The following is a 57,671-nucleotide window of genomic DNA, read 5'->3' as shown; positions in this document are numbered from 1 at the left end:
TTAGATGCCTTACACACACTTTGTTCCAGTCATCTTTCGATAGACGCATCAAGTCATTATAATGATCTAATTCACTCACATAGCTTTTGTACTGTTTATTCTTTGTGATTTTCCAAGTTTTATTTTTCAATAGATCAGTTTCTTTAATGGCTTCTACCATAGGGTAATTTAAATAAAGACGACCATTTTCGGTTTCGTTATCAAACGTGGATAGTAGTTCTGAAATTTTTTGAATGTCGGCTCGTGTGTCATGGCCATCATGGTCAAAAAATAAATATATTTCACCAACATCATCACGATCTAAATTTTTCAGGTCATCAGTTAGTATGTTTTGCTCTCTTAATACCTCAAAAACATCTGCATGTTCATCTCGTTTTATCACATCGTAAAGAGAATAGATGTTACTTCCGAAAACATTGTGAATAATACTGGAGCTATCATCAGTGAAGAAATGCTCTTGTAAACAATTACTTATCTTTGGTTCAGTTTTAAACCTTCAAAAACAAATAATATTTTATAACTCATTAAACATGCCAGCTTTAAACATCTTTTGATTGTTATGAGCTTTTCGTAAATCTTTTTTAGTTAATTTATGGAAAGGATTAATTTCACTCTCAGTCATGTTAAATAAACAATCGGGACGCATTAAATCATTATTCATTAAGTCGGTATTATGAGTTGTGAATACAGCTTGAACACCATCTTCATTTTTTAATAAATCAATAAGTTTTTTAGCTAAGAGGTAATGATAGAAAGCATCAAATTCATCAATATAAATGAATGTAGCGCCATATTCTTTAATATGTCTTTTTAGAATTAACAATGAGACATATAAATAGCCAAGTGATAATGTTCCTGTAGAAGCGACATCAAAAAAACTAATAGCTTTTGAATCAAAATTAAAAGCTATATGTGGATCTTCTTCACCTACATCAATGGTTGTTAATGAACATTTTATATTACATGAGTTAAGAAAACTTTCGAATTTTTGCAGCCCATCTGCTTCTTCGAGAATATAGTTTGAAGCTAAAGATGTTTTGTAGCTCATTGTTTTGTGCGTATCGACAGTTTTTATCATTCTCATATAGTTGACAAAATTTATGAAACGATTAAAAGTTTTATTTTCTTGATTTTCATCGTCTAATACAGAGTTGTTGTGAATAAATTTCACGAATGATAGCGATTTTCCTGCCATATCTGTTTTTAGGCTCTCTGCACCTTTTAGTAGAACTGTACCATTTTGATCAGTTCTCTTATCTATGTGTATAAGCTCTTTATTATTAATAATGATTTTTTCCGCAATCACTTCATCCGCATTCTCTTTCCAATATTCGTATATGAGAGTGTCACCAGCAAAATAAAATTCGTATGAAAATTTAGCGTATTTTTCATTAGATAGTGCATTAATATAATTTTTATATAGGTCTCGTTTTTCATGAAGGTTCCAATCAGTTAAATGGAATTGGATATCCATGATAGCACAACCTAAATTCGATTTTCCGCATCCATTTACGCCATATATAAGAGCTTTATAAATGGTATCATCTTTTATACATTCTTGATTAAATTCAAAGCTTTTAGAGTCTGTAAAGTCAAGTGTAAATTTATCTTTAAAACCTTTAAAGTTAGTTACTGAAAACTTTCGTAGCATTTGATAGTCCTAGCCTTATTACATAATTGCTAAGAACTTAGAGGTGAAATAGAGCTTATCAAGGTTTGCCGTAAAAAAACTACGGCAAGGGTTTTTTGAGACAAGGCCAAGCTGGTGCTTGGTGTACCCAGGACGCCGTTTATTGAATAGGCTTAAGCCATAATATCGTGGATGACGTGGCCGTGGCCGTGGACGTCGGTGAGTTTGCGGTGATTGATGGGTAAAGTTAACCAGGTTCTAAAAGGAATAAAGAATGGCATAAATAAACAACTTTGACATTATTTTGTCAAAGTTGGTTGATTAATGGGATTTTTGGAACATTTATTATGTATTATTAAATATTCTTTGGTTTAACGATGATACGAAAATTTACTGTTGAAAACTTTTACAGCATTCGCGACAAGGTGGCACTTAATTTCTCTATTCCAAAAAATGCACCCCCCTTGGAGGCCTTTTATGAAAATTGTGACGGTGGTCGTTACCCAAAGGTTGTCGCGGTTTTTGGTCATAATGCATCAGGGAAAACAAATTTAGTTAAAGCTTTAGCATTTTTGAAGTACTTTACAACGGACTCTTATCTACTAGACAAAGATCAGGATATACCAGTGTTAGGTTTTAAGTTTTGTGAAGAAACTAAAGATGCGACGTCTAAGTTTGAACTGGAGTTTGATGCTTATGGAGAAATCTATTTATACACTTTAGAAGTAAAGTCGGAAGGGATTGTAAGAGAGTCGCTTAAAACGCGACTTAAAAAGGCGACCATCTTTACCCGAATTGGTAAAACCATTAAATCTCCTATTAAAGAGATTGCTAAATTATCGGATATTTTTTCAGTAAAGGTGTCTTTATTATCATTTTGCTATCACAATGATATTGAGATTGCAGCTCTTAATTCTCCTATTAATGCTTTCTTAAATTCAGTAAGTAATGTCACGAGCATGGGGCGCGATAATTTGACCTCGCCTTTATTAGATAAAATTTTTAGTTCTACCGAAAAATATAAACTTAATGAAGATATCAAAGATCAGGCTGTGCAATTACTGTCCTCGTTCGATCTAGGTTTAGTAGATATTCAGTTTAAAACCAAAGAAGTGATAAAGGGTGACAAAGCTGTAGTTGAAACAATTCCATTCGTTTTTCATGAAATCAACGGAGATCGCCAATCTCTTTTCATTGGTCAGGAGTCTAATGGCACTCAGTCTCTTTATGTATTGATTTTTGATGTACTCAATACATTGAAACACGGAGGCGTTGCAGTTATTGATGAAATTGATGCCTATCTCCATTCGCACATGCTTAAAAATTTCTTAGAGTTATTTTACGATGAGGAAAGTAACCCTCATGGAGCGCAATTGATTTTTACGGGTCATGCGGATTATATCATGTCTTATTTGGAAAAGGAGCAAATTATCCTTACGGAAAAAGACGAGAATTGCGTTACGGATGCTTACTTTATCAAAGACATTAAAGGAGTGCGTCGTGTCGATAACTTACGCGAAAAGTATCATGCTGGAGCGTATGGCGGTATACCTGTAGAGGCGTAGTTATGAATGGTAGGAGGAGACGTCAGCAGAAAACTACATGTCTTATTGTTTGCGAAGGTAAAGCGGATAAGAGTTTTTTGGATTTTTTAAAGCAAACATATCAGAATAGTACTTGGTCATTTAGGGTTGAGAAAGCTGGTGGTGATCCTCAATCAGTTATTAGAAGGGCTAAGAAAATATGTTCAGGCTATGATGAAGTTTATTGTATAAGTGATAATGATAAAGATATAACTATGTCAATTCCACGGAGTATTACTTCACTACGAATAAGTCCTTGTTTAGAGGCTTTTTTGTTAAAGATAGTTTACGATCAAAGTGTAAGTCAAAATATTAAATCGACTTTTGAAACTTATTTCAGCCGAGAAGCCCAGAAGATTGATAAGGATGAATGGGCAAGACGAATCTCTAAAGAACAACTCGAATCCTGGCGAGTTAATTTTAGTGAACTCAATGCGTTGATAGAGATTTTTGAAAATCCCTAACTGATTTACTTAGAAAAAGTAGTGATAATTCCACCATTATTATTTTGAGACAAGGCCAAGCTGGTGCTTGGTGTACCCAGGGCGCCGTTTATTGAATAGGCTTAAGCCATAATATCGTGGATGACGTGGCCGTGGACGTCGGTGAGGCGGAAGTCGCGACCTTGATAGCGATAAGTGAGTTTGCGATGATCAATGCCCATGAGGTGTAAGATAGTGGCGTTGCGATCGTGGATGTGCATGGTGCCGGGAACCCATTTGTCATCTTTACTCGGTTGCGGTTTGAGTATGTTGCCATCTTTATCCGTAATATTGTAGCCATAATCATCGGTGCGACCATAAGTGATACCAGGTTTAATACCGCCACCAGCCATCCAAGTTGTGAAGCAACGCGGGTGATGATCGCGACCATAGTTTTCTCTTGTGAGCGGCCCTTGGCAATAAGCTGTACGACCAAATTCACCACCCCAAACAACAAGGGTATCTTCTAACATGCCGCGTTGCTTGAGGTCCATAATAAGCCCATAGCAGGCTTGATCGATATCACGGCACTGATTTTCGTGCTCATGTGGGAGGTTGCGGTGGGCATCCCAACCGCGGTGAAAGATCTGAATATTGCGAACTCCGCGTTCCGCTAGACGTCGAGCATTGAGGCAAGAAGCGGCAAAAGTACCCGGGGTGCGAGCGTCTTCACCATAGAGTTTGTAGGTATGCTCAGGTTCCTGAGAAATATCCATGAGTTCAGGAACGGCGGTTTGCATGCGGTAGGCCATTTCGTGTTGACGAATGCGAGCAAGAATCTCAGGATCACCAAAGGAGTCGTGATGTTGTTGATTAAGTGCTGCGAGGGCATCGAGTTGTTGACGACGATTAGCGCGACTCACACCTTTGGGATTATTGAGATAGAGCACGGCATCTTTTTGACTCCTAAGCAGAACGCCCTGATGATCAGAAGGCATGAAGCCACTTCCCCAGAGGCGACCAAAGAGGCTTTGCTCCGCGTGTTGACTTCTGGCGTGCATGACTACGTAACCCGGGAGGTCTTTGTTGTCACTGCCAAGGCCATAGCTCAGCCAGGCGCCAAGGCTAGGGCGACCAGGGATTTGACTACCAGTTTGGATATAGGTGATGGCGGGGTCGTGATTGATTGCCTCGGTAAAAGTACTATTGACGATGCACATTTCTTTGACCGCTTTTGCGGTGTGGGGCAAGAGCGAACTGACGTGGACGCCATTTTCATTGTTGTCGTATTTTTTGAACTTGTATTTACTGGGGCAAACAGGGAAACTCTTTTGGCCCGCAGTCATGCCCGTGACGCGCTGACCATCGCGGATTTCATCGGGGAGTTCTTTGCCAAACATGTCGGTCATTTTGGGTTTGTAGTCCCAGGTATCGTGATGGCTGGGGCCGCCACTCATAAAGAGGTAAATAACTCGCTTGGCGGTGGCTTTGTGATGGATTCCCCCATTGAGTTCAGCTTTTTGTCTGAGTTGAGGATTGCTTGAATCTGCGCCGTAAAGGTTTGCCATGGCCATGGCCATGGCCATGGTGCCAAGACCAAGACTGGCCTGGCCAAATAAGTTGCGGCGAGTCATCATCAGATCATTTTCACGTATGGGATTTTGTTCAAACATATTCATTTCCTTTGATACGCAGATTAATAGAGTAGAAGAGCCAAATCAGAGGCTAAGATGGTGGCGGAAACTTGCGTCCAAGCGGCATGTTCAATGAGGTCAATTTGCGGATTGCGCAATTTATCCCCAGTGGAGAGCAACTCTTTGGCGTCTTGGGGTGAGGCACGGAATTTTTCTTTCATTTGCTTGAGCAGCTTGAGACAAACCTGACGCTCTTGTGCCGAGGGTGAGCGCGAGGAAATGACTTGGAAAATCATTTGCAGTCGGGATTGATCATCTTTTGCTTCAGTCAAAAGCCTTTCGGCTAGTGAACGGGCCATTTCGATACGCTGGGTCTCGTTTAACAGTGCGAGAGATTGCAGTGGCGTATTGGAACGAGAGCGTTGGACGCAACTGACCTCGCGACTGGGCGCATCAAATAAATTCATCATGGGGTGGGGGCTAGTTCGCTTCCAATAGACGTAGAGGCTGCGACGATAGAGTTTGTCGCCGGTATCTCTGGTGTATTCCTTGGTGTCACTAGAGGGATGCGCGAGAGCTTTCCATAAGCCACTTGGTTGGTAAGGTTTGACGCCTTCGCCGCCCATGTGGGGGTCGAGTAAGCCACTGGCCCAGAGTCCCATATCGCGGAGGACTTCGGCATCGAGACGATAAGAAGGGCCACGAGCGAAGAGTTTATTTTCGGGGTCACTAAGATCTTGGCGCCATTTAGAGGATTGTTGGAAAGTCTGGCTCAAGAGCATCATCTTCAGAGTCTTTTTTAGGTCCCAGCCATCTTCCTGGAGTTTGAGGGCGAGCCAATCGAGTAACTCTGGGTGAGTGGGGTGGTCACCTTGAAGGCCAAGGTCCTCGGGAGTGCGCACGAGGCCTGCGCCAAAAACGCGTTGCCAAATGCGGTTAACTAAAACGCGAGAGACAGTGGGGTGATTGGGCGAGGTCAGCCACTGCGCAAGGCCAAGGCGATTTTTGGGAGCGCCTTCCGGCATTTCGCCCATGACTGAAATGACTCCGGGTTCGAGAGCTTTGCCAATGGGATTGGTATATTCACCACGCTCAAGAACAAAAGTATCGCGTTTTTTACCTTCTTTTGCAATAAGAGTGGTGGCAAAGCGGTGTTCGATTTTATCTAGAGGCGTTTGCGGTACAAGGTGCATGCCACTGGAGATTTTGAAGCGCTTGAGATCAATGGCATGAGTGTCGATATGAAGTTCAATTTGCAGCCTATCGCCTTTGGAGAACTTGAGTCTATCCGCAAAGCTGAGCGTTGCGCTATGATTGAAGTTTTTACTTAGGTCAATGCGCCAGCCAGAATTCGTTTTTTCTTTGAGGATATTATCGACTTTGAAGCGATTGTGAGACGAAGTTCCGGAGATGGAATCAAACTCAATTTCTTTTGTCGTGCCATCCTCATGAATATATTTGGCTTGGAGCTTTTTTATAAAAAACTGCTGAGTTTTAGGCTTGGGGTTTTTTAAGTTTTTATAATTGAGGATTTCAAGTTTAAAACCATCCACTTGAGGGCTGAGTTCAGTGATATCAAAAGTGTATGTTTGGTGTTTTGCTTTTGGCGTGGCGGTTTTGCTACTCTGACTTTTTAGCGCAGTAAAAATAGGCTGAGGACTTCTTTTTCCGCTAGCCTTGATCTTATTCCATTGCTGCCAATCGTGAATATTGCCGGGAGCTTTAATGACGGGTGCGTAATCGTAGCGATTGCCATCGACGGATTTCTCTGCGGTATTATTAAAAAAGGCCATGAGCTTGTAGTATTCGTCATGGATGATGGGGTCGTATTTATGCGTGTGACAACGGACGCAGAGCAGGCTAGAACCAAGCAGTGCGGTACCTAGTGTCTCGACGCGGTCAAAATTATTTTTCATTTGGAACTCTTCTTCCAAGGCGCCCCCTTCACCAGTGGTCGGATTCATGCGTACAAAGCCAGTGGCAACCTGCTGTTCCAAACTTGGATTGGGGAGTAGGTCCCCGGCAACTTGCCAGGTGATAAAATCATTGAGTGGCAGGTTGTCGTTCATGGCCATGATGACCCAATCGCGGTAGGGGTAGATGGCGCGACGATTATCTAGGTGCAGTCCATGGGTATCGCCATAGCGAATCGCATCTAACCAATAACGAGCTTGGTGTTCGCCGTAAGTGGGTTTGGCGAGTAGCTGATCAAGGTAAGTCTCATAGGCCTTGGAACTGGTGTCATTGAGGAAGCGATTGAGTTCTTGTTGATTTGGTGGCAAGCCAGTGAGAGTAAGCGCGGCACGACGAGCGAGAGTGCGTTTATCAGCTGCGGGGGCAAAGGTCTTGCCCTTGGGGAAATCGGCTTTGATAAAATCATCTATGCTATTGAGTGTGTCATGTTTTTTTGCTAAGACATAGGCCCAGTGTTTTGCGTACTTCGCACCCGATTTGATCCATTGAGTGAGCAGTTTACGTTCTTTGTCGGTGAGTTGCTTTTCGTCCTCTGGAGGCATGGGGTCATCATCATCATTAATGCGGTAGATGACTTCGCTTTCTTCTGGATTTTGAATATCAATAGCTTTGTAGCCATCGAGATCTTTGGTGGCGTGCTCAAAGCTATCTAAGCGAAGATCTTTTTCTTTGGAATCTGGGCCGTGACAAGCAAAGCATTTATCAGATAAGATAGGCAGAATTTCTTTGGCAAAATCGGGGCTTTTGGCCTTGCTTAAGAAAGGTATAAAAAGAAGAGTGATTAAGGTCAAATGGTATTTCATATGTAGGGATCGTTTTTTAATACTTATAATGATTTACAATGGAAATCAATTGAGTGTTACAAACACCACAATAATTTACGGATTTCAATCGAATAATTTAGTTATTACTCCGATGCACTACAGAGGCATTATCTATGCGCATCCCACATTGTTCCAGTGGTGTTTGTATCGCTACCCATCCCACCGCCATCTATGGAAAGAGTAGAGTAGGCATTGAGGGATTCCACGTGACCATCAACAAATAAAAAGTTGGATTTATTGAAGCCCTCATGAGGAACATTTGCCGTACTTAAGAAAAAACTTTCTGGGCTGACGGAGCTCTGGTCGTCACGCCCTAAACAGCGCCCTTCAGTCATGTGTTCAAAAGTAGAGATGGTACTGCTAGCTTGGTTAATTTCAGAGATTTTACTCGAAGCGTAGCCATCTAGGGCTCCTTTCCAATTAAAACCAGTTATACCTCTTTTACTACTATTTATAGACCCCGCATTCACATAGTACATATAAGTTGTTGGTGAATAAGATAAAGTTAAAACATCTGTATCGACTCCCCATATACGCGAGATCTCGTCATCGGGGCAAGCATAGATTTCAGAATTGTAGAGACTTTTTTCTAAGGGCCACGCGGAGTTTAAATCGCTCAAAGGAACATTTCTTCCATCGTAGCCGTTTAGTCTGTCATCCCAGCTCATTTGGGGACTATCAGTTGGATAATATCCATCATTATCATCAAAATACATTTGATAGGCAACCTGAATTTGCCTCATGTTGGATTTACAAACGGCCAATTTTGATTTATCACGTGCGGAGCTAAGTGCGGGTAAAAGCAAAGAAGCTAAGATTCCGATTATGGAGACGACAACTAAGAGTTCGATGAGTGTAAACTTATTTTTGTTCATGGTACAAACCTTATAATTTTAAATTCTAAAGGGTTTATACAATAAGAAGTTTTCTCACGTTACAAAAACTCAGATATTGTTTTATTGTTACTCACTATGGGGGGCATATCATAAGCGATTTTAAGTATTTTCCCTTGATGAGAATGGGCTAATTTTTAAGGTTTAATTGTAGCATTTCAATCAAGTTGTTGCTGAAGAAGTGGAGGACTCCAAACTCGAGCAGTGCCTCGATAAATGGCAAGCTAAATGGATCCAAGAGAAATATTTTAAGGGCAAATTACTTAATAGATCTTACTTATGCGCGTCCCACATGGTACCTGTAGTATCCCCTGCTGATCCTACTCCGCCACCACTAATTACGAGGGTTGCTAGAGGAGTGTGAGATGCTACGTGGCCATCAACAAATAAGAAATTAGATTTTCCAGATTCTTCATGAGGAATGTTATCGAGACTCCCAAAAAAGGTGCCTGGCAGAACTACGCTAAAGCCACCTCCCCCATATTTGGATGGGTGTCGTCCCCCAGCCCCTACAGAGTTATTTGCAGCCATATACTCAAAAGTTGAAATAGTACCGCTAGTTTGATTTATTTCACTTATTTTTGCTGAGACAGGCGCGCTACTACCCCAATGAATACCCGTAATTCCTCGCTGCCCCGTGTTAATAAAAGAGCCTCCATGAATAGTTAATTGAACAGGAGAATAACTTAGAGTTAAAACATCGGCAGCTCTTTCAACATTATCAGAGGGGCAGGCGTAGACACCTTCGGAGTATTGACTTGCACTTAATGGAGTGTTTGTGTTGAGGTCTGAGTAATCAACATTTCTCCCATCATAGCCAGCTAAATGATCATTCCATGACATATCGACTATATCGAAAGGGAAGTAATCATTGTTATCATCCGTATACATCATAGAGGCGACATGTAATTGTTTCATATTGCTTTTGCATACCGACATTTGAGATTTTTTTCTGGCTTTGCCCAAAGCTGGGAGAATAAGGGAAGCGAGGATACCGATAATGGCAATCACAACGAGAACTTCAATGAGAGTGAATTTTTGCTTTTTCATAAGTGATCCTTGTCTAAGTAATTGATTTCAAATATTTAAGCAAGGGTTGATTTTTGCTGATACAATAAAGAACCTGAATCCGTGACAAGGATTTGTGAACTACCTCAAAAGCTGTAGTTGGTCAATTTGAGGAGCATTTAAGTCCGTCTTATGAAATTTTTTCTATCTGCTATGATGACAGAGATGTGTATGGACTACGAAAACCTCAAAAACTAGAGTCCTCCACGGCAAATTGCCGTAATTTGAGCACAGGGAAGCAGAAGTTCTTTAATCAGAACTTTTGAGAATGATATCTTGGCGGTATTAAAGACTAAAAGATATTTTTTGATACAGCTTAAACCAAGGGCAATGTCGTCCAAATTTAAGGAATTCATCTCCTGCGTGTTTTACGTGTTTACAAGCGATAAAAATTAAGTCACGTATTACACAACGTAAGCGTCGCCGTTGAACTTTGATTTTTATTGGAGCCAAAGATTTATTATGGATAAGGTGATTGCCAATGACTCTGAGAACATTAAAGGCCAGCATGGCGCAGTGTAAAAAGAATTGATTCGCTTTGAATTTTCCGGATGGCAAACGCTCTACATTCATATCGCTCTTTAATTCGCTATGGAACTGTTCACTGGTTCCATGATCGTGATAAAGTTCGATCACATCCTCGGCTTCCAGAGGTAAATTGGTCCAATAGGTTTCCACTTCGATCTCTGGCATCAAAAGTCGATTGCCGTCTTGATCCTCGAGTTGCTCCGTAACTTTAAAAATAAAAGGAACCACTTTACGCTCTTCATTGTTTCCAGGTTGTCTGTGATGGAGCTCACCGACAAATACATTCTTACCATCTCGAGATTTAAGCTGTCGCCCTAAACGCCGTGCGTTGGATAACCACTGTTCTTTGGATTCCTTTCTCAGGTTCCGTTTAATCAGAAAGTATTGGTCATCAGGGAGGTGATCGAAATTAACTTCAGCATCGTGAGCGGAGTCTAAACGAAGTAGAACGGGGTGTTTAAGCTTTAATTTTTTGATCATAGTAAAGCTTTCGTCTAAGAACTCAGGCATTCCTTTTTGTGCATGTTGTGAACCTGGACGTAGTTCATTGTTCAGCATAAAACCCTCAATTCCGAGGTAGGCAAACATAGGAGAAAAACCATCATGATTTTTATACGTCCAACTCACATTTTCTTTGTGACTTCCGGAGTTATCCATGGGTGATACGTCCATATCGAGTGGAATAAAATCCATTCCGCCTCTTGATAAGCTACCTATCGATTGCTTTTTAATAAGCTTCGTATTAGCTGACTTTAAACGCACTTCATGCTCAGAGGACATGATTTCTAATCGTTGACGCAAACGTTCCTCTGATGGAACTTTATTTAATCCAAGTGATTTCGTAAAAACTTCGTTTTCTCGAAACTGACTAATATCTGTGAAGCGTTCACGCCCCTGAATCAGCAACCCAACCTGAGACTTGAAGATATCTACATCTTGAAAGATATGATTAGCTTTGTGATCTGTTCTGAACTCATCGTCAATTTCACTTTGTTGAAGAACTTGACCTCCTAAAAATATTCCGCCAATACTGTGAAGAGAATCATTGCCTGTGTCGAGTTTGAATGCTTTATTCATGAGGAAACCTGTTGGGTGATTTTGGTGTGGTAACTTAAATTACTATAAACCAACAGGTTTTCTTGTTTTAGCTGTATTTTTCAGCCTCAGCTCACGGATTCAGGAAGAACTCAGTTTTTTAACAAAGACTTCATTTTGAACGATTCATTACAAAAAACGCAGAATTCATACAAAAATATTCATGAACTCATACAAAAATTTAGAGCTAAAGAATGTTTTTATCTATGGGATCAAATGCTTAGGTGCCGTGTTTCCTATTATTTGAAAGCTTATGGCAATCAGTTTTTTGGGTGAAGGGATAACTTTTATTGTGTGTATGTAAAAGATTACACGATTGCCCACAGGCATGATGCGACCCATACGAGGGGAGACGCTATCCCCCTCGAGCTCCCCCAGCAAGATACTGCCGTATGGGCAAATGCTTTTTATTCGCCTATCTGGCAAGATTCTCTACCAGGCGATTAAGGGCTTTGCCCCGCTTTATGGGTAATCATGAAAGATTATGATAATTTTTCTTTGTTTGTGGGCGAAAGATTTCACTATGAGCAACGAATGTTTAGAGTGTTAAGTAAAAACTTTTAAAACAGAAGGAAGCCCATTATGCTGAAAAAATTATTAACTTCTCTGCTATTCGCGAGCCTGACGATGCAAGCCCAAAAACCGGGTGACGTTCCAGTGAAATCTCCTTACCCAGATAATTTGGATAAAGCCGCAACGAATAAATGGTGGGAGGTCGCAGACGCAGCTCGAGAGGGCAAACTCGGAGGTAAGAGGCATCCGAAGAAGAGTGTGACGGTAACGGGGCAGCATTTTCTCGATTTGAAAGTAGCACGAGAAGAAGTCGTGGCCTTTGCTTTATATACAGTACATAATAAAACACTTAAAATGAGTGCCCAGCTCTTTCCTTTGTATCCAGATGAAAGTCGAGAAGTGAGTTTGGAAGTGGATAGGGGCAATGGTTGGCAGGAAATTGCCAAAGCTAAGGTCAATGACCTTGGTTGGTCCGCACTTTTTAGGATAGAAAATTGGGACGATTCAAAGACCATTGCCTACAGAGTTCGGCACGGAGCCAAGGCGGAATTTAAAGGCTCAATTCGCAAGAACCCGATAAATCAGGACGAGATTTCAGTTGCAAGTCTTTCGTGCAATTCATCTCGCGACCGTATGGGGCGCCCAAACTACGTAAGAAATATTCTGGCAGCAGATCCAGATATGCTGTTTTTTGCTGGAGATCAGCACTACGATCATACAGAGCATACGGCAGGCTGGTTGATGTTTGGCATGCAGTTTCGTGAAACATTCAGAGACCGCTCAGTGGTGACCATTCCCGATGATCACGATGTGGGTCAGGCGAACTTATGGGGTGAGAGTGGCAAAAAAGCGGATCATCCCAATGGCAATACGGGGGGGTATTTTTATCATCCCGAATACGTTAAGCAGGTAGAGCGCTGTCAGACGGCTCATTTACCGGATCCTGTTGACCCAGGTCCCATTGGTCAAGGCATTGGCGTTTATTTTACCTCTTATAATCTTGGAGGCGTCGACTTTGCTATTTTAGAAGATAGGAAGTTTAAGTCAGGGCCCAATGGTAAGATTCCAAAGCAGGGACCGCGTCCGGATCACATACGCAATCCTGAATACGATCCAGCCTCGGTGGATGTTCCGGGCTTAGTTTTGCTTGGTGAGCGTCAGTTGAATTTTCTCGAAGAATGGGGTACGCAATGGCAGGGAGTAGAGATGAAAGCTATTTTGTCGCAAACACCATTTGCGGGGGCAGCACATTTACATGGTGGCTCCGATCCTATCAAGAGACGTTTACATGCAGATATGGATTCCAATGGCTGGCCACAAACGGGTCGTAATAAAGCTTTAAAAGCCATCCGCAAAAGTTTTTCAGTTCACTTAGCAGGGGACCAGCATTTGAGTACTCTTCTACAGCATGGTATAGATGAATTCAATGATGGCCCTTGGTCAATTGTTTCACCGGCGATTGTCAATAGTATTTATGGTCGTTACTGGCACCCTGAAGATGAGAAGGCGGGAGCCAATAAAGCTCCAGGTAACCCCTTGCCTTATACGGGTGAGTACCTAGATGGTTTTAATAATAAAGTGACCATGCATGCTTATGTGAATGCAAATGAGCCCGAGAACCTCGATAATAAAGCAGCGGGATTTGTGATTGCTCGTTTTAATAAGCAGACGCGTCAGATAACTGCGGAATGTTGGCCACGCGACGCGGATTTGTCCAAGCCGGGTGCTCAGCAATTTAAAGCTTGGCCGAAAGTTATTTCCCAATTGGATAATTATTCTCCCGCTGATTGGGGGAAACTGGGAACCCTGACTTTCAATAAAGAAAACCCGCTTGTGCAATTAGTGGAAAAAGAATCGGGTGAGATTCTGTACACCTTGAGGATCAAAGGCAAAACTTTCACCCCTCATGTGCCTCATGGTAAATCATTCATGATAAAAGCGGGTGTTGATAAGGCCGACATAGTTATTGTTAAGGAAAGCTCAGTAGCTACTGCAAGTCCTAGTTCTATTAAGCTCTGATTGTAAAATCTCCTTTAAGTTTTCGTCTTTCTTAAGCTTATTGGAGATTTTCTATTAAGTTGTAGCAGAACAGGGGGCTGGCTAATTTTTTGCCTGAAGCACTTTTGATTTTAGCGAGCTCAAATTGATAAACTTGAGCTTTTTGAAGTGCGTCAAAAATGATGCTGACACTCATGCCATCCGCAGCAATTTGAATTGATTTTGGGATGATATTCGCTTCGTTTTTACGTGGTGAACCGTATTTGGCGTGATAATCAAAGCTATATTTTTTGATGGCATAATGCTTTGCGGAAAGCGCAATTTTCGCATCGACTTTTTGAGTAAATTTGATGCTGAAACCATTGGGGATTTGTTTTACTGAGTGCACGTCAAAATCGACTTCGCCATCCCAAGTAATTTTCTTTAAGCCTTCGTCTCCCGCCCAAGAGAGATGCGTTTTCCCTAGCCATAAAGCACCATCTTTATCAAAGGCGAGACGGTTATTACCATTGCCCAAGTCATTGCCATCGAGAAAGTGAATGAGTGTACCTTGTACGGTGCCGTTGACTTCGTCGGGAATAAAGCGTAGGAGGCGCTTGAGATTCATTTCTCCAATGAACATTTGATTGCTAAAGGGGCCGAATTTCCCCTGTGTAGAATCAAGGAGTGGCTGAGTGGGACTATTAGCTAAAATACCTTGGGGGAAGAGAGCAGCCGCGGGCTGGCGCATTTTATTGAGTTCCTGAGCTGACATTTTCTTGGGATCTTTGGTCCAGCCTTCTTTCCAAATTAAAGAAGCGGGATGACCGTGGAAGGCGTCTTCGCGAATGTGGTGAAGCTTACTTGTTCCGAGCCAATCACCTTGGTTATCACTGACAAAGAGGCGACCTTTGTGATCAAAGCCCAGGCCATTGGGTGAACGTACACCAGAGGCGTAGGGAGTCGCCTTTCCTTTGGGGTCAATTTTCATGATCCAGCCACGATAAGGAACACAGCTATACATACGTGTGACAGTTTTTTTGACGAGTTTAACGTCGTATTTCCCCTCTAGATCCTTTTTCTCAATATCGTAACTGAGGAATTTTCCGCGTGGTTCCTCGAGGATGCCGCCATTATTGGAGGCGACATTGAGACCGATATAAAAATTTCCGTCTTTATCTCTTACAGGGCCGAAATTAAATTCATGATAATTTCCAGATAGACCAAAATCATCGTAAAATTTTAGATAGGTATCGGCGCGACCATCTTTGTTTGAATCGATGATGCGAGTGAGTTCGGGGCGTTGCATGACCATGAGTTCGTGGTTGTTAATTGCGACCATTCCAAGGGGGAGGTGCAAGCCTTCGGCAAAGAGTTTCCATTCATTGGTTTTTGGATTGTAAGTAAAGATTTTTCCGTAGTTGAAGGAAACTGCAAGGCGACCATCGGGCATGAAAGCAAGCCCACCAATTTGAGCATCCACTCCTTTTGGCGTATCAATGCGTTCAATCTTATAGCCAGCATTGAGGAAGAGTGAGAAGAGGCATGTGATGAGTAAGATCAATTTATGCATGCTTATTTCTCCTTGCTTAAGATTAGGGTGAAATTACTGAGATCGCTTTTGCTGAGCACTACTAAGCCCTGCTGCATCGTTCCCTTAGTCACGGATGTTTTGTATCCTTTTATTTCTGGAAGTTTTAAGCTCAATTCATCGAGGCCAGAAATTTGATAATTCCAGTAAATATTTCCCCCACTGAATTTATGACTTTCTCTGAATTGATAATCACCCCTTTGGTAGATAAAGCTTGGGAGGCCCTGATCATTCACTTTATAACCGAGGAAGTTGATTTTTTCAGGGATATTTTTGAATAAAGGTTCAGGTGACTTATAGATCACATTGCCGACAATTTCGGGGATCGTTTTACCATTACTCGTAAAGTGGCTTTTTGGGTCCAGCGTTCCTTGCCAGATATAGCGAGTTGCACCCTTTTCGGCATCCCAGCAGAGAGAGAGGTCATCGGAGTATTTAATGGCAAAAGAGACCACACTTGAGTTTGGCATGAAAGTTCGCTGAATTTTGCCTAAGTCTTCTTTAAAGGTTTTTTTTCTATTATTTTTCTTCGGAGAAATTCGCGCTCCAGCAAAAATCATGTAATCGGCAATGAGTTTGAGGTCTTTCTCGGGGAGGTGAGCCATTGCGGGCATCGCAATGCCTTGGAGTCTTTTTCGCCCAGGTTTTTTCGCCCAAGTCACTATACCTTGAGGGTTCTTTTCGTAGAGTTTGTGAATCTCGTGTAATGTCGGACCAGCAATCATTTTTACTGGATCGTGACAGGCGAGGCAATTGGCTTCAAAAAGTTTTTTGGCTATAGGATCGGCCTTAGCCATCTTCTTTTTAGGCTTGGCATCTGCATCCATCGCAAAGGCCAAGAAAACGGCAAGTGCGATGAGGATTCTCATTTGATTTCTTTGATCCATACATTTCTGAATTGTACGGGATTACTATGGTATTGCAGGCGGAGGGGAAGTGGCTCTGGGGACTCCTTTTTACCGTGACCTGTCTTATTGGGTAGTTCTACATTGTCGTGAACTTTGACGCCATTATGAATCAATGTTAATCGAGCATTGGCAATTTTTTTCTTCCCTTGCCATTTGGCTGCGTAAAATTCAATATCATATGTTTGCCATTCACCTTCTGGTTTGCAGACGATGTGATCGGGCTTTTTGAATTTGTAGATGGATGCACAGTCATACTTTTGATAGTCGTCATCGTGACCAAAGGAGTTGAGTATTTGGATTTCGTAGCGTTGTTGGATATAAACTCCGCTATTGCCATTGTTACCTCGAGTTTTATTCTTTTTCTTATTTGGATTATTAACAACTTTGAACTCGACATGAGCTTTAAAGTTATTTACCGGCATGCTGGTGACAATATGTTCTTTCGCTGCAGTGGCGACACCATCTTTAAATGTCCAGCTTAGCTTTTGATCGGGATTCTGTTCATTAACTAAATTTTTAATACCCTCAGGACCGATGAGCTGGATTGCACCCTCGGGTTTTTCAGATGCAAATGAAAAAGAGGCGATGAATAGTGATAGACTAAGAAATAACTTCATTGATAAAGCTCCAGGATTGATATGATTCTACTTAACTAGACAACCGTATGAAAGATCTGTTATAATATTTGTTTTTAATTTGTATAAAAAAATTGATCAATTTGATCATTTACTGTAGTAACATAAGGAGAGGGACGAGTTGGTATATCTAGGCTTGCTATATGTGATTATTTCTGTTTACTTTGGGGCTTTTTTATATAGGCTTGGGCAGCTTGTTTGAGTTCGTCGGCTAACTCAGGATAATTGGAAATGATGTTCTTGGATTCCATGGGGTCATTTTTCATGTCGTAGAGTGCTAGAGGCTGTTGAGGCCTAGAGTATTTGGCATCGAAGCCATCTGCACCTGCGACTTGTACATGGCGGTAACTATGAGGCAGGTGAAGTTTCCAACGGCCATTTGCACTCATGATAGCTTCTAGGTGTCGGCCAGTACTAAAATAGTAGTAGTGATGTGGGTTTTTGGCTCCTTTTTTATCAGTCATTAAGTCCAAGACATTTTTGCCATCAATTTTATTGTCAGGATGAGGGCCTCCAGCGAGATCTAAAATAGTGGGCATGAGGTCAATTGAGCAAAAAACTTTCTTCGAGGCGCTATTGGGCGGAATCATTTTTGGATATTTAACGATGAGTGGACTGCGAGTTCCGCCATCAAAACTGGTAGCTTTCGCTTCGCGGTAGGGGGGCTTGCCAGCATGGTCACCGTAACCCGCCCATGGGCCATTATCAGAACTGAAAATAATCATAGTCTTATCTTCAATACCATTATCTTTTAATGCTTGATTAATTTGACCAACTGACCAGTCTAATTCGGCAAGGACATCACCGTAGAGTCCTTGGCCAGAGATGCCTTCAAACTCTTTACTCACATAGAGGGGGACATGGGGCATGGAATGTGTGGTATAGAGAAAAAAGGGTTGATCCTTATTGCGCTTAATGAAATCTACTGATTTTTCTGTTGCCCACTTGGTGAGGTTTTTTTGATCTTTAGGCTGAATATCTTCAATCTCTATTTCGCCATTATTCCAGAAGCGTAGGGGGAATTTACCCCAATGCTTTGGCTGCATGGGGTGGAGGTGCCACATATCATTGGAATACATCAGACCAGCATGTTCATCAAAACCGCGAGCAAGAGGTCGTGTGGCGTTAGTATCACCGCAATGCCATTTGCCAAAATGAACTGTGTTGTATCCGGATTTTTTCAGTGGCTCTGCGATGGTCGCAAACTCAGTTGGGGGTCCTCTGCCATTGGGGCCGTGGGCACCAAAAACATTAGTTCTGTGTGGATAAGAGCCACTGAGAAGAGCGGCACGAGAGGCTGAGCAAATAGCTTGGGGAACATAAAATTGTAAAAAGGTGGAGCCCTCGGAGGCCATTTTTTGACTTGAGGAGTCTGAAAATGATCTTCTCCAAAGGGCTGGAAATCTTCCCAGCCAGCATCATCGAGAAAAATGATGACAAAGTTGGTATAGTTTTTATTTTCTTGAGCTCCCATAAGGCAGGGGGTTAAGAATAGGAATAAAAGAGTACAAAAGTTTTTCATAGCTTGATCCGGATTTACGTATTTATTCATGTATATAAGCTGAAGTTCAAAACGTTATGATGAGTATGATGAAAAAGCAAGAAAGAACTTTTCAAGAGGGAGCCGTATTGGTTTCGATATCAACTGGAAAATCGGAGTATATTGCTACTGCGTAACGAAAGACCAAACTTTACCCTTGAGGATTTTACCTGACTTGTGGATGGCGTCGACTCGCCAGTAGTAGGTTTTATTTGGGATCAGATTTTGTTTGATTTTTACAATGTTCTTATCACTACGGCAAAGCAATTCTGGGGAACTTGCGGTGGCATTTTGAATTTTGTTTTTATCTTCTCCAAAGTAAACGAAAGCCTGGTCTGATTGCCAAGCTTGCCGCCAGATAAGATCGCTATCAATTTTGGCTTTTGCAAAGTCCGCGGGGATAGGGTGAGTGGCTAAAGAGCTTTGAAAGCCGGGGATCCAGTAGTTTTCACAATCGTGATCATAGGCACCTAAGTCACCCCTGCGCATCCAAAAGCTTTCAGTTAGACCCTGAACGGTGTAGGCCTTGGCAATGAGCTCAGAATCTTTTCGGGGGCGGAAATCCCTTTGGCTTGAATCCCTTAGTTGCTCTTGCACCTTTCCCATCCAGTTTCGGTCAGCTTGGCCCGGGATGCGGTCATCTTTATCGAAGCGAGTGAGACCAATGCCCTTGGGGCCGGTTACATTATTGCGGGTTATGGTGTTTTTATTGCCCCAGCCTGAATGAGCTGGTAGGCAGATATCACGAATTTCGTTGGCGAATGAGGTGTTGTTATAAACCATATGACGATCGCCTTCTATGTGGATGGCAGGTTTATATGTTTGGCGTTTTTTTATTCCCCACAGGACATTGTTGTGGACGGTCATGTTTGAGCCTTCAGATTCGGTGGGATCTTTTTCCTGTGTAAGGAGCTCACCGGCGATATCAGCACGAATGCCAAATTTTGTATTGTCGTGAATCCAGTTTTTGCGTACGATAGTTCCGAAATGCTGATGGGGACGCAGCTGTATAGAGGCGCCGTCCTGCTGAAGTGAACCGATGCCTTTGCCGAGATCGCAAAGTTCAATGAGGCTACCTTTAGCCGCGTTGAGGAATTCTGAGGCACCAGAATTATAGGCGGTGACTCGGCGAATGATTGTATCTTCGGAATGTTGAAGATGGAGGCTATGGTATCCCACACCGGACCAATCGATATCGTGGGCAAGGATATTCTCGAGGCGGTTATATTTCCCGGACATTTCGAGGCCACCGCCATCGCAGTAAGAGAAAGTGCAGTTAACAATGTTATTCCAAGAACCGTTTTTAGGTCCTAGCATGCGCGTCGAACAAGTGAAATCGTCGTGGAGGCCAGGGTCTTCGACGCCGAGCATGCGTTTGCTATGCTCATAGTAGGTGAAGCGGCAGTCTTGGACATGGCAGTTTGTGGCATTATTGAAATAAAAAGTGCAGCCGAAGAAGTTGATTCCCTGTAGAATGACATGACTAACGTTTTCGGCTTTTAAACCATAGTCACGTATTTGGCCAGTAACATTTTTTGGTTTCTTGCCACCTGGTGCCCATAGGTAAAGCTTCTTTGTCTCAGGATTGTAATACCATTCTCCTTCAGCATCTAGACAATTGATATGTGCCTCTAGGTAGTAGCGCTGGGTTTCTTCCCAGTAGCCATCATCCCAAAAAACTTTATGTTTGACGACTGGATTGTCAGGCTGATAGGTGAATTCATTTGAACCCGCTTGATGTTTGAGAACTCTGCGGGAATGGGTTTGGTATTTGCCAATATTGAGAACCGCCATGGCGCCAGTGAAATCGAAGTTTGTTGCGGCCAAATCGGTACGCCCCTTGCCGAGACGGGTGACCATTTTTCCAAATTCACTTTCACGGGAACCATGAGCCCAAGTTTTGTCCTGCTCCCATACAGAGCCATCATCAAGACGAGCGTTGGGCCAGCGGGCGGGCATCATCATTTTCTTATTGACGAAGACTTGCCAGATATCGCGATCGAGAGTCGTGACGTAGATATTTTCTTTATAAAGAGTCCATTTCGATTGAATGGGATAAGTGCCATCGATAAAGACTTTTTCACCTTGGTAAGATTTAATGATGATGGGCGCAGAGACTTGGCCATAAAGATTTTGTAAGCTCATGGTATTTCGATAGCGACCTTCTCGGATAAAGAGGCTGTCTCCTGCTTTTAAAACTTTTGCGGCCTTCGCAAAAGTCCCGAAGGGTTGAGCTTTTGTGCCAGGATTCGCATCAGTACCATTCTGAGCAAGGTAATAGTTTTCTCCCTTGGCTAAGCCGCAAAAGAAAAGGCTGGTGAAGAATAAGATTTTAATAAGTGACATGAAGATCCCATAAGTTGTTTAATCACAATTAACTTAAGAGGAAGCGTGTTGTTACAAATTTTGAGGATTTTAAAGCTGTGCCTTAGAGAGCGTAGACGATTTCCAGGTCTTTCTTAATTTGGGAAAGCTCTTGCTGCTTAAATTGGTCTTTGTGTAGGGTAAGCCTTTTGAGGCGAGGCATTTCTTTGATAAAGCTGAGGTCTTGGACGTTGGTGTGACTGATATTGAGGTCGGTTACTTTTGAGCCATGAAGTTTGGTAAGGTTAGAGACTGAAGTATGAGAGATATTAAGCTTGCGGATGTCTTCGACCTGTAAGGTGTGAAGTTCAATGATTTTTGTGTGGCTTACATTGAGTTCCTCTAAAGGCTGTGAGCGGAAGCAGATGAAATTATTGATTGAAGTGTGTGAGGCGTCAATGCTTCTACAAGGGAAATTTTGAATTGTTAATGCAGTTCCAATTTCTGGGTTATTTGATATATCGAGGTGTCTTGTGTCCCTGTGATATTCAAAGTGGAGAGACTCTAATTTATTGTGAATGGTGAGTACCCCTTTACAAAAGGCAATGCGTTCATCAAGGTCGATATCGGAGAAGGCTTTGTTGTGCATGAGCCCTGCGACTTGGGGCTTGAGTTTGGCTTTGATACATTCCCAAAAGAGATCTAAAAAATCATCGTTAGGCAATTGTAATGAATCATCTGGTTTAATGGCAATGTATTTTTTACAAATCTCAATGAGCTGGGAGTTGACTGAGGTCTTTGAAAAGGCTTTTAAAGCAGCGTTGAATTCCTGTGCGTTAAAATGGATTTTTCCTTTGAGTAACCAGCCCTTTTTAAGTGAGGGGTCGAGTTCTACCGCACTACTGGAAAAGTTTGCGGCATCCGCAAAATTAAAGGTTTGGTAGGCGTATTCAGCACGTTCGAGGAAGCGGGGTGCAGCATCCTTATTTATTTTGATTGCGTAGTCTTTTTCGATACGAAGTTTTTCGGCCAATTGCAGGGCATTTTCTTCGGCGAGTTTGAGGTTGTTCATGACCGCGAAGACAGCAGCGATACTGAAGATAAAAGCAAAAGCGGAGGCAATAGCGAGAGGCTTATGGCGCTTGATCCAAAGTTGGAGTAGCTTGAAAAGGGAAGCGTTTTCTGCGGAGGTCGCAAAGCCATCGCGGAAATTAAGGATTTCGCGCTGGAGTTTGGAGACGGACTGGTAGCGATCTTCAGGTTTAGCTGACATGGCTTTGAGGCAAACGGCTTCTAGAGGAAGGGGTATTTCTATATCTTGGCGTCTTTCAGATGGTTTTACAAATTGACATTCAGCCGTTTTTCTTATGAGATGTTCAAGGTCCTTACCTGTAAAAGGTTTTTGATGTGTGAGAAGAGTATAGAGGATGCAAGCAAGTGAAAAGATGTCCGTATGAGTGCCTTTCTTATCTTTGACGAGGCTGGTTTGTTCGGGTGCCATGTAACCAGGAGTTCCTTTAATATTACCATCGATGGTCATGGTATCGAGATCGTGAGAGTTGAAGGAATAACACTCAAGTAAATCATCATCGCATTCTGAAGCAAGGATTTGTCCTAAACCCCAGTCAACGACTACGACGTCGCCGTATTCATTGATGCGTATATTGTCGGGCTTTAAATCCAAGTGAATGACACCGCGGGAATGGGCGTAGGCCATGGCGTCACAAATTTTAAGGAAGATATCGAGCTTTTGGTTGAGTTGAGGATGAGTCTTGATAAGTTCGTCGAGTGATTGACCAGAAATAAATTTCATGGTGAACCAGGGGGAATTGCCCTTTAAGCCGATATCGTAAACGGGGACAATATTTGGGTGCTGGAGTGAGGCACTGAGTCGAGCCTCGCGAAAAAAGGATTCTTTACGGGCGTCATTAAGCTCATCTTTGAGTGATGCCATGGCGACTTCGCGTCCAGTTTTGCGATCTTGGCAACGGAAGATTTTTTTGAGTCCCCCTTCGGTATAAAACTCAAAGTCGTGATAACGTTCTTTGGCAGAACTGATGATATCGGTAAGTGGCGTGGCATCGAGCTCGCTGACTTCATCAAAGAGCGAAGCCATATTTTTGTTAAAGGAGTCTTCGGGGCGAGACATGAAATTTAGCCACCGAGTTCGAGATTGAGGCGAGCGATTTCTTTGATCATGACTTTGCGGACACGAGATTTGTGAACGCGAACACTACTTTCTGGGATGTCGTGCTTTTTTGCGATGGCCACATTATCTAATTCATTGATGGAGTCTTCGAAACTCAGTCTAGCGATGTCCGAAAAACTGTCTTTAACATTACTCCAAGCCATATTTGACACGTAGCTTTTCCATTCGAGTTCGGCAATCTTATCAATTTCGGGTTCAGAAATCATGTGCAAGGTTTCAAGTAGATTGTCGCCGCTGACATTTTGCAGGTTCTGACGATTGGCTTTTGACTTAAAGTAATTATAAGTCGTATTGCGAATGAGGACGCAAAGCCAAGTACGGAAACGGCACTTTTCGTTTTGGTACTCAAATTTAGGGAGAGCTTTCCAAACTTTCACTAGAACATCTTGAAGCAGGTCTTTGCTCGTGGTCATATCGACACCAAAACTGCGAATCACAACATATATATAACCTTCGTAGTACTTGACGAAATCATCCCAGGAATGCTCGTCTTCGGCTTTTTGCAGCTTCTGTAAAAGTGTTTCTCTAGTGTTGTATTGTTCGCTCATGCTAAATCCTGTTTTTTGAACTTAAAGAGTAAAACGAGTCTTTGCAAAGGAAAATCAGCTTAGACAAAGTTTATTCTTGAAGAGAAAAACGGAATTCTTGAGTTTTTGCATTATCGAGGGGCATGCTAAAGCTGTATTCCCAGCATTTTGATTTGGAATTGTAGTCGACTTGATAGAAGTCAGATTGAGAACATTTTTTCCAGTTTTCACCTGTTTTAATTTCTAATAGGCCCGGTTTATTTGTGTCGATCCCCGTGAAAGTGACGGCTTGGAAGGCGAGGCCATTACTTACTTTGAATTCGGCTTTATTATTGTGGGTTTGAATAAGTACAGGGCGCTGACGCAGTAATGTGCCCACATTACATTCGATGTCGAGGCTGTTATCGCTGGCTTCTCTGGCAATCATTTTCCAACTATCACCGTATTTTAAAAGGGCAGTTTTAAGAGCGCTGTTTGGACCGTAATAATCATTGGCATATTGCGGTCCAATGATCATCTCGAAGCAAGCTTTAATGCTGTCGCCAGCTTTGAGAGATTTAATTTGAGGCGCGAGAGTGATATCGGCGATTGATACTTTCCTACGGCCGAGTTCTACACCGCGCTCACGAAGGTAAGCATGCTTATCTTGACCTTGGATCTTAGCTTGCCAATTGCGCAAAATGATTCCGCGCGTGGCAGCGGCGCCATAGGCTTGAGGAGCCGATTTGTAGAGGGCGACCCAAGGGTTTTTCTGATCGAGCTTGAAGGCTTCGCCTTTGTATTGATTGTTACCCGGTGCAGTTGGCCAATCTTTAATGAGTGTTTTAGCATGGCCATGAGCGAGAGCCGTTTCTTTTGCGTAGTTGTAGCGATCGGCACCAATTTGAAAAAGCACTAAGCGATCAAAGTTCATGTCTTTTAAGATTTTGTATTCAACGTTGTAGATGCCTCGGACGAGATCATCGCTACGAGAAAGTGACGCGGTGTAGGACATAGCTGCAGATTGATCTTCCAGAACACTTGAGTAGTTCACTTCTGTGAGTAGAGGGCAATTGCGAATGTGGTCGTTGTTAACTTGAATATGAGCCAGACGTGCTTTGTTTGAGGCTTTATAGACTGAGAAAAATTCGCCTCCACCAACATTGTTAGTCCAAGTCCACTTACTATTCCCTTTATGCATGGGTGTCACCATGAGGGGGCGCACGTCAGTGATACTGGCTGAAAGACCATTTTCCGGATCGTAGCAGATCGATTCACCCCAAGCACCGAGAGCGGATTGTTCCCAAAGGTGATTGCGATGACCTTTATAACCTGGAAGAGCTAGTTGATTGTGAGAGGCCGCAGGCAGGCCTTTCCAAAAGCCATTGACGCCAAGATACTGAAATTCGAGGATGCTTCCTGCAGGAACTGTCACAAGTGTGTAAGCTCGAACCCAGGGGCCTTGATATTTATGAAATTTGCCTTGATGCCAGTTTTTTGATATTTGAACATGCTTGCCAGATGGTAGTCCTGACTCATCTCTAAGCATTGCAGAGATCCCCGTAATAGGACCTGTATTTTTGAGCTTACGGAAGACAAAGCGAAGGACTTTATCTTCACTGTTGCGATTCTGAATACGGACTTTAATGAGTTCTTCACGATTATTGACAGCGCCTGGGCTGCGATTTGTGTTTAGGTGATCGATGTCTAAGGCGTAGGCATCTAATTCATTATCGTAAGTCACAGGAATTTTTTGTTTTACGGGTAATTCTTGCTGAGCAATCACTTTAACTAAAGTATCATTTTGATGGTTTTGCTTAGATGAATTAGGACATATTTTAAAATTAACCTTATTGCTCCGTGCTCGAACGGAAAGAATTTTGCCGTCTTGGTGCAAATGACCTTGGATTACGATGAGAGTGAATTGCTGTCCGGCTTTATTGGTCAAAAGTGCCTGGTTTAAATCCTTGATCTCAACAGTGGAAAACCTCCTTAAGTCGAGTTGCCACTCGACGTGATCGCAGTCTTGGAAATCAGCTGAAAATTTCAAGCTATCTGGCCAAGATGAAACCTCGAGGTAGTCGTTGATAGCAGGATTATTTTGATTCCAAATGAGTTCTCTAATGGTACGTCGCTGAAAGTAGCGACCGCTCTCAATGAGATCGCAATTGGCCATCATTTTCTTGTCATTGAAACCATTGAGTTCAAAGTTGATGCCTTGTAACTGCTTAGTGATTTTGAAAGGGATATTGAGGCCCTTTGTATTGTTTGAGGCTTTGCTGCCATCTCTCCAAGCAAGAGTGTCTAAGCCAAATTTCTTAGTTGAGATTTCTGCGTAAAAATAGTTGCTCTCCATCGCAAAGCTCGGCTTTTCGGCGTTGAGTTTCCCTAACCAGTAGCTGCGACTGAAATCTTTGTGTTCATTAAAAGCTTCTTGTGCGGCAGTGGTGTTCGCGCTAGCGTTTTGAACACTTGGGCTCGCAGTGGCGACATTTTCCGTACAGGAGAAAAGGGATAAAAGCAATAGAAAAAAAGTGTGCCGCAAAATCATAGGGCTCCGAGTTTGAGATTGATGTTAATAAAATCTTAAACAAATAAAACACGGACTTGCTACAATAAAAGCAAGATTTTAGCTAAAAATATGGACATTTATGAGTGTCGAATAGACAAGTTCGTAGACAGGCGAACGAGGTGTGGTTTTTACATTTAGCGAATATTTTGACGATGCAGACGCGCAAAATAATCCTTACATTGAGCAAAATTCGGACGATTTTCGGGGTCAGGATCCAGCATCAGTCTGAGGAATGCCGGGAGCTTTTTATCTTTGAATTCATCAAGAAAGTTCAAGCGTTCATCTTTTATTACTTCGGGGTCAGTGGCTAAAAAGGGATACTGACCAGTGATGAAAGCAATCGCGAGAATCCCGAGAGAGTAAACAGCAGACTTGCGCGTATGAATCTTTGTGAATATAGTTTCAGTCGCTAAGAAATAGGCGGGGATGCCTTTGCTGATTTTCATGCGGTTTAAGACGGCTTCTCGCAGTCCATAGTCACAAAGCCTTGTGTCACCATTGAGTTCTAACATGACGTCTGAAGCAAGGAAGGCACCATAGATACCTTCATCAGAGAGCGTATCTGCAATTTCTGCGATTTGACTGAGGGTAAGGGCGACTTGATTTTTGGGGAGAGCTCCAAACTTATGAAGGTAGAGGTTCATGCGATAAGGCGCATTATCGCGTTGAAAATAATAGGCAGTTTCATCTTCAGTGAAGTGGAGAGGACTGAGATAGCCATCTACATGAAGCACTGAATGTTGAGTGAGGATATCTTTAATATCTTCAAGAGTCGAATGAGGATTGATTTTCTCATAGACAAGAACGTCGCCGTAGTGCTCTGTTTCTTTGTTTTGGGCTCGGAAAATATTGATAAAATCACTTTCGTAAATGTGCTTATCATAAATGTGTTTTTCCGTTTCAATAGGAACGCGAAAACGGCTTGAGCAGTTGGGGCATTGTACCCTTTCAAAAAGTGTGGTGGTTTCGTAGAAACTCGTCCCATGACATTGAGCACAGGTAATTTCCAATTGGTAGACTTCGGTTTCTTCTGAAGAAGTTTCGTTATCTTCGGCAATCATACGGTCGATATTGCCTTGCGTTTCTCTACCGGGAAGATAAAAATCATCAGGAAGTTCCATCTCAAGTTGAGTATGGCGTCTTTTTAAGGGTGGAAGAGATGTATGAAGATTGAGGCGTTTTAGTAGGCCGTCTTTAGTGCTTTCATCAACAGTTTCTTGATCACTTGTGTTATTCATAATCCTATCCTTGTCTGCAAAGGTGTTCATATCTTAATTAGAAGAGGCCTATTTTCTCTACATATGCCTTTTAGTTAATCTAACTATTTAATGTGAAATGTGTTACAAGCTTTACTGCGAGAATTAGTAATGTTGGCGGGAATTGTTCAAATTTTAACAAATCACAAGGTATACTATGATGAATTCCATGTATTTATGGCTTAATACGATCTAGTTGTGAAAGAATAGAAAAGGCTACCAAATAAAATTTGGCAGCCTTTCCCACAAAGATGAAATGAGGTTCAATTCATTTCACTAATACAAGTGTTTTTTAGTTGCGAATCGCAGAAAGTGCAGCACTCAAACGAGCCACTGGTACTCGGTAAGGGGAGCAACTCACATAGTCGAGACCTGTTCTATGGAAAAAATCGATAGAAGCTGGATCACCACCGTGCTCACCACAGATACCTATTTTAAGGTTTTCAGAAGTACTTCTGCCACCTTTAACGCCGACCTGAACTAATTTACCTACACCACTTTGGTCAAGTGTTTGGAAGGGGTCGTCGGGGTAAACCTCGAAGTTGCCTGTTCCAGTGAGGGGATCACTAACACCATTTTTGTAAGTGGGTAAAAAGTGATTTGCATCATCTCTAGAAATACCGAGAGTGGTTTGAGTTAGGTCATTGGTACCGAAAGAGAAGAAATCTGCGTGTTTTGCAATTTCATCTGCTTGGAGGGCTGCTCTTGGCAACTCAATCATCGTTCCCACAGAGTAGGCAACTTTGATATTGAGTTCTGCAAAGAGTTCTTCCGCAACTTTGTCAATCAAGTTACGTTGGTGAATAAGCTCATTCTCGTGCATGATAATGGGAACCATAATTTCCGGCTTACAGGGAATTAAAGCGTTATTTAATTCAAGTGCAGCAGTCAAAATAGCTCTAACCTGAACACGTGTGAGTTCTGGCTTGAGAATCCCTAGACGGCAACCGCGGAAACCCAACATTGGATTGTGCTCAGCCATGTCACCAAGGCTTGATTTGAGCTCGGCCTCAGTCACTTTGATCGCTTTTGCGGTTTTCGCTGTATCACCGTCACTATGAGGCATGAATTCGTGCATCGGTGGATCGAGAAGTCTAACTGTAGCAGGGCGACCATCCAAAGTTTGGAAGAGAGCAGAGAAATCATCCTTGAGAAAGTGCTCAATATGATTTAAAGCGAGAGTTTTGATTTCTTCATCTTTGGCAAGCATCACCTGACGCAAGAGTAAGAGACGTTGTTCATCACTAAACATGTGTTCGACTCGAGTTAAACCGACACCTTCAGCACCTAAGCTAAGAGCGACATTTAGATCTCTCGCTGTATCAGCGTTTGTACGAATCTTAAGTGTACGGAACTTATCAGCCCAAGTCATAATCTTTTCGTAGTGACCACAGACTTCAGAGTCTTTTGGATCGATACATTTCTCAATGAAAGCTTGGCTAATCTCAGAAGGAGAAGTCTCGATTTTACAGAAGAAAACTTCACCCGTGCAACCATCAATAGAAATGTTATCGCCTTCTTTGATAACCTGATTGCCAAAAGTAATGGTTTTGTTTTCTTCATTGACTAGTAATCCAGTGAGACCACAAACGCATGGCTTACCAAATTGTCTTGCGACAACCGCAGCGTGAGAAGTCGCACCACCACGAACAGTGAGTACACCTTCGGCAGCCATCATACCACCGAAGTCAGAAGGAGAAGTATCTGTACGAACGAGAACACAAGGAAAACCTTGTTCTTTGTACCATTCAGCTTTCTTGGCGGTCAGTGCAACGACACCAGAAGCCGCACCTGGGCCAGCATTAAGGCCGCGGCCAATGAGCTGATCTTTTGCATTCGCTTTATCTTCTGCTTTAAAAATGGGAGAGAGCATCTGTTCAATAGATCCAGGCTCTACACGACCTAGGGCAGTTTTCTCGTCAACTAAACCTTCTTCGACCATGTCAACGGCGATTTTGACTTGAGCAAAACCACTGCGCTTACCATTACGAGTTTGTAGGATGTAGAGTTTTTCTTCTTCTACAGTAAACTCAACATCTTGCATGTCCGTGTAATGCTGCTCTAAAGTCTCAAAAACGGCGGTGAGCTCAGCAAAAGTCTCTGGCATGACTTCTTCCATAGACTGCTTCTCTAAGCCCTTAGCTTTGGCGCTTTCCGCAGAGATGGGAAGTGGAGTACGAATACCAGCCACAACGTCTTCACCTTGGGCATTAATGAGGTACTCACCAAAGTAAGTTTTCTCACCAGTGGAAGGATTTCGAGTAAAAGCAACACCAGTTGCAGATGTAACACCTTTATTACCAAAAGCCATGGCTTGTACATTGACTGCTGTACCCCAATCAGAAGGGATGTTTTGAATTTTTCTGTAGAGCATGGCGCGCTCCGTGTTCCAAGAATCAAAAACAGCGTTGATAGCAGAGTAGAGTTGTTCACGGGGCTCTTGTGGGAAATCTTCACCGCTAAGTTTGGCGTAGAGTTCTTTGAGTTCCAAGCAAATTTCTTTGAGCTGTTCAATATTGAGTTCCGTGTCTTGTTCCACACCTGCTTTCGCTTTAGCTGCATCAATGATGTGTTCAAAATCTTCACCATTAAAGCCTTTTACTACATCGGCATACATGACAATAAAGCGTCGGTATGAATCGTAAGCCATGCGCTCATTATTCGTTTTAGTCGCTAGACCCTGAACAGCGATGTCAGTTAAACCGAGGTTGAGGACAGTGTCCATCATTCCGGGCATACTGACTCGAGCACCAGAGCGAACAGATACGAGTAGAGGGTTGCTTTCAGAACCAAATTCAGTTCCAGTCTGTTCTTCCATTAATTTAATGGCCTCATTGACTTCGTCTTTGAGTTCATTAGGGAGTACTTGTCCCTTCTCGTTATAATATGTGCACATGGTGGTTGGAATGGTGAATCCAGGAGGCACGGGGATACCTATGGATGACATTTCAGCAAGGTTTGCACCCTTGCCCCCCAAGAGATTTCTCATGGATGCGTTACCATCATTTTTAATTTTACCGAAATGATAGACCATGAATGGATTGACGTCAGTTTCGGCCGCTGTGTCTACTTCAGTTTGGACCTGTGTTTTCATCATTTTTTCCTTGTTGGGGTATCGTATGAGATACGTTTTCAGCCGTAGCTGAGTTTTATAGTAGGCTCGGGATCTCTTGATCGCCTGTCAGCCAAAATTGCCGAAGCAAAAAGTGTATTTTGGAAATGTTTATTTTGTTCCTCGTGTCATAAGATTTATGACACAAGAGGTGTTCTGAGCATTTTGTAAAGAGCTTTTTTCTCCCTTAATCAAATTTTTATCGTTTCTTAGTTTATGACATAATAAACGAAGCTTTGAGAAGGGAGTTACACTTTTTTGGAAAAAATCTTTTAGAAAAATATAAGTTGTGCTTAAGAAATCATTAACATGAAAATTAACCCATGATATTTCATCAGTATGAAACACTTACTCGCGAAGATTTAGGCTAAAAATCGGGCTCTTCTTTGAGCCGCTCGATTTCTTTAATAAAGCGCTTTTTGATCCTTATTATGTCCTGAAGGAGCTGTACACAGACTAAGGGGAATCGTTGACTGATTCCTCAGTTAAGGTAATTATTTCCCCTTACCTTGGCTGAAAACACCCGCTAGGGTAAGAATCCCAAACAAGACTAACCAAACAATATGGAAGGTCTTTGAGTTTGTCACAAAAACATTGAGGCTAATGATGTCGTGCAGCGAGAGGATGAGGAAAAAGCTGTGGGTAAATAGGGCTGCACCGTAGAGTGAGGTAATCAGCACCACAACTCTGTCTTTCATGAGAGCGGTAATCATCCCCAAAAATAGGGAGAGAGTTATAGCGGCGGCCATGGGTAGCCAGTTGGGGTCATGAGGGACAAAGCCTTGGATAAATGGGTAGAGCATAAGCGCGCTGGAAGCACCCAAAATAAAGGTGCCTGCACTATGGACAACTTTTGAGAGCCAGAGTCCAAAAATGGCTAAAATCCCACTGATTGTACAAGGAATCCAAAGCGAACTATGATCGATCTGTATTCCGATTATCCATCCTAGGAAACCCAAACTCAAAGCACAGGCAATGGCCAAGAGCGCTTTAAAGAGTTTTAAGCCCTTAAAAATAAAGAGTAGGGCTAAAAGGGGCAGGATGTATATAATCCAAGAATCGAGCTGATCGATTAGGTCTTCCACCTTTATTTTTCCAAGAGACTTTCGACTTGAACATAAAGGCTAGGGAAGATGGCGTCGGGATCGAATTCATCGTGTTCGTCATCGATAAATTGTTGATAGACATTCATCGGCACAGAGAGAGTCTGTTCAGCTTTGCCCGATTTACGGTTCATCATAGTAAACTCCAAATGATCCGTTTCTTTGGTATTGAAGTCGTAGTATAAATCCTGTAAAGGCCAGACGGCATCGCCATTGCGGTACATGACAAATTTAATGTATTCCATGATGCGGTCATCAATATTATTGATGTAGGTGGCAATTTTTTCAATGAACTGATTGCGGTCTAAAACCAGGCGCGCTTCAGGATCGAGTTCGGGAGGGAGCTCAGAAGCCATTTCATCGAGAACGATTTGCATTTGCTTTTCAGTTTCACGCCAATCTTCGCCTTCGACATGAGGTTTGAAAAAGATAATGTATTGACCATCTTCACTACGAAAAGTGATTGGAGTTTGTACGTGGAATTCAATTGCGCAAGCGTGACAATTGACGCGGTTTAAAGTGCCTTCAAAGAGTTCCTGAATCGCTGAACTTTGTTCGTGGATCGAGTCTATGACTTCGTATTCAATGGGGGCGTCGCAATTGGGGCAGCTAATGTGGTTTTCCATAAGAAAGTAGTATTTTTTGTTCTGTTAAAAATGATAATTTTTAATATGTATAGAATACCGGGAAATTAAAGGACACGACTAGATATTTTCACGAGTCCTTGAATGAGCAGTGAAATTATGGTATCTTAAGTAATTGATAATTAAAAGGAAGAGACAATGGAAATAGAATTATTGACGGGTTTATGTATCGGTATTGGACTCAGTGCCGCTTGTGGTTTTAGGGTTTTTGTGCCTATGTTGGGTGTGAGCTTGGCTTCACGTGCTGGGCATATGGAATTGGGTTCAGGTTTTGAATGGTTGGGTGGCGACCTAGCGATGATTGTTTTACTGATCGCCACCATTTGTGAAGTCGCGGCCTACTTTGTGCCGTGGGTAGATAATTTACTCGATACGATTGCGGCTCCCGCAGCAATTGTGGCAGGGACAATTTTAACGGGCGCAATGACAGGGGAAATGAGCCCTGTACTTAAATGGTCATTAGCCTTGATTGCCGGCGGTGGTGCAGCTGCCACAGTACAAGCAGTGACTACCGTTGTTCGCGGAACGTCCACAGCTACGACTGGTGGCCTTGGCAATCCAATTGTAGCCGCAGGGGAACTCGCAGGTGCAACGGGCGTGACCCTACTCGCCGTGTTTGTTCCGATCGCAGCAGTCATTCTCGTTATGGGAGCTCTGATTTATTTAGGTTTCCGTGTGATGCGAAAGAAGCCCAAAGCTGAAATCGTTCAGCAATCGCCCGCTTAGTTTCTTCATCATAAATACAAAAAAGCCTCCATTACGGGAGGCTTTTTTATTTAATAAATGGGGTCAAAGCTTTATGCATGGAATGAATCTTGGGGCGCTGCCCAAGACCCGCTTAAGGGTGCTTGTACCCTTAAGAATCCCTAAGCTTGTCGCCTGCTCCTACGCTTACTATTTGTTAAGAGAGTACTGGTTTACCTATAATTTATACTAAAACCATCCGCCTGGTCAAGGAGTGGCAGCTCCTTGCAGAGTTTGGGACAGAGTCCCATATATTATTTTAATTTCCTCTGTAATAAATCCCCCACTTGTTCGTCATAGATAAAAAAGGATTATGAAATATTTTATAGGCTTAGTAAGTTTGTTTATCTCTGTTTCAGCTTGGGCGAAGATAGATATGCGCCAATACAAAGAATCAGTGCAATTAGGTGAGCAAATTGTTTCGATTAGTAAAGCAGAAATCATTATTAATAAGATGCCGAGTATTGGTGAGCAAAAATCGAAGCGCTATATGATTGTGAATTTAAACATGAATGATGGTAAAAAGATTGTGAGTGAGTACAAAATTCTATCTTTAAGTTTCCCTGGATGTACGAGACGGTTTCATAAGAAAGTTAGCGAAATACGAGAGTCTGGCTGTGTGGTCCGTGCCCTGCCAAGTTGGGCAGGGAAAGGTGTACTAGTGGCTCTAGAAATAGAGGATGCTCAGGGTAAGAAAACAAAACTTAAAGCATCACCCACAGAAATGACGGTGCATTTATTTTAGAATTTGATGGAAAGGAAATGACTTTCTTAATTAAAAACCATGTGTGTATTTATAGACGGCAAAAAGGCTTTGATCTTTGGGGTTTTGAAAGACGATTGTTCGTCCTTCTTTGTCCATGGATTCTATTGTTAAAGGTTCTTCTTGATACTGACCATTAATTGAGCTAACAAATTCTTTTTGAGCTTTTTGAGCTTTTTTAGTTTTAAAGTTCTCTTTAACATCTTCTGAAGTCCAGATGCCAATAAAAGTTAGAATATCTTCATCAACAATAAACCACGCTCCTTCATCTTCATAAGGTGGGGTTCGACTGAGTTTGTCGTGGATTTCTTCGTTAAGCCCTTCCTGGAAGTCATAATCAATTTCATGAATAACTTTTAATGTCCCGTTGGCGATGGCATTAAGGTGCACATAAAAGAAATAATCCCCAGGATGGTTCTGTTCCACAAGATCTCTTAACTCTTGCTCACTAATATCCACTTTAAATGATTCATCATAAGCGTTTACATTGGGGCGTAAACAAATTCCTTGTTCTCCAGTAAGATCACATTTGGCATCATCAAGCGGTTTCCAGGCTAGAAATTCAAAATCTGCTTGAAAGTAATTCATTTCGATTTTGTTGGGTTCTTGTTTCCCAAAACGTTTTTCCATTTTCTGTCGATGTTCAGCCAGTCTCTCTTTTTCTTCAGTTTCATCTTTTACTTTCTGAGCTATTGACTTTGGATCTATAGCGTTTTTAGCTAGTCTTACGGCAAGTTCGTCGCGTTCTTTCTGAAATACAGCATCAAGATCATCATCATAAGTGCCTTGACTAATCAGTACGTCTTTGAGTTTTGAACTGGTTTTTCCCCCATAATAACCTATATTCCAGTAAGAAGTACAAGATAAGTCTCCTAATAAGGCATTGTCATATAATATACGGTATAGTTTTTGACTCATTAACATTTTTCTACCTACTGAAAATAAATCAAATTTATTTATGGAAGAGGCAAAATCAGGAGAAATTGATGGGGGAATACTTTGTCTAAACTTATCTCTACATCCGCCTCTAAACACACCATTTGAGTCTTCAAAATCATTTTCAATTTTAGCCCAGTATACTGATCGACTGGGTTTTGTTTCACCTGTTAAAGCTTTAACTAAAACTGGTTTAAAACTCGCGCCCTTTAGGTCATTTTGTTCGAAGAGTTGAACAAATTGCTTTTTAACAATTAAAACACGTGTGTCATCGAATAATATATTGAGTTGTAGTAACTTAAAATTACCAAGAGTTTTTTTCTCAAAAATGAGCTCATCGTTGATTATTTCGTTATAGTACTTATCTGTGCTATATTCCGTATCAGTATAAAAACTGACATAAGCAGCTGAAAACCTATCTGCATCTTCATATTCCAATTTTGTCTCTGAGTAATACCCATTATCACATCAAAAAATTCGATCACTTCTTTGGAGTTCATATTCTTCAACAAGAGCAGTAAGCTCTAAAAACTCGAGTAAATCAACATTATCTTCCCTAAACCAAAATTTATTATAACCGTCGAAAACAGAAAATTCTCTGCTGATTTCTTTAGCTTTTTTATTTAAAATCCTAAAAAGTTCACGACTTTTAAATTCAAATCTATATTTTAATTTCATTTTGACTTACCTGCCCCCAGATCATATTTTTATTATACTTACAATATCGAAAAATTACACGTGCTTAAAACTTCTTAAAGAGTGACACTCAATTTAATAAGTAAATTTCAGTGCGGCCCTTCATGCATATAGCAATAATAATGACCTTACTCAGACAATTAATAAATATTAATCAGATTTTGAAGAGAATAAGCTCGGGGTACGTTACTTTTAGTAAACGTTTATTTTGAATAAACGTCTATGAGATGTATACTAAGAATGGATAAGGAACTTAAGTCGAGGTTAAGAATGATTTTCAAATGCAAGGAAACTGAAAAGATTGCTGAAGGACAGGGGAGTCGCAAACTTCCTCAGCAGATTCAAAAGAAAGCCTTTAGGCAATTAATGCGCTTGAAGTATGCTGCAAGCCCAGAAGATCTTCGTATACCGCCAGGCAATCGCCTAGAAAAGCTTAGTGGTGATCGTGAAGGTCAATGGTCAATCCGTATAAACGATCAATGGCGCGTGTGTTTTAAGTGGAATGATGAAGCTGATGAAGTTGAAATTGTAGATTACCATTAAGGAGGTGGGCGTTTGGTCACTTTCGAAAAGGTTCAATAGAACAAAGGAAAAAGGAAAAAGAAGATGAAAACGAACTTAACAAACAAAGAAATGTGTGATTGGTTAGTAGCGAATGGCTATCCTCTTACTTGTCACCCTGGAGAAATACTCAAAGATAATCTCGAAGATATGAACTTGAGCGCTTACAAAGTAGCCAAAGACCTTAAGCTCAATCGTGGAACAATTAGCGGAATACTTAATGGGTCAAAGAAAATCACGGTCCAAACTGGAGTCTTACTTGCTCGTTATTTTGATAATAGTTTAGCTTTCTGGGTTAATATGCAAAATGGTTTTGAATTGGACTTTATAGAAAAATCAATGACTGCTGAACTCGAACAAGTTCCCCATGCCGTGGCTCAGTAGACAAGAAGAGTGATACCATGTATGAGGGGGATGATCTATTGGGCTTGTGGACTAAAGCTGATGACATATTCTAGTGAGTTTTCTCCCCATCCCCGCTGAGTTTCTTCACCATAAGTACAAAAAAAGCCTCCGCAATGGGAGGCTTTTTTTATGGAGTAAAGGCGAGACTTACTCGATGATGAGAGTAATGGCGAGGCCTTCGCGAGCCTCTGTGTACTCGAGTCCTTCTTGATTGAAGTGCACTTCTTCGGAACGGGCAGCAGCTTTGAGCTGGCCGGGTTCGGCTTGGAGAAGTTCGAGGTATTGATCGTCTGCTTGAACCACAATGGCCTTCACCGGTGACTTCGATTTGAGTCCGTTGGCTTGCTTGATAGGAAGAATGACTTTCTTGATATCGGCAACGAGTTCAGTTCTGAGAAGTGCATCTTCATCCATCTTGACCGCAAGTTTGAAGCGATCGTTAGATCCTTCCCAAGGTTCAGCTACGGCAACTTTTGCGAGTTCCGCAATTTTGCAAACGCCGCAGAGGTCTTCAACGATAAGGTTAATGAGCACTTGATCTTCTTCGCTAGCTTCAACGCTGAGTGTTTCAACGGCGAGCTTCATGGAGTAGTTGTTCTTTGATTTATAAGTTCTTACTAAAGTCACGAGCTCGAGTAGGAGGGCGCCGGCTTTTTTGCCAGTTTCGCAAATTGCTTCGGCAGGAACGCTGGGGAGAAGTGAGATGTGCACTGATTTGTCGCCTTCGCGCTCACGGAAAACATCTTGGTAGATTTCTTCACAGATATGAGGCATGTAAGGAGCAAAGAGTTTAATAATGCCGAGCTGGATCTTGTAGAGCGTCCAACGAGCAGCTTTTGCATCTTCCGCACTTTCGTCGCCATAGAGGCGGTGCTTGACCATTTCGATATAGTTGTCGCAGAAGTCAGACCAGAAGAATTGCTCTAAGGCATTACGAGCTGGGAAGAATTCGTATTTTTCAAAAGCTTTATGGTAGGCTTTGATCACTTCGTCGAAACGCGTGAGCACCCATTTATCCACCGCTGTGAGCGTCGGCATTGGCGCCGAAGCGTCAAAGTTTTCGAGAAAGCCTTCGGCAAAACGTGTCGAGTTCCAGAGTTTGGTGAGAAGCTTACTAGAACCTTCGATCTCATCTTCGTCAAAAGCAATGTCAGTACCGAGCGTACCAGAGGAAGCCCAGTAACGGATTTGGTCGGCACCGTGATTTGCGATCATCGCAAGTGGAGAGAAGCGGTCGCCATCTTTTGATTTGGAGATTTTGGATTTGCGAGCAAAGGCCTTACCCTCAACTTTTTGAGCTTCGACTTGCTGATCTTTTTTGATCACGTGGCCAGAGATAACGGCGTCCTTCCAAGGTACATCATTGAAGTGAAAATAAGATTTTACGATGGTGTAGAAAGCCCAAGTACGAATGATGTCGTGAGCCTGAGGGCGCATTGACATGGGGCGGATTTGGGGGAGTTCGTCTTCTTCACCCCAGCGTGAATTAAGCTCCGGAGTGCTTGAAGAAGTTGCCCAAGTATCGAGGACATCGGATTCAGGGATGAGAGTTTCGGGATCGTAGCCCTTGCAATCGAGAGGCTTGTCAACGAGTGGGTTGACGGGGAGTTGCTCAGGAGATGCGGGAACAACGGTGCCATCGGGAGCGTACCAAACGGGGATTGGTACACCGAAGTAACGCTGACGAGAAATCGCCCAGTCCCAACCGAGGTTTTCTACCCAGTCGCGGTAACGCTTGCCCATGAAAGAAGGGAACCAATTGACTTTTTCGCCTTGGGCAAGAAGTTCTTCTTTGTGTTCAACAACTTTGATGAACCACTGCTTGGTGGGAAGATATTCAACCGGAGTTCCACAACGTTCGTGTGTGTTCACAACGCGAGTTTCTGCAGCGAGATCTTCTTGTTTGAAAATGATGTTTTCTTCTTTGAGCTTTGCGATGATCGCAGTGCGTGCTTCGTCAATTGTGAGGCCTTCGAATTCGCCTGCACGTTCATTCATGATGCCTTCGAGGCTGAAGCAAACATTCATCTCGAGTTCGTGTTCACGCCACCAGTCAATATCTGTTACGTCACCGAAAGTACAGCACATAACGATACCCGTACCCTTTTCGGGGTCGGCTTTTTCGTCGGCGAGGATTTTAACTTTATGTCCAAAGAGAGGAACAGTGGCGTCTTGGCCAATGAGGTGCTTATACTTTTCGTTCTCGGGGTGAATGAACATGGCGGCACAACCTGGGAGGAGTTCCGGACGAGTTGTGGCAATCGGGATGTCTTCGCCATCAGCACTTTTGAAGTTGAGGTAATTGAAGATCGTACCCTTGTTGACGTCATCGACTTCGGCTTGAGCAAAAGAAGTTTGGCACTTTGTACACCAGAGTGTGGGGCTCTGATTATATTTTACTTTGTCGCGCTCGAGCAAGTCGAGGAAAGAACGCTGAGAAATGCGTTGTGATTTTTCACTAATCGTTGAGTAAGCACTCTCCCAAGCACAAGAGAAGCCGAGGCTCTGCCAGAGGTCCTTGAATTGCGCACGGTATTTTTCGGAAACTTCTTCACAATTTTTAACGAATTCGGCGCGGGGCATTTGTGAACCCTTGATGCCTTTTTCGCGTTCAGTGAGGATCTCTGTCGGTAAACCATTGTCGTCAAAACCAAAGGGATACATGACATTTTTGCCGAGCATGCGCTGGTAGCGAGCTACGATCTCTGCTTGCGTGTAAGAGAAAACGTGACCGATGTGAAGTTTACCTGAAACGGTGGGTGGTGGGGTGTCGATTGAGAAAGTTTCTTTATCTGATTGTTCATCAAAGGCATAGATGCCTTCTTGATCCCAGAACTGCTGCCACTTTTTTTCGCTGTCGGCAGCATTGTATTTGTTGGACAAAGCCATGATTGTGTCTCCGAATAAATTTAATCGCGCTAAAGTAATGCACTTGAACGGGATTGAAAATTAATCATTTGATTTTGTGGGTAATTCAAGTTCATCAGCAGGCAAAGCCAAGCTGGAGTGAGGCTTCGATTCGACCTTCTTTGAAGTTTTTTTATTGAGCTTGTCATTTTTACTGGGGGTAAACGATTATTATTAGCAACCGAGAAACTCTGACTGAGTTGAATTAATGATCGAAATTAAGAAGGATAGAGATATGCGTTTACTTACATTATTTATGGCTGTTTTATTTATGGCGAATAGTTCTTTTGCTAAAGAATTGTTTAAAGACCCCTCGTTTAAAAAGTTTAAAGATTATTGGTGGGTCAAGCCTCATAATGAATATGAATCATATAAGCCAGTGATTAAGAAAGGCGTTTTCTCAGTGACGACAAAGCACACCTCGGAATCACATTACTACGGTTTGGTGGGTCCAGTTGATTTGCGCGAAGGGAAAAAATATCTTTTGACTTTTGAGATGAATTGCGATGGTCAGGGCATGGTGAATATCTGTGCACGTACGACCAAAAAAGAGTCAGGCAAAAAGGGACGTAATAAAAATAAAGCCAAAACAAAAAATAAATTAGTTACGCTAGGCCTCGCTCACAAAGAAAAAGACCTTCAATCGGGTTGGAAGAAGTACACCTGCGAGTTCACGGCGACAGAAAATCCCAATTCCGATCAAGTTCCTTCAATCAAAATTCTTATTGGCGAATTCCAGGGCACAGTCGAAATCCGCAATATGTCGCTCAAGGAAAACTCTGGTGGTGATGCCGGCGGCAAAAAAGGTAAAGTGACAGTAACGGATATTTAAGTTCGCGAACACAATTATTTTGGGCCCACAGTGAAAGCTGTGGGCCTATTTTATTTAACAATGGGCAGGATGATTCTTGAGGGATGCTCTTTAGAGAGCATGATGGTGTTGTTTGCCACAGGTGAATTATTGAAGTTCATGACGGGTTTATAGGTATTGGGGTGAACTTCGTATTTCGGACTATTTGAGCTGGAAATATGCACGGCGAGTTTGTGACCTTTGTTGAGCACGTAAGCTGTACTCCACATATCGATAGTCAACTTATATACCTTGCCCTTTTCAATTTTTGATTCTTTATCGAAACCATCGTGGAAACGGGTCATGATAATGGAATCACGAAGGATGGCTTCATAGCCATCGGGATAAACGTCGATGAGCTTAGCAGTAAAGGTTGTGTCCTCCACATCTGTTTTAACAAAGAGTTCGGCCATGACTTTCCCCGTGATTTCTAGAGGTTCAGTGAGAACATCAGATGTGAAACGCAGGATGTCTTTGCGATCTTTATGGACGCGTTGATCTTTGGGACCTACACCCTGATGGATAAAGACATCGCCACCGGCAGAGGGGACGGGGTTACGCGGGTCGTATTTAAAAGTGAGTGAGGCCTTTTGTGCTGAAGATTTATTTTGTTTTAATGAGCCATCAGCCTGCATGTAGTAGGATTCTTTTGTGTGAGGTACAGGCCAGACAGTGGTCATTTTATATTCATTACCTGGAGCGTTTGGATCAATCGCATCACCCATGAGGAAATAGACCATGCGTGACTTGCCCTGTTTGTTGTCTTTTAATGCCGTTGAGATATCTGGAATTTGCCATTCTTTGGGTACGGGGCCCATATGTTTCTTGCGTCCCACCATATTACCGTGGCCTGAGGCATCCATTTGGATAATGATGTTGCCTTTGTCTCCAAAGGATTCCATATAATCCAGTGCGGATTCCGCAAAGATATCGTACCAACCCGTTTTAGCGATGAACACAGTTTTGTTATTAAGGGAAGCTTTTTGAACCGTTTTGTCGTAGGCTTTCTGATCAAAGAGGGTGATGGTGGGTTTTGGCCATTGGGGGATGGGGATACTGCGCTGGCCAAGCCAGTTATACATCTCTCGACGTACACCATTGTGGTAGGTCCAGTATTTATAGGCATTGCCGCCGCTGACTGTCGTGTAAACGGCTTTTAGGGCAGGGTGCTTAGCTAGGTAAGCCATGTAGGCACAGAAGCCATGGCCACTTTGACCAATCATGGCCACATTGCCATTACAAAAAGCTTGCTTAGAGATCCAATCGATGGTGTCGTAACCATCATTAATTTCATTATCAAAACTCTTGGCATCGAAAGTGCCTTTGCCTTCGGATTCACCGTCGCCACGGGGATCTTGGCAGATAAAGACAAGGTTTTGACCAGTGAATCGATGAGAATTATGGAAGGCTGCCCCCCAAATCCCGTAAGCCGTTCGAGTGAGAACTGCGGCTGCTGGACCTTTTTTAGGGATGAAAACACCAGTGGCGAGTTTAACGCCGTCGCGCATGGGGATCATGTGACGCTCGAAAGTGTAATTTCCGCCTAAGGTCTTGGTAATTGTTGCGATGCAGTAATTTTCTTTTTCTTCATAGCTTAAAACACCGTCGCCATTTAAGTCAGATTTTGGATGCTGGTTCAGGAAGATGTGTCCACCAGGGAGAGCGTTGGGAAGTGATTTGACGACATCTTTTGCAAAAGAGTAAGAGCCTATGGTGACCAGTAATATGAGTAGTAATTTTGATGTATGATTGTGAATCATTATGAATGGCTTCCTTTGACGATAATTTTAACTTCTAAAATGTATAAACTCCTAAGGACTTTGCATTGTTACAGCTTTACTCTGATTTGCCTTAGATATGCCTGTAAGAAGTTAATTTGTGGCGTGAGCTCATAAAAGAATAGTAAAGGGGTCATAAGAAGGTGAAGGTTTATATTGGAATAATTAATTTCGTGTGAAATATTTGAACTGCGCTTCATTTGGGAGCTAGGTCAAATCATTGTTATTATCAAAAGGGAATGAATTACTTTGCAAGAAATTACTCACCATCAAATTATGATTTTCTTCTTCAGTCTTGCTATTTTAATTGGCTTGGCGCGAATTTTTGGAGAGTTGTGTAAAAAAATTGGTCAACCATCTATCTTGGGCGAAATTGCTGCGGGGATCATTTTGGGGCCGACTGTGTTTGCGTACATCGCACCTGACTTACAAGCGACCTTATTCCCTTCCTCGGGCCCACTCTATGTAACATTTGAGTTCATTGGCATGCTTGCCATTACCTTGTTTATGCTGATTGCGGGTATGGAAGTGGATTTAAAATGCCTCAAGAAGCAGGCAAAACCCGCCACAGTTGTGGGCATAAGCAGTATGATTCTGCCTTTCGCGGGTGGTTTCGCTTTAGTTTACCTTTTTCCTAAGACCTTTGATACACAAGAAAAAACTTTTGTGACGGCACTCTTTATGGCAACGGCCTTAGCGATCTCGGCCTTGCCAGTGATTACAAAAATTTTAATGGATCTCAAACTCATTAAAACTGATTTGGGTGTGACGATCATTGCGGCGGCCATTTTTAATGACCTCACGGGCTGGATGATTTTTGCGATTGTTCTGAGTTTGATGAGCGATACTTCGGGCGGTTTTCCTTGGGGAACAATTGTGGGGATTGTTGCTGCGGGCGCCTTCATGTTGACAATTGGACGTAAAATCGTGCTTGCACTGATTCCACGAGTGCAAGCCCACGCCTCTTGGCCGGGTGGTGTCATGGGCTTTATACTTACAGGAGCCTTATTGGCCGCTGCAGTTGCCGAATGGATTGGTGTGCATGGAATTTTTGGTAGCTTCCTGTTTGGTGTGGCTTTAGGGGATAGTCCTCATTTGCGTCACCAAACTGAAGAGTATATGGAGAAATTCATTTCCTTTATCCTGACGCCTATTTTCTTTGCGACGATTGGACTCAAGGTCAATTTCTTAACTCACTTCGATCTGTTTGCGGTCGTGATTCTGCTTGTTGTTGGATCCATCACAAAAATAGTGGGTAGTTATGTGGGCGCTAAAATTTGTGGAATGAGTCAAAGAGAATCTATGGCTTTGGGCTGGGGCATGAATGCTCGAGGTGTGATGGAAATTATTTTGGCGATTATTGCTTTAGAAGCCAAAGTGATTAACGATACGGTTTTTGTCGCGATTGTGATTTTAGCCTTATTTACATCGATGACTTCCGGTGCTCTGATGAAGATTAGTTTGAAGCGGCGATCAAAAACATCTGCATTGACAAGTTTTGGACGTGGAGCCTTTGTTGCAGATCTCAAACATCCTGCACCTGCTCACGTTATCAAAGATATGGTTTTGCAACTGAATATTGACCATGAAGTACAGGCAGATATCATTCAAAGTACGATTAGTCGTGAACAACTCATGTCCACGGGCCTTGAGAAGGGTTTGGCCGTGCCTCATTGTCGAACCGATTTAGTGAAAAAGCCAATATTACTGATTGGCCTTCATGAATCAGGGGCAGATTTTGATTGTTTTGACGATGGCAAGGCCCATGTGATTGCCTTGATCATTACACCTTTGAGTGACCCCGAAAGTCAACTGGAATTGATTAGTGTCTTAGCCTCACATTTCTCGTCCAAAGAAGAAATGGTTAAAGCGATGACCTGTAAATCCAAAGTGGATATGCAGGCGATTCTTAATGCCGCCGATGAAATGTCGGAAAAGCATTCATAATAAAAAAGCTTTATTTTTTTGTTTGATCACCAATAATTTTTTTGATTCTTGCGTTTTAACAGTATCAACGCAAAATTAAGAGTTTACATTGAGTGAAAGAGTTATTGACAAACACGAGTTTTTATCAGGATTCGGCTATGAATGAGAGCGATTTATTAGATCAGCTTAAAAATGGCGACGAACGAGCTCTATCAGACCTAGTGAGTTTGCATCAAGAAGCGATGATAGCCTATGTTTACTGTTTGAGTGGTGATCTTGAATTAAGCAAAGATGTTTGTCAGGAAAGCTTTTTAAAGCTCATTAGCAAACCTCCCATGATATTTACAGGAAAAAGTTTAAAATCTTGGCTTTTTCGCGTGGCTCGCAATCAATATATGGATCATTTGCGTCGCCATAAAATTAGCTTTAGTGAATTGGAAGATAAATATGATTCTGGTGAGCAAGCTCCTGATAGCCAAATTATTGGGCTGCAACAAAAAGAAAAAATTCTCATGTGTTTGGATGAACTTCCCCAGTCACTTAAAGAAACAGTTGAACTTCGCATTTATGAAGAGCTGAATTTTCGGGAAATTGCCGAAAAAACTGGAACGCCTTTGGGGACAGTTTTATGGCGGATGAAAAAGGCTTTAAAACTTTTGAAACCCAAGTTTCAAGGAGATAGATCATGAGAAAAGATGAATTCCGTTTAAGTAAGGAACAATTTTTTGAATTGCGAAATGACTTGCACAAGGCCCCGTCAAGAAACAGAATCGCTTTAGCCCTCCCTGCTTTTGCGGCTCTCGCAATCATCGCCCTTTTAATCATGAACCCGCAAACGGAAGTGAACCCTTTAAAGGAATCTCAGAGTCTTGCCCAAGAAGATAGCCCTTCCAAAAATTTACAGAAGCAAGTCGAAATTGAAGTCGTATCCTACCAGGAATTAGCTGACTTTGAAAAAGAATTGGGGATGATCTTTTCTAAGAGAAAAGAAGAAGTGAAAGCGGTAGAAAAATTTCAACGTTGGAAAAAAAATAAGCCAGAAAGTCTAGTGCAAAGAATGGCGAATACTCGCCTTCGTTTAAAGAAATTAAAAAAGAAAATTGATAGTTAATAGGAGTTTACGATGAATAAGTTAATGATGATGTTTATGCTGCTTTTTGTGAGTAGTGGTTTAGCTTTTGCGAATCAGACAAAGTTCGATTCAGCAGAGCTGAAAGTTGTTTATGAAGAAGAGGAAGAGCACGAAGATGAAGACGACGATCATGAAGACGACGATCATGAAGAGCACGAAGATGAAGACGACGATCATGAAGACGACGATCATGAAGAGTTTAATGAAGAGGAATTTAACGTCTTTTTAAAAGAGCACTTTGGTTTTGCTAAACAGTTGTGGGAAGCTGCAGACGAAGATGATCGTGAGGACTTTATTGAAGAAATGGAAGAACTCTATTTAGAATATATCGAGCATCAGCAAGAGCCCGGAGCCGAGTTAATGCTTAAAGTCGAGATTATGGAAGTTCAATCACATCTTATTGGGGAGATGATACGCCAGGCAAAGAGTTCTGAAGAAAAACAACAAATGAGTCAAAAATTAGCGCAACATTTGAATCAGCTTTTTGATTTAAAACTGCGGGCTTATCATAGAGAAGTGGAAGAGATGAAGCAAGAGATTCAGGAAATGCAGAAAATGATTGAAAAGCGCAAGCGTTTAAAAGGGAAAATCATAGAAATGCAGATGCTTAAGCTTACAAATGAAGAAGAACTTTTGGAGTGGTAGTTACTGAATAGGAATTTTAAAATGGGTCATGATGAGGTGGTAAGTAAAGCCCCATAAATCAGTGCCTTCAATATCAATACAAGGGAAGTCAAAGTTCGGAAAGTTCTTTGACTTTTTCTTTTTGCTATGGAATTGCGTATTCCGCAAATAAGTGAGCGGAACCCAGTAGGATTCGCTGTGTTCTCTGAGGTCTAGATTGATTTGTGGCTTGCTGTCTAGCTCAAAGAAGTAGGGTTGAACCCACATGGGGCGCCCGACCTTTCCACCAGCAGAAAGCAATTCGAGTTCTTTAAAATCATGACTCGCGTCAAGTTCGAAACCACATTCTTCACGTGTTTCACGAATGGCGGCAGCCAAAGGAGATTTGTCTTCGGGGTCAATTTTGCCGCCAGGTAAGGACAGGTGCCCTGACCAAGGATCTTTATCATGAATTGATCGCTTGAGGATCAAAATTTCATCTTGACATAAAACAAGAGTGACGGCGGCTTGTGCTTTGTTCATTTAATGAGGCGTAATGACCAAGGGTATTTGTAGAGTTCTCCCCGATTGGCGGCGTTGGCAGCTTTGACGATGCAAACGATATCGACGATCAAAAGTGCGAATAACATCAAATAGCCAATCAAAATTAAGCATAAGACAATGGAAATGATCGAATAAATGAGCATGGCAATTTGGAAGTTGATGGCTTCTTTGCCACAAGCATCAAGAAAATCTGATTCATCTTTTTTTATTACCCAAAAGATCAGTGGGCCTAGGATCCCACCAAAGGGAATGCCCGCAAAACCTATGAATGCGAGCAAATGGCAAATCATGGCGTTGGTTTTTTCTTCTTTAGGTATATCTGCGGGGTCAATAATTATTTCATCCATACTCTTTCCTTGTACTTAAATATTTTCTTTACTTGAGTCTTTCTTGAATAAAGGTCAATAAATTTTTTCTATTTAGAAAGGATAAGTCAATCGCTTTTATTAAAATTTTGTTTTAAGTGTGTAAAAAGTTTGTGGTGGCAAAGCAAAAGGCATAAATTAGGAATAACAATAATTAACATAAAATAAGAGGTAACACCATGACTTTTGTACAAAGAGATTTGCCCTATGGTTTTGATGATTTAGCCCCCCATTTGGATCGCAGTGTTTTAGAGATTCATTTCACTAAGCATCACTCAGGTTATGTATCAAAACTGAATGCGGCATTAGAAAATACAGAACTTATTGATAAACAGCTATGCTCTCTCGTAGCTGATTTGTCAGTCGTGCCTGAAGCTAAGTATGCAGCGGTGAAAAAACTTGCTGGTCAACATTATAACCACCAACTTTATTGGGAAAGCTTATCTCCACGAGGTGGTGGCGAACCCGTGGGTGCTTTAGGTGATGCAATCGTGAGAGATTTTGGCTCTTATGAGGCTTTTCGCAGTCAATTTAGTGCGGCCGCCGCATCACAGTTTGGTAGCGGATGGGCTTGGTTAAGCGATAATAATGGCAAGCTTGAAGTGAGTTCTACTGGCAACGAAGATACGCCATTAATGACTGGCGCTAAGCCCTTACTCACTCTAGACGTTTGGGAACATGCTTATTACTTGCAGTACCAAAATCGCCGACCCGATTTTATTGAGGCTTTTTGGAATGTGCTTGATTGGGATGCAGCCAATACTCGTTTTACGTCCTAAGTTTCAGTAAAACCTGATTGTATAAGAGCGTGCCTAAGGGCACGCTCTTTTTTTATTTGAAGATGGTGATTTCTTCGAGGTCAGTCAGCTTCTCTTTTTTCACTATGGTTAAGTTTGGAGCGTAGGACATTCCCGTATCAAAAAGGTAGTTTTGCAGTGTTTCCATATAGTTGGTCTGGAGATTGATGAGTTGGATACGAGAATCTTCGAGGCGGTTTTGGCTACGTAGGTATTCGAGGATGGCCATTTTGCCACTTTCCCAACGGTCTTTATAGAGCTCGACTTGTTCCTCATTGAATTTAATTTCTTGAATTTGAACTTGAATAGAGGTGTTGAGTTCATTGAGTGCACGTTCTAAGCTACGCAGACTTTGTAAACGATCATTATAGAGGATTTTGTAGTCAAAATTATTTTCACGCAGATTATTTTTAGCAATTTGCAGTTGGGCAATTTCAGCACGGTTGCCAAGGGTCCAATTTACATTGACTCCAACAGTTGTATCTTCTTTACCTCGTAGGTTAATATTTTCGTTGGTATCATTTTCTAAATTGTGTCGTACAAATAGGCTGACATCTACAGAGTTTCTCTCATCGCGATCTTCGAGTTCTCTAGTCAGCTTAATTCGCGCGAGTTCGACGTTGAGAAAGTCTTCAGAATTTTGTTGAGCGTATTTCATGTCTTCAACGCTATTGGGTTTTGCCAATGAGAATTCGAAATTGGTTTCAACTTTGAATTCTTCTTCTGGAGCTAAGCCCATGAGAACTTGAAGATTATCGAGTTCATTTTTTAAGCGCACGCCTGCTGCAATAACAGAGATCTCATCACGAGGGACGTTGATTTTTGCCGAGGAAATATCGAGGGGATCTTCACGAGCAATGGCCATCTCCAAGTTTTTCTTAGAGGTCTCGAGGCGTCGCTTCGAAATATCGAGTGACTTTGTGACTCGAATGAGACGGTAAAAGCTATTCATGACATCACGCACGAGATCGCGTTTTGAGCGTTTGAGTGAGTTGAGGCTAATCAATTCATCGGTATGAGCATTACGGATATTCTTTAATGATGTACTAAGACTGCCACCACCGAGAATTTGTTTGGAAAGGGAGATACCAAGGTCGGTATTATCTGTGTTATTATCGCCATCTTGTGAGTGAGCTCCCGTCACATTGAACTCAAAACCAGCAGGCAAGGGTTGGTTTAATCGAAAAGTTTGAGCATCTGAGCTGCCGTCCGTCTTGGAACTCGCGGTTGAACTTATAGATAGGTCATAAGCGGCACGAGCGATGGCGGAGTTTTGAACGCGGTTTTCTAAACTCAGTTCAGAAGTTTTAATGGTGTGTGAGTTTTTAACGGCATATTCAATGATGTCATCAATGGCCCAAGTTTTTTTCTGAGCTTGGAGTGAACATGCAAAAAGAAAGATAAATAATAAGTTTTTCATTCGCTTCTCAATGCTTCTACGGGGTTAAGTTCAGCTGCATTTTTTGCGGGGAAGAGACCGAAAACTAAACCGGTCGACATGGATGCAGCAAAGGAAATAAATAAAAGGGGGATAGAAAAAACCACGGGGATTTCGACGAGACTACAGGTCGCAAAAACGACTATGATGGATAAGCCGACTCCTAAAACGCCACCCGTAGCGGAGAGGATAATCGCTTCAGCAAGGAACTGCATTAAAATGTTGTTTTGAGAGGCGCCAGTCGCGCGGCGGATACCAATTTCGCGAACGCGTTCACGAACGGATGCGAGCATGATATTCATGATACCGATACCCCCGACCACCATGGAGATTGAGGAGATAATCACAGTGAGAATGTCTAAGAGTTTACCTGCCTCTTCCTTTTGGCGTAAGAGATCGATGGGAATGACAATCTCGAAGTCTTTCACGCCGTTGTGAAGCCCTTGAATGATTTTTGCGATTTCAGCACCTGCGGAAATAAGAAGATCTTCGTTTTTAACTTGCAGTTGGATCTCATCGAGTTGGCTACGTAATTTTTGTTGGTTAATGCGGGCGAGTGCGGTTTGTAGTGGAATGAGGATATCTGAGTTAGAGTCCTTAAGTCCCGAGGCCTCAAGCCCGCCTAAATTAATGCTTTGATTTTTAAGGACACCGACAATCGTATAGGGGACACCACCAAGGGTGAGTGTTTTTCCTAAGACAGGTTCAGTAATTTTTGAAGCGACACTTGAACCAACTATACAGACTTTGGCAGCAAAGTTTTGATCAAAGGGGTCAAAGTCACGCCCTTCACTTAGTTTGAGGTTGTTCACACGAAGGAAGTCACCTTCAGTCGCTCTCACTCGTGATTTGAGTAAGTGCCCATCGTTCAGCACGGTCATGGGAGTTTCTCGAAGTGCGGCGTGAGCTTGGAGCCCTTCTTTACCTGTTAAGGTTTGATAGTCTTTGAGGCTGAGGCCTAGAGAGCCACGGATTCGCGCTTGGTTGAGCTCAAGGTCCTTGAGAGGTGTATTGGTGATTTTGACCAAATTTGAACCTAGAGCTCTAATTTGATCGGCTTGTTTCTTTTTACTGCCCAAAGAGAACGAAGACATGCAAATGACTGAGCTGACACCGATGATGATGCCCAACATGGTGAGGAATGAGCGCATTTTATGTGGGAGCAGACCCTCGCGCACACCAGACATGACGAGTTGGCGGAGTCGGATGCCGTAGCCAATTTCTGGGCGTTTATCTTGTTTGGTCTCGGGAAGTTTTGAATGGCCAGTATCATCAATGACGACGCCATCTTTCATAGTGATTTTACGTGTTCCCGTTTCGGCTAATTCACGATCGTGAGTCACCATGATGATCGTTTTGCCTTCTCGGTTGAGCTGATGAAGAATATCCATGATCTCTTGGCCCGTTTTCGAGTCGAGAGCACCAGTGGGTTCATCTGCCATGAGGATGTCTGGGGTGTTCACTAGGGCACGAGCAATAGCTACACGTTGATTTTGACCACCAGAAAGTTCTGTGGGTTTATGGCCTAGACGTTCTCCCAAGCCCATTTTGGTGGCATATACTTTGGCAACTTCTAAATTGTCTTCTTTTACACCACCGGCATAGGCGAGAGGAAGAGCAATGTTTTCGGTAATGGTGAGCGTTGGGAGTAAGTTGAATTGCTGAAAAACGAAGCCAACGGTACGGTTTCGGAAGGAGGATAATTCTTCATCTTTCATTTGAGCGACATCGACGCCGTTGTACTCGAGAGTTCCCCCATCAGGAGTATCAAGTAAACCGAGTATGTGCATGAGGGTGGATTTACCTGAACCCGAGCTACCAATGATCATGACGAACTCGCCTGCTTGGATATCGAGGTCAACTCCGTCAAGTGCTTTTACAGTTTCTTCTCCCATGTGATAATGGCGTTGGAGATTACGGATTTTGATGAGGTGATCACTCATTGTTACCTCCTGGGTAGAGTAGAACTTGCTCGCCTTCAGAGATGCCTTCTTCGATGATGAAATTAAAGTGATCTAGGACGCGGCCTTTCACGAGTTTACGGCCCTCATAAGTTCGTACATAGAGACCTGACTCACTATGTATAATAGCTGAGCGAGGAATAGTGAGGTATTGACGTTTGTTCGCAAGTTTAAAGTTAACTGATACGCTCATGCCTGGATGAAGTTTGAGCTTATTTGAAGCAAGTTCAATTTTAATTTCAAAGAGGTAAACTCGACTCTTTCCGTCGGGGCTATCAACCCAGTTATTTCTATCTTGACCTAGGCCAGCGATGTCGATAACTTTTCCTTTCATAGTTTGTTCTGGGTAGGCGATAAACTCGAGGTTGACAGGCATGCCAGGTTTGATTTTATCGTAGTCTGATTCATTGACTGTGCAACTGACTTCCATTTTTGTTGGATTAATAACGTCGGCTATGATAACGTTTTGACCAACGCTATTACCTGCTCTATAGGGGAGATAAACCCCGCCAGAACTCCAATCTCGTTTCTTTTTAATTCTTAAGTAGCCATCTTCGGGTGCAAGAATTTGTGTTTGTTTAGAAATTTTCTTTTTGTAATTGAGGTCAGTTAAGATAGTATCGATTTTGGCTTGAGTTTCTTTTAATTTATTGTTTAATGATTCCTCTTGTCGCTTACGCATCTCAACTTGTTTCTCTAAAGCCACTTTTGCATTTTCGATGTTTTGATCAAGAACTTTTAATTTATCTTCATCAACACCTTTCATCAAAGAGGTGTTTTCAGTGATAACTTGGCGAAGGTTCTCCTTTGATAGCTTGACATTCTTGACGAATTTATCGTAAGCCATCGCGGAGATGAAGTTTTTTTCATAGAGTTTTTTCTCGATTTTCAGAACTCGTTCATCTTCGGCAAGTTTAAGCTCGGCAAGCTTGCGATTGATTTTCATAGTTTTTACTTCATGGGGATGAGGTTTGTTTTTCTCGTAACTATAAATTTCTCGTGAACGTTTGAGCTTACTTCTGTAGGTACGGACACTGGCATCATAACTCTTGAGGTTTAGGTCCATGGTCAACTTTTGTAGATTTATGTAACGCTGGTAATTATTTAGATTGTTCTCTAAACCTCGGATTTCATCTAACATTGTTTTGTTGTCAATCGAAGCGACAAGCTCACCTTTTTTTACGTAAGTGTTATTCGGGAGGATACTTAGTAAATTGCCACTGCTACCACTGACTACGGGATACTTGATGGCAGGGCTGACATGACCTCTTTCCAGAAGGTTTTGCTCTTGATCAACAAGTGAGGCAGAGACGTAAATTTGTGATTTGGATCGAGGCTTGTAGAGCAGAAAGGCGAAGCAGGTACAAGCTAGGAGAGCAATGAAAGCAATTTTTTTCATAGTTCGCCACCCTCAAGAGGAATTTCAACTTTCGCCACTGATCCAGGTTTTATATGATATTTATTAAGTGGGGGGAGTTTGATTTCGTAGATACTAAAAACTTTTCCCGTCGGTTCTCTAGAAGAATAGGGGTCGGTACTTTGTTCAATTTCGTTATCTGGCTCAAAGTTAAAGCCTGGCTTCCCCAGTGTCCCTTTAAATACACGACCTTCAATTGAAGCAATGGTGATGTTGACTTCGACATTTTCTTTGATCATGGGGTGAAACTTTTCCAAAACTTTAACCTTCACCGTCATAGTATCAGTTTCGGGAAGAGAAAGTATACGATTCCAAGATCGAACTTCTGTGCCAATATCAACTTTCGTCACGCCATTTGAGCCCCAAAGTTTTTTGTAGTGAACGGTGCCTTTAGTGGGGGCTTTAATCGTCAGGCTTTCGTATTCTTGTTTGAGCTTAATTAGGTATGTTTTGTGATTGTCTAAAGCAATCTCAGCACTTTTTAGGGTATTTTTATCTTCTTCTATATCTATGGGCATGCGTTGAATCACTCTGTCAATATTATCTTTGGCTAACTCGAAATCAATTTCAGCTTTTGCGATCTCAGCAGAAGTAGCGCCTTTCTCTTCTTCATCTAAATCAATTTTAGCTTTTTCGAGTTTCAGTACCGCTTCTTCATAGGCGAGTTTAGCTTTGGCCATTTCGCTACTAGACACGAGGTGGCTCGGTTTAGCTTTTAATCTATTGTATAGAAATTGTTTATGATCTAATTGGATTTTTAATGACTTCCAAGTATAGCGTTTGTTAACGAGAGTTGCACTCAATAGTGGGTTCACAACAATGTCTTTGCTGAAGCGAGCTGACTCCAATGAATTCTTTAAGCGTTTTTTGTCAAACGCAAATTCATCTTGAGTTTTTTCAAGTTTCGTTTTGGCGTTTTCCAGAGCTTCCTCCAAATCAGCTAATTTAGTCTCTGCCTTTAAAATAGTTTCATCCAATTCAGTGGCATCTAGTTTAGCTAGTATTTCGCCTTGTTCGACACGAGATTCTTCAGGGATAAGCCAAGAAATTGTCGTTTTGTCCGATAAAAAGGGTACGATGACGAGGTTCTCGCGAACGGCATTCATTTCGCCGCGTAAGACGAGGGAGTTACCTGTGAACTCTTCACTGATGGCTTCATCTTTTAGTGGCCATGGAGCCGATTTTTGGAAAGAACGACTTTGATAATCTTCAGGTTGTGTGAAGAAAAAATATTTACCTTGGAACTCTCCGCTGACTTCGTTCATTATATTGTCATAGGCAATATAAGTTTTGTTATCGCGGTGGTGAATTAGGTCTGCGGGTACGGCAAAACGTTCTTGCTCTTCGGTGCTTAAATCCAGCATGCCCGTCATACCAGGACGAAGCCAAGAAGGGAGTTCCTCGGGTTTCAAAGTGAGTAAATAAAACTTAACACCAGTGGTTTTTGCCGTTTTCCCCCAACTTATTTTCGTTTGATAGGCAATGTCTTCCGGAGTGGCAGATATTTTACTGATTCTTACTTTGAGCTGAGTGTCAAGACGACCACTGACTTGTATAGTTCCTTTACCACCAACTTTAAAGTGTTTGATTTTGGTTTCTGGGAGATAAGCCGTGAAATAAGTGGAACTTAAGTCGGGTATTGAAGCCACAGATTGCCCCCAGTAGATAATGCTCCCTGCTTCAATAGGAGAAGAAATGTTGGCGTATTTCACATAGCCGTCAATTTCAGCTTTGTGAGACAGTTTTTCTAAACGTTCACTATATCTTTCGATGTCATCGTCTAGCTTCTCAAGGTATTTTTCTTGTTTTTTAATTTTGGAGTCAGCGATTTTTGTGGAGTCGGCTAAACTTTTAAGGGAAAATGCATGCTGAAGCTTGTTGTTTTCTAGTTTGAGTTCTTGTTTTTTGACATCTCTAGGGTCAGCTTTGCGTTCACTTATCTGAAGAAGTTCTTGCTTTTGGTTTAATGAGTTCTTTTTAATATTGTAATTCAATTCAATCTCAGCGTATTCAACGGATGAGATATAGCCTTTTTCGTAGCGAACTTTGGCCTTCTCCATTTCTTCTTTTGCGGCTTCATAGTCAACTTCTGAAACGCGCAGGTTACTTTTTGATAACTTGACGGTTTCTTGTTTGGGGAGATTGAGAACGGTATCGAGTGTGACTTCTTGGGTTAAGATGGCTTCTTTGTGATCTTTAAGTTCGTTCTTGAGATCTTTGATGTTGTTATTGATGTCAAAAATCTTATTTTTATAAGTGATTTCGGAGGAGTTCTTAGCGTTAACTTTTTGATCGTAGCGGTGTCTAACGCGCTCGCTGTTAAAGCGAATGACGACGTCACCTTCTTTAACTGCAGCTCCATCTGGCAGGATAAAATCGATGACAGATGTGCTGCGGCCGGATTTGAAGCTTTGTGCACTCTTGGCTTGTGATTCCACTCTTAACGATACAGCAGGCGTATAGGGCTGTAACTTAGCTTGTTCGGCAAAAGTCGAGAAGCAAAGTGAGATTAAAATTAATGTGGTTTTGTAGAGCAATCAAAAGTCCTTAAAATTCTTGTGTTCATGATTAAACGTGATGAGTTACATATTCTTTACGAAAAGGAATGAAATATCTAACATGTTTTACATATTTAAGACACAATTTATTTTCCTCAAAAAGGCTATTCTATTCGCTAAAAATTATTTATGATATGATAAATGGAGTAAAAATCAACTTTTTTTGGTGATTTTAACTCTATTTGAAACTACACCTCTCTTATGGCTATTGTGACAATAGGGAAAAAGTTTTATAATGCGCAGCTATAGATAGCACGGAGATCCATTTGAAGATAGCTCACATTATCACCCGCATGATTATAGGGGGTGCACAAGAAAATACTCTTTTATCCTGCATGGGGCAGGTGAGAGATGGTCACGAAGTCATTTTGATAACAGGACCAACCACCGGCCCTGAAGGTAAGCTTCTCGAAAAACACGATACGACTGGACTCAAAATTATTGAAGTTGAAGATTTGATTAGGAGCATTAATCCTCTTAAAGACTTGCGTTGCTATTTTGTCCTGCGCCAAATTATCAAAGAAGAAAAGTTTGACGTGGTCCATACTCATGCTTCTAAAGCGGGAATTATTGGTCGAGCTGCGGCATGGAAAGAAAAAGTTCCAGCCGTTATTCACACGGTACATGGGCCACCATTTCATCGCTATGAAAAAGCGTGGAAAAATCGCCTTTATATCGAGAGTGAAAAATTTGCAGCCAAGCGCTGTCATCAATTGCTCTGCGTGGCGGACGCGATGACGGATCAGTATGTGGAAGCTGGAGTGGCTCCTCGTGAAAAATTCAAGACAGTGCACAGTGGTATGAATTTAGAGCCTTACACGGATGAGAAAGACCCTAGCGGAGTCCGCAAAGTCGTTCGTGAAGAATTGAATTTAGACGAAGATGCGGTTGTTGTCGTAAAAGTGGCGCGTCTTTTTGAATTGAAAGGTCATGACTTCTTAATTGATGCCGCCGAGGAAGTCTGTAAGAGTCACCCCAAGCTCTACTTTGTCTTAGTCGGTGACGGCTTATTAAGAGAAGAGATAGAGGCCGATTTGAAGAAGCGAGGCTTGAGCGATCGATTTCGTTTCACGGGTTTAGTTCCACCGACAGAAGTCCCGAGATACGTATTGGCGTCAGATATTCTTTGTCACCTTTCTTTGCGAGAAGGTCTCCCGCGTGCCGTGGTTCAAGGTCTTGCTGCAGCTAAGCCTGCAATAGCCTTTAACCTTGATGGTGCTCCTGAAGTCGTGAAAAATGAGCAGACGGGTTACTTGTGTCGAGCGGAAAATTTAGAGGATGTAAAAGTGGCTCTCAGTACCCTTTGTGAGTCCTCTGAAAAGCGGCGTGAAATGGGTGCAAGTGGTTGTAAATTAGTAAAAAAGCTTTTCAGCACAGATCGCATGGTGGAGAGACTCGAAGAAGAGTATAAAATCCTGCTTAAAAATGGCTCTAAATAAAAATTTAATTTTTTTCATGAAAGACGGTTGACTAAGTAAAGTCTCCATGTATACTTGTCCCCGTCTTGAGGCGTCCCTATCGTCCAGAGGCCTAGGACTCCGGGTTTTCATCCCGGCAACAGGGGTTCGAATCCCCTTAGGGATGCCATTTTTTTTCAAGACTTGATGCTTTAATGCGTCCCTATCGTCCAGAGGCCTAGGACTCCGGGTTTTCATCCCGGCAACAGGGGTTCGAATCCCCTTAGGGATGCCATTTTTTTCCTATTTCGAACATCATTCTTCAGCACAAGCTTTAAACTCTGGATCAAAGCTTATACATTGCGTATATGACACGAGAATGTATGGACAAACGGCCTTCTTAGCCTATTATGTTGCCTACTATTTAGAAAATGATTAAATTAGAAACGGAAAATTGACGTGTTGGATTCAATACAAAGTGCCATTGACGATCTAAAACAAGGTAAAATGATTGTTGTTGTCGATGATGAAAATCGCGAGAATGAAGGTGACCTACTCATGGTTGCGGAGTTCGCAGATCCCGAAGCCGTCAATTTTATGGCCACTTATGGTAGAGGCCTAATTTGTGCTCCCATGACTCAAGCACGTGCAGATGAATTACATTTATCCCTCATGGCCGATTACAACGACTGTCCTTATGGAACGGCCTTCACAGTTTCCGTTGACGCAAAGAATGATACGACGACAGGTATTTCTGCGAGTGATCGATCCATTACTCTTAAGCGTTTAGCAGACCCAAGTTTTTCGTCAGACGACTTTATGCGTCCTGGCCACATGTTCCCCTTGATTGCCAAAGCAGGTGGTGTCTTAGAGCGTGAAGGACATACTGAAGCGGCCGTAGATTTAGCCAAATTGGCAGGCTCACAAGCTGTGGGAGTCATTTGTGAAATTTTAAATGGAGATGGCTCGATGGCGCGTCTTCCTGAACTAAAAGTCTTTGTGCAAAAACATGACTTAAAGTTGATCTCCATTGAAGATCTAGTACAGTTCTTAAAAAAATAATAAAGAAGGAGCTCATTATGGGCCGTAAAATTGAAGGACTTCTCACTGGAGAAGGAAAAAAGTTTGCTATTGTTACTGCTCGCTTTAATGAGTTAATTACTTTTAAGCTTGAAGAAGGTGCGATTGATTGTTTCCGTCGCCACGGAGTTTCCGAAGACAATATTGATACAGTGATTATCCCTGGTGCTTTCGAAATTCCCGTAGTTGCAGACAAGCTTGCTGCTACAGGTAAATATGATGCCGTAATTTGTTTAGGTGCCGTTATTCGCGGCGAGACTCCACATTTTGAT

46 protein-coding genes and 2 tRNA genes (1 of these 48 running past the window's edge) are annotated in these 57,671 nt (G+C 42.1%); 19 read left to right on the top strand and 29 right to left on the bottom strand.

What is annotated here, in order from left to right; translation table 11 throughout:
- Both LNTAR_RS21350 and LNTAR_RS21345 read right to left on the bottom strand, forming a co-directional pair.
- Positions 1 to 382, bottom strand: the 5' portion of a protein-coding gene (locus LNTAR_RS21350) for a hypothetical protein (RefSeq protein ID WP_007280847.1). 188 nt of this gene lie to the left of the window's left edge; only the first 382 of its 570 coding nucleotides appear in the window; its start codon is at positions 380 to 382; its stop codon lies beyond the left edge, outside the window.
- A 132-nt stretch (positions 383 to 514) separates the two neighbouring features.
- Complete coding sequence (locus tag LNTAR_RS21345) at positions 515 to 1,651, bottom strand: AAA family ATPase (RefSeq protein WP_007280846.1); 1,137 nt, start codon at positions 1,649 to 1,651, stop codon at positions 515 to 517.
- 356 nt (positions 1,652 to 2,007) lie between these two features.
- On the opposite strand from LNTAR_RS21345, the gene LNTAR_RS21340 reads away from it, so the two are divergent.
- Both LNTAR_RS21340 and LNTAR_RS21335 read left to right on the top strand, forming a co-directional pair.
- On the top strand, positions 2,008 to 3,195 hold the full coding sequence (locus tag LNTAR_RS21340; RefSeq protein ID WP_007280845.1) for an AAA family ATPase: 1,188 nt from the start codon (positions 2,008 to 2,010) through the stop codon (positions 3,193 to 3,195).
- 2 nt (positions 3,196 to 3,197) lie between these two features.
- Positions 3,198 to 3,677, top strand: a complete 480-nt coding sequence (locus LNTAR_RS21335; protein ID WP_007280844.1) for an RloB domain-containing protein — start codon at positions 3,198 to 3,200, stop codon at positions 3,675 to 3,677.
- Between the two features lie 101 nt (positions 3,678 to 3,778).
- On the opposite strand, the gene LNTAR_RS21330 is transcribed toward LNTAR_RS21335, so the two are convergent.
- From LNTAR_RS21330 to LNTAR_RS21310, 5 genes are all read right to left on the bottom strand, one after another.
- Positions 3,779 to 5,308, bottom strand: coding sequence for a DUF1501 domain-containing protein (locus tag LNTAR_RS21330; RefSeq protein WP_007280843.1), 1,530 nt, complete (start codon positions 5,306 to 5,308; stop codon positions 3,779 to 3,781).
- 23 nt (positions 5,309 to 5,331) lie between these two features.
- Complete coding sequence (locus LNTAR_RS27785) at positions 5,332 to 8,046, bottom strand: PSD1 and planctomycete cytochrome C domain-containing protein (protein ID WP_007280842.1); 2,715 nt, start codon at positions 8,044 to 8,046, stop codon at positions 5,332 to 5,334.
- 128 nt (positions 8,047 to 8,174) lie between these two features.
- Complete coding sequence (locus LNTAR_RS21320; RefSeq protein ID WP_007280841.1) at positions 8,175 to 8,942, bottom strand: type II secretion system protein; 768 nt, start codon at positions 8,940 to 8,942, stop codon at positions 8,175 to 8,177.
- Positions 8,943 to 9,233: 291 nt separating this feature from the next.
- Entirely contained in the window at positions 9,234 to 10,010 is a 777-nt protein-coding gene (locus LNTAR_RS26225; protein WP_007280840.1) for a type II secretion system protein, read from the bottom strand.
- A gap of 303 nt (positions 10,011 to 10,313) precedes the next feature.
- Positions 10,314 to 11,633 (bottom strand): IS1380-like element ISLar3 family transposase, encoded by a 1,320-nt coding sequence (locus LNTAR_RS21310; protein WP_007280839.1) that lies wholly within the window; start codon positions 11,631 to 11,633, stop codon positions 10,314 to 10,316.
- Between the two features lie 312 nt (positions 11,634 to 11,945).
- Here LNTAR_RS21310 and LNTAR_RS27400 point away from each other — a divergent pair, with 312 nt between their 5' ends.
- The gene (locus LNTAR_RS27400; protein WP_157473766.1) at positions 11,946 to 12,098 is read left to right on the top strand and encodes a hypothetical protein; all 153 of its coding nucleotides are present in this window, start codon (positions 11,946 to 11,948) and stop codon (positions 12,096 to 12,098) included.
- 135 nt (positions 12,099 to 12,233) lie between these two features.
- Positions 12,234 to 14,183 carry a metallophosphoesterase family protein gene (locus LNTAR_RS21305; protein ID WP_007280838.1) on the top strand — a complete coding sequence of 650 codons (1,950 nt, stop codon included), beginning with the start codon at positions 12,234 to 12,236 and terminating at the stop codon, positions 14,181 to 14,183.
- Positions 14,184 to 14,220: 37 nt separating this feature from the next.
- On the opposite strand, the gene LNTAR_RS21300 is transcribed toward LNTAR_RS21305, so the two are convergent.
- From LNTAR_RS21300 to LNTAR_RS21240, 12 genes are all read right to left on the bottom strand, one after another.
- Positions 14,221 to 15,714, bottom strand: coding sequence for a DUF7133 domain-containing protein (locus LNTAR_RS21300; RefSeq protein ID WP_007280837.1), 1,494 nt, complete (start codon positions 15,712 to 15,714; stop codon positions 14,221 to 14,223).
- 2 nt (positions 15,715 to 15,716) lie between these two features.
- Entirely contained in the window at positions 15,717 to 16,619 is a 903-nt protein-coding gene (locus LNTAR_RS26220) for a c-type cytochrome (protein WP_238527790.1), read from the bottom strand.
- Complete coding sequence (locus tag LNTAR_RS21290; protein WP_007280835.1) at positions 16,598 to 17,257, bottom strand: 3-keto-disaccharide hydrolase; 660 nt, start codon at positions 17,255 to 17,257, stop codon at positions 16,598 to 16,600. The genes LNTAR_RS26220 and LNTAR_RS21290 overlap by 22 nt, the downstream gene beginning before the upstream one ends.
- Before the next feature lie 167 nt (positions 17,258 to 17,424).
- Positions 17,425 to 18,630, bottom strand: a complete 1,206-nt coding sequence (locus LNTAR_RS21285; protein ID WP_007280834.1) for a sulfatase-like hydrolase/transferase — start codon at positions 18,628 to 18,630, stop codon at positions 17,425 to 17,427.
- Between the two features lie 311 nt (positions 18,631 to 18,941).
- Complete coding sequence (locus LNTAR_RS21280) at positions 18,942 to 21,161, bottom strand: right-handed parallel beta-helix repeat-containing protein (protein WP_007280832.1); 2,220 nt, start codon at positions 21,159 to 21,161, stop codon at positions 18,942 to 18,944.
- An 82-nt stretch (positions 21,162 to 21,243) separates the two neighbouring features.
- Positions 21,244 to 23,268, bottom strand: a complete 2,025-nt coding sequence (locus tag LNTAR_RS21275; RefSeq protein ID WP_007280831.1) for a protein kinase domain-containing protein — start codon at positions 23,266 to 23,268, stop codon at positions 21,244 to 21,246.
- A gap of 5 nt (positions 23,269 to 23,273) precedes the next feature.
- Complete coding sequence (locus tag LNTAR_RS21270; protein ID WP_007280830.1) at positions 23,274 to 23,876, bottom strand: RNA polymerase sigma factor; 603 nt, start codon at positions 23,874 to 23,876, stop codon at positions 23,274 to 23,276.
- Positions 23,877 to 23,946: 70 nt separating this feature from the next.
- Entirely contained in the window at positions 23,947 to 26,385 is a 2,439-nt protein-coding gene (locus LNTAR_RS21265; protein ID WP_007280829.1) for a hypothetical protein, read from the bottom strand.
- A gap of 155 nt (positions 26,386 to 26,540) precedes the next feature.
- Entirely contained in the window at positions 26,541 to 27,644 is a 1,104-nt protein-coding gene (locus LNTAR_RS21260; protein WP_007280828.1) for a protein kinase domain-containing protein, read from the bottom strand.
- A gap of 310 nt (positions 27,645 to 27,954) precedes the next feature.
- A complete protein-coding gene (gene ppdK, locus LNTAR_RS21255; protein ID WP_007280827.1) occupies positions 27,955 to 30,756 on the bottom strand; it encodes a pyruvate, phosphate dikinase in 2,802 nt (933 codons plus the stop codon).
- Between the two features lie 512 nt (positions 30,757 to 31,268).
- Positions 31,269 to 31,859, bottom strand: coding sequence for a hypothetical protein (locus LNTAR_RS21245; protein ID WP_007280825.1), 591 nt, complete (start codon positions 31,857 to 31,859; stop codon positions 31,269 to 31,271).
- A 2-nt stretch (positions 31,860 to 31,861) separates the two neighbouring features.
- A complete protein-coding gene (locus tag LNTAR_RS21240) occupies positions 31,862 to 32,503 on the bottom strand; it encodes a CpXC domain-containing protein (RefSeq protein ID WP_007280824.1) in 642 nt (213 codons plus the stop codon).
- A gap of 162 nt (positions 32,504 to 32,665) precedes the next feature.
- On the opposite strand from LNTAR_RS21240, the gene LNTAR_RS21235 reads away from it, so the two are divergent.
- Both LNTAR_RS21235 and LNTAR_RS21230 read left to right on the top strand, forming a co-directional pair.
- Entirely contained in the window at positions 32,666 to 33,247 is a 582-nt protein-coding gene (locus LNTAR_RS21235; RefSeq protein WP_040915531.1) for a DUF4126 domain-containing protein, read from the top strand.
- A 331-nt stretch (positions 33,248 to 33,578) separates the two neighbouring features.
- Complete coding sequence (locus tag LNTAR_RS21230) at positions 33,579 to 34,010, top strand: hypothetical protein (RefSeq protein WP_007280822.1); 432 nt, start codon at positions 33,579 to 33,581, stop codon at positions 34,008 to 34,010.
- A 30-nt stretch (positions 34,011 to 34,040) separates the two neighbouring features.
- Here LNTAR_RS21230 and LNTAR_RS21225 read toward each other — a convergent pair whose 3' ends face one another.
- Positions 34,041 to 35,402, bottom strand: coding sequence for a hypothetical protein (locus tag LNTAR_RS21225; protein ID WP_007280821.1), 1,362 nt, complete (start codon positions 35,400 to 35,402; stop codon positions 34,041 to 34,043).
- A gap of 30 nt (positions 35,403 to 35,432) precedes the next feature.
- The gene (locus tag LNTAR_RS21220; protein ID WP_007280820.1) at positions 35,433 to 35,642 is read right to left on the bottom strand and encodes a hypothetical protein; all 210 of its coding nucleotides are present in this window, start codon (positions 35,640 to 35,642) and stop codon (positions 35,433 to 35,435) included.
- 288 nt (positions 35,643 to 35,930) lie between these two features.
- Here LNTAR_RS21220 and LNTAR_RS21215 point away from each other — a divergent pair, with 288 nt between their 5' ends.
- Together LNTAR_RS21215 and LNTAR_RS21210 are read left to right on the top strand one after the other, a co-directional pair.
- Positions 35,931 to 36,203 carry a type II toxin-antitoxin system RelE/ParE family toxin gene (locus LNTAR_RS21215; protein WP_007280819.1) on the top strand — a complete coding sequence of 91 codons (273 nt, stop codon included), beginning with the start codon at positions 35,931 to 35,933 and terminating at the stop codon, positions 36,201 to 36,203.
- A 63-nt stretch (positions 36,204 to 36,266) separates the two neighbouring features.
- Complete coding sequence (locus tag LNTAR_RS21210) at positions 36,267 to 36,605, top strand: HigA family addiction module antitoxin (RefSeq protein ID WP_007280818.1); 339 nt, start codon at positions 36,267 to 36,269, stop codon at positions 36,603 to 36,605.
- A 168-nt stretch (positions 36,606 to 36,773) separates the two neighbouring features.
- Here LNTAR_RS21210 and LNTAR_RS21205 read toward each other — a convergent pair whose 3' ends face one another.
- Entirely contained in the window at positions 36,774 to 39,515 is a 2,742-nt protein-coding gene (locus LNTAR_RS21205) for a valine--tRNA ligase (protein ID WP_007280817.1), read from the bottom strand.
- A gap of 253 nt (positions 39,516 to 39,768) precedes the next feature.
- On the opposite strand from LNTAR_RS21205, the gene LNTAR_RS21200 reads away from it, so the two are divergent.
- Positions 39,769 to 40,365 carry a hypothetical protein gene (locus LNTAR_RS21200; RefSeq protein WP_007280816.1) on the top strand — a complete coding sequence of 199 codons (597 nt, stop codon included), beginning with the start codon at positions 39,769 to 39,771 and terminating at the stop codon, positions 40,363 to 40,365.
- Between the two features lie 50 nt (positions 40,366 to 40,415).
- On the opposite strand, the gene LNTAR_RS21195 is transcribed toward LNTAR_RS21200, so the two are convergent.
- Entirely contained in the window at positions 40,416 to 42,143 is a 1,728-nt protein-coding gene (locus LNTAR_RS21195; RefSeq protein ID WP_007280815.1) for a CocE/NonD family hydrolase, read from the bottom strand.
- Positions 42,144 to 42,410: 267 nt separating this feature from the next.
- Here LNTAR_RS21195 and LNTAR_RS21190 point away from each other — a divergent pair, with 267 nt between their 5' ends.
- From LNTAR_RS21190 to LNTAR_RS21175, 4 genes are all read left to right on the top strand, one after another.
- Complete coding sequence (locus tag LNTAR_RS21190; protein WP_007280814.1) at positions 42,411 to 44,108, top strand: cation:proton antiporter domain-containing protein; 1,698 nt, start codon at positions 42,411 to 42,413, stop codon at positions 44,106 to 44,108.
- A 137-nt stretch (positions 44,109 to 44,245) separates the two neighbouring features.
- Positions 44,246 to 44,776: an RNA polymerase sigma factor gene (locus LNTAR_RS21185; protein ID WP_007280813.1), complete on the top strand. Its 531-nt coding sequence runs from the start codon at positions 44,246 to 44,248 to the stop codon at positions 44,774 to 44,776.
- Positions 44,773 to 45,198 (top strand): hypothetical protein, encoded by a 426-nt coding sequence (locus tag LNTAR_RS21180; RefSeq protein WP_007280812.1) that lies wholly within the window; start codon positions 44,773 to 44,775, stop codon positions 45,196 to 45,198. The genes LNTAR_RS21185 and LNTAR_RS21180 overlap by 4 nt, the downstream gene beginning before the upstream one ends.
- A gap of 12 nt (positions 45,199 to 45,210) precedes the next feature.
- A complete protein-coding gene (locus LNTAR_RS21175; protein ID WP_007280811.1) occupies positions 45,211 to 45,864 on the top strand; it encodes a hypothetical protein in 654 nt (217 codons plus the stop codon).
- Here the strand turns inward: LNTAR_RS21175 and LNTAR_RS26215 are convergent, their stop codons facing one another.
- Both LNTAR_RS26215 and LNTAR_RS21165 read right to left on the bottom strand, forming a co-directional pair.
- Entirely contained in the window at positions 45,865 to 46,365 is a 501-nt protein-coding gene (locus LNTAR_RS26215) for an NUDIX hydrolase (RefSeq protein ID WP_007280810.1), read from the bottom strand.
- The gene (locus tag LNTAR_RS21165) at positions 46,362 to 46,733 is read right to left on the bottom strand and encodes a DUF4870 domain-containing protein (protein WP_007280809.1); all 372 of its coding nucleotides are present in this window, start codon (positions 46,731 to 46,733) and stop codon (positions 46,362 to 46,364) included. The genes LNTAR_RS26215 and LNTAR_RS21165 overlap by 4 nt, the downstream gene beginning before the upstream one ends.
- 197 nt (positions 46,734 to 46,930) lie before the next feature.
- Here LNTAR_RS21165 and LNTAR_RS21160 point away from each other — a divergent pair, with 197 nt between their 5' ends.
- Positions 46,931 to 47,530 carry a superoxide dismutase gene (locus tag LNTAR_RS21160; protein ID WP_007280808.1) on the top strand — a complete coding sequence of 200 codons (600 nt, stop codon included), beginning with the start codon at positions 46,931 to 46,933 and terminating at the stop codon, positions 47,528 to 47,530.
- 52 nt (positions 47,531 to 47,582) lie between these two features.
- On the opposite strand, the gene LNTAR_RS21155 is transcribed toward LNTAR_RS21160, so the two are convergent.
- Genes LNTAR_RS21155 through LNTAR_RS21140 form a run of 4 tightly spaced genes read right to left on the bottom strand, consistent with a single transcriptional unit; the run spans position 47,583 to position 54,901 of the window.
- Entirely contained in the window at positions 47,583 to 48,968 is a 1,386-nt protein-coding gene (locus LNTAR_RS21155; RefSeq protein ID WP_007280807.1) for a TolC family protein, read from the bottom strand.
- A complete protein-coding gene (locus LNTAR_RS21150) occupies positions 48,965 to 50,929 on the bottom strand; it encodes an ABC transporter permease (RefSeq protein ID WP_007280806.1) in 1,965 nt (654 codons plus the stop codon). Before LNTAR_RS21150 ends, LNTAR_RS21155 begins: the two co-directional genes overlap by 4 nt.
- Positions 50,922 to 52,346, bottom strand: a complete 1,425-nt coding sequence (locus tag LNTAR_RS21145; RefSeq protein WP_007280805.1) for an efflux RND transporter periplasmic adaptor subunit — start codon at positions 52,344 to 52,346, stop codon at positions 50,922 to 50,924. Before LNTAR_RS21145 ends, LNTAR_RS21150 begins: the two co-directional genes overlap by 8 nt.
- Positions 52,343 to 54,901 (bottom strand): HlyD family secretion protein, encoded by a 2,559-nt coding sequence (locus LNTAR_RS21140; RefSeq protein WP_007280804.1) that lies wholly within the window; start codon positions 54,899 to 54,901, stop codon positions 52,343 to 52,345. Before LNTAR_RS21140 ends, LNTAR_RS21145 begins: the two co-directional genes overlap by 4 nt.
- A 287-nt stretch (positions 54,902 to 55,188) precedes the next feature.
- Here LNTAR_RS21140 and LNTAR_RS21135 point away from each other — a divergent pair, with 287 nt between their 5' ends.
- From LNTAR_RS21135 to ribH, 5 genes are all read left to right on the top strand, one after another.
- Positions 55,189 to 56,361, top strand: coding sequence for a glycosyltransferase family 4 protein (locus LNTAR_RS21135; RefSeq protein ID WP_007280803.1), 1,173 nt, complete (start codon positions 55,189 to 55,191; stop codon positions 56,359 to 56,361).
- A gap of 72 nt (positions 56,362 to 56,433) precedes the next feature.
- Positions 56,434 to 56,509, top strand: a tRNA-Glu gene (locus LNTAR_RS21130).
- Positions 56,510 to 56,538: 29 nt separating this feature from the next.
- Positions 56,539 to 56,614 (top strand) — tRNA-Glu (locus tag LNTAR_RS21125).
- A gap of 164 nt (positions 56,615 to 56,778) precedes the next feature.
- Positions 56,779 to 57,381 (top strand): 3,4-dihydroxy-2-butanone-4-phosphate synthase, encoded by a 603-nt coding sequence (ribB, locus tag LNTAR_RS21120; protein WP_007280802.1) that lies wholly within the window; start codon positions 56,779 to 56,781, stop codon positions 57,379 to 57,381.
- A 17-nt stretch (positions 57,382 to 57,398) separates the two neighbouring features.
- Positions 57,399 to 57,671 (top strand): 6,7-dimethyl-8-ribityllumazine synthase (ribH, locus tag LNTAR_RS21115; RefSeq protein WP_007280801.1); only part of this gene is annotated, 273 nt, incomplete at its 3' end.

This window comes from Lentisphaera araneosa HTCC2155, assembly GCF_000170755.1.
GTDB classification, from domain to species: domain Bacteria; phylum Verrucomicrobiota; class Lentisphaeria; order Lentisphaerales; family Lentisphaeraceae; genus Lentisphaera; species Lentisphaera araneosa.
Note: the sequence above shows the minus strand (reverse complement) of the source record. Positions and strands in the feature narration are given on the sequence as shown.

Bases quoted from the DNA above. Each gene is read 5' to 3' on its own strand.
- LNTAR_RS21345 (WP_007280846.1), bottom strand. From the start codon at position 1,651: ATGCTACGAAAGTTTTCAGTAACTAACTTTAAAGGTTTTAAAGATAAA.
- LNTAR_RS21340 (WP_007280845.1), top strand. From the start codon at position 2,008: ATGATACGAAAATTTACTGTTGAAAACTTTTACAGCATTCGCGACAAG.
- LNTAR_RS21335 (WP_007280844.1), top strand. From the start codon at position 3,198: ATGAATGGTAGGAGGAGACGTCAGCAGAAAACTACATGTCTTATTGTT.
- LNTAR_RS21330 (WP_007280843.1), bottom strand. From the start codon at position 5,308: ATGTTTGAACAAAATCCCATACGTGAAAATGATCTGATGATGACTCGC.
- LNTAR_RS27785 (WP_007280842.1), bottom strand. From the start codon at position 8,046: ATGAAATACCATTTGACCTTAATCACTCTTCTTTTTATACCTTTCTTA.
- LNTAR_RS21320 (WP_007280841.1), bottom strand. From the start codon at position 8,942: ATGAACAAAAATAAGTTTACACTCATCGAACTCTTAGTTGTCGTCTCC.
- LNTAR_RS26225 (WP_007280840.1), bottom strand. From the start codon at position 10,010: ATGAAAAAGCAAAAATTCACTCTCATTGAAGTTCTCGTTGTGATTGCC.
- LNTAR_RS21310 (WP_007280839.1), bottom strand. From the start codon at position 11,633: ATGAATAAAGCATTCAAACTCGACACAGGCAATGATTCTCTTCACAGT.
- LNTAR_RS21305 (WP_007280838.1), top strand. From the start codon at position 12,234: ATGCTGAAAAAATTATTAACTTCTCTGCTATTCGCGAGCCTGACGATG.
- LNTAR_RS21300 (WP_007280837.1), bottom strand. From the start codon at position 15,714: ATGCATAAATTGATCTTACTCATCACATGCCTCTTCTCACTCTTCCTC.
- LNTAR_RS26220 (WP_238527790.1), bottom strand. From the start codon at position 16,619: ATGGATCAAAGAAATCAAATGAGAATCCTCATCGCACTTGCCGTTTTC.
- LNTAR_RS21290 (WP_007280835.1), bottom strand. From the start codon at position 17,257: ATGAAGTTATTTCTTAGTCTATCACTATTCATCGCCTCTTTTTCATTT.
- LNTAR_RS21285 (WP_007280834.1), bottom strand. From the start codon at position 18,630: ATGGCCTCCGAGGGCTCCACCTTTTTACAATTTTATGTTCCCCAAGCT.
- LNTAR_RS21280 (WP_007280832.1), bottom strand. From the start codon at position 21,161: ATGTCACTTATTAAAATCTTATTCTTCACCAGCCTTTTCTTTTGCGGC.
- LNTAR_RS21275 (WP_007280831.1), bottom strand. From the start codon at position 23,268: ATGTCTCGCCCCGAAGACTCCTTTAACAAAAATATGGCTTCGCTCTTT.
- LNTAR_RS21270 (WP_007280830.1), bottom strand. From the start codon at position 23,876: ATGAGCGAACAATACAACACTAGAGAAACACTTTTACAGAAGCTGCAA.
- LNTAR_RS21265 (WP_007280829.1), bottom strand. From the start codon at position 26,385: ATGATTTTGCGGCACACTTTTTTTCTATTGCTTTTATCCCTTTTCTCC.
- LNTAR_RS21260 (WP_007280828.1), bottom strand. From the start codon at position 27,644: ATGAATAACACAAGTGATCAAGAAACTGTTGATGAAAGCACTAAAGAC.
- ppdK (WP_007280827.1), bottom strand. From the start codon at position 30,756: ATGAAAACACAGGTCCAAACTGAAGTAGACACAGCGGCCGAAACTGAC.
- LNTAR_RS21240 (WP_007280824.1), bottom strand. From the start codon at position 32,503: ATGGAAAACCACATTAGCTGCCCCAATTGCGACGCCCCCATTGAATAC.
- LNTAR_RS21230 (WP_007280822.1), top strand. From the start codon at position 33,579: ATGAAATATTTTATAGGCTTAGTAAGTTTGTTTATCTCTGTTTCAGCT.
- LNTAR_RS21220 (WP_007280820.1), bottom strand. From the start codon at position 35,642: ATGAAATTAAAATATAGATTTGAATTTAAAAGTCGTGAACTTTTTAGG.
- LNTAR_RS21215 (WP_007280819.1), top strand. From the start codon at position 35,931: ATGATTTTCAAATGCAAGGAAACTGAAAAGATTGCTGAAGGACAGGGG.
- LNTAR_RS21210 (WP_007280818.1), top strand. From the start codon at position 36,267: ATGAAAACGAACTTAACAAACAAAGAAATGTGTGATTGGTTAGTAGCG.
- LNTAR_RS21205 (WP_007280817.1), bottom strand. From the start codon at position 39,515: ATGGCTTTGTCCAACAAATACAATGCTGCCGACAGCGAAAAAAAGTGG.
- LNTAR_RS21200 (WP_007280816.1), top strand. From the start codon at position 39,769: ATGCGTTTACTTACATTATTTATGGCTGTTTTATTTATGGCGAATAGT.
- LNTAR_RS21195 (WP_007280815.1), bottom strand. From the start codon at position 42,143: ATGATTCACAATCATACATCAAAATTACTACTCATATTACTGGTCACC.
- LNTAR_RS21185 (WP_007280813.1), top strand. From the start codon at position 44,246: ATGAATGAGAGCGATTTATTAGATCAGCTTAAAAATGGCGACGAACGA.
- LNTAR_RS21180 (WP_007280812.1), top strand. From the start codon at position 44,773: ATGAGAAAAGATGAATTCCGTTTAAGTAAGGAACAATTTTTTGAATTG.
- LNTAR_RS21175 (WP_007280811.1), top strand. From the start codon at position 45,211: ATGAATAAGTTAATGATGATGTTTATGCTGCTTTTTGTGAGTAGTGGT.
- LNTAR_RS26215 (WP_007280810.1), bottom strand. From the start codon at position 46,365: ATGAACAAAGCACAAGCCGCCGTCACTCTTGTTTTATGTCAAGATGAA.
- LNTAR_RS21165 (WP_007280809.1), bottom strand. From the start codon at position 46,733: ATGGATGAAATAATTATTGACCCCGCAGATATACCTAAAGAAGAAAAA.
- LNTAR_RS21160 (WP_007280808.1), top strand. From the start codon at position 46,931: ATGACTTTTGTACAAAGAGATTTGCCCTATGGTTTTGATGATTTAGCC.
- LNTAR_RS21155 (WP_007280807.1), bottom strand. From the start codon at position 48,968: ATGAAAAACTTATTATTTATCTTTCTTTTTGCATGTTCACTCCAAGCT.
- LNTAR_RS21150 (WP_007280806.1), bottom strand. From the start codon at position 50,929: ATGAGTGATCACCTCATCAAAATCCGTAATCTCCAACGCCATTATCAC.
- LNTAR_RS21145 (WP_007280805.1), bottom strand. From the start codon at position 52,346: ATGAAAAAAATTGCTTTCATTGCTCTCCTAGCTTGTACCTGCTTCGCC.